This is a genomic window from Geodermatophilus marinus, assembly GCF_003428645.1.
In the GTDB taxonomy this organism is placed as follows: Bacteria; Actinomycetota; Actinomycetes; order Mycobacteriales; family Geodermatophilaceae; genus Geodermatophilus.
This window is the reverse complement of the sequence record NZ_QVQH01000012.1, coordinates 1-54870: the sequence shown is the minus strand read 5'-3', so window position 1 is coordinate 54870 and position 54870 is coordinate 1. Positions and strand designations below refer to the sequence as shown.

At 76.6% G+C, this 54870-nt stretch carries 59 protein-coding genes and 2 pseudogenes (1 of these 61 only partly in view); 20 read left to right on the top strand and 41 right to left on the bottom strand.

Going from position 1 to position 54870, the window contains the following annotated elements:
* The 3 genes from D0Z06_RS14445 to D0Z06_RS14435 form a co-directional block, all read right to left on the bottom strand.
* Positions 1 to 276, bottom strand: the 5' end (the start) of a protein-coding gene (locus D0Z06_RS14445) for an MFS transporter (protein WP_117378137.1). Its footprint begins 1065 nt before the window's first position; only the first 276 of its 1341 coding nucleotides appear in the window; it begins with the start codon at positions 274 to 276; the stop codon falls past the left edge of the window.
* A 67-nt stretch (positions 277 to 343) separates the two neighbouring features.
* Entirely contained in the window at positions 344 to 1120 is a 777-nt protein-coding gene (locus D0Z06_RS14440; RefSeq protein ID WP_199522322.1) for a glycerophosphodiester phosphodiesterase, read from the bottom strand.
* Positions 1121 to 1172: 52 nt separating this feature from the next.
* Entirely contained in the window at positions 1173 to 2354 is a 1182-nt protein-coding gene (locus D0Z06_RS14435; protein ID WP_117378136.1) for a MalY/PatB family protein, read from the bottom strand.
* 96 nt (positions 2355 to 2450) lie between these two features.
* Here D0Z06_RS14435 and D0Z06_RS14430 point away from each other — a divergent pair, with 96 nt between their 5' ends.
* A complete protein-coding gene (locus D0Z06_RS14430) occupies positions 2451 to 2861 on the top strand; it encodes a hypothetical protein (RefSeq protein ID WP_233517683.1) in 411 nt (136 codons plus the stop codon).
* A gap of 18 nt (positions 2862 to 2879) precedes the next feature.
* Here D0Z06_RS14430 and D0Z06_RS14425 read toward each other — a convergent pair whose 3' ends face one another.
* The 6 genes from D0Z06_RS14425 to D0Z06_RS14395 form a co-directional block, all read right to left on the bottom strand.
* Positions 2880 to 3104 carry a hypothetical protein gene (locus D0Z06_RS14425; protein WP_117378135.1) on the bottom strand — a complete coding sequence of 75 codons (225 nt, stop codon included), beginning with the start codon at positions 3102 to 3104 and terminating at the stop codon, positions 2880 to 2882.
* A 537-nt stretch (positions 3105 to 3641) separates the two neighbouring features.
* The gene (locus tag D0Z06_RS14415; RefSeq protein WP_233517682.1) at positions 3642 to 4013 is read right to left on the bottom strand and encodes a type II toxin-antitoxin system VapC family toxin; all 372 of its coding nucleotides are present in this window, start codon (positions 4011 to 4013) and stop codon (positions 3642 to 3644) included.
* Complete coding sequence (locus D0Z06_RS14410; RefSeq protein ID WP_117378134.1) at positions 4013 to 4255, bottom strand: type II toxin-antitoxin system Phd/YefM family antitoxin; 243 nt, start codon at positions 4253 to 4255, stop codon at positions 4013 to 4015. Before D0Z06_RS14410 ends, D0Z06_RS14415 begins: the two co-directional genes overlap by 1 nt.
* Before the next feature lie 40 nt (positions 4256 to 4295).
* Positions 4296 to 4631 carry a VOC family protein gene (locus D0Z06_RS14405; protein ID WP_117378133.1) on the bottom strand — a complete coding sequence of 112 codons (336 nt, stop codon included), beginning with the start codon at positions 4629 to 4631 and terminating at the stop codon, positions 4296 to 4298.
* A 76-nt stretch (positions 4632 to 4707) separates the two neighbouring features.
* Positions 4708 to 5118 carry an ABC transporter permease subunit gene (locus tag D0Z06_RS14400; RefSeq protein ID WP_158579993.1) on the bottom strand — a complete coding sequence of 137 codons (411 nt, stop codon included), beginning with the start codon at positions 5116 to 5118 and terminating at the stop codon, positions 4708 to 4710.
* Positions 5064 to 5660 carry an ABC transporter permease family protein gene (locus tag D0Z06_RS14395; RefSeq protein ID WP_117378131.1) on the bottom strand — a complete coding sequence of 199 codons (597 nt, stop codon included), beginning with the start codon at positions 5658 to 5660 and terminating at the stop codon, positions 5064 to 5066. Before D0Z06_RS14395 ends, D0Z06_RS14400 begins: the two co-directional genes overlap by 55 nt.
* A 78-nt stretch (positions 5661 to 5738) precedes the next feature.
* On the opposite strand from D0Z06_RS14395, the gene D0Z06_RS14390 reads away from it, so the two are divergent.
* From D0Z06_RS14390 to D0Z06_RS14375, 4 genes are read left to right on the top strand one after another with little or no spacing between them, the layout of a single operon-like run.
* Positions 5739 to 6566, top strand: a complete 828-nt coding sequence (locus D0Z06_RS14390) for an ABC transporter permease (protein ID WP_117378130.1) — start codon at positions 5739 to 5741, stop codon at positions 6564 to 6566.
* 56 nt (positions 6567 to 6622) lie between these two features.
* The gene (locus D0Z06_RS14385; protein WP_233517681.1) at positions 6623 to 6982 is read left to right on the top strand and encodes a VOC family protein; all 360 of its coding nucleotides are present in this window, start codon (positions 6623 to 6625) and stop codon (positions 6980 to 6982) included.
* A gap of 7 nt (positions 6983 to 6989) precedes the next feature.
* Entirely contained in the window at positions 6990 to 7814 is an 825-nt protein-coding gene (locus tag D0Z06_RS14380) for a helix-turn-helix domain-containing protein (RefSeq protein ID WP_117378128.1), read from the top strand.
* 9 nt (positions 7815 to 7823) lie between these two features.
* Positions 7824 to 8417, top strand: a complete 594-nt coding sequence (locus D0Z06_RS14375) for a TIGR03086 family metal-binding protein (protein ID WP_117378127.1) — start codon at positions 7824 to 7826, stop codon at positions 8415 to 8417.
* 46 nt (positions 8418 to 8463) lie between these two features.
* On the opposite strand, the gene D0Z06_RS14370 is transcribed toward D0Z06_RS14375, so the two are convergent.
* Both D0Z06_RS14370 and D0Z06_RS14365 read right to left on the bottom strand, forming a co-directional pair.
* Positions 8464 to 8883 (bottom strand): hypothetical protein, encoded by a 420-nt coding sequence (locus tag D0Z06_RS14370; RefSeq protein ID WP_117378126.1) that lies wholly within the window; start codon positions 8881 to 8883, stop codon positions 8464 to 8466.
* Between the two features lie 94 nt (positions 8884 to 8977).
* The gene (locus D0Z06_RS14365) at positions 8978 to 9616 is read right to left on the bottom strand and encodes a LysE family translocator (protein ID WP_117378125.1); all 639 of its coding nucleotides are present in this window, start codon (positions 9614 to 9616) and stop codon (positions 8978 to 8980) included.
* 117 nt (positions 9617 to 9733) lie between these two features.
* Between D0Z06_RS14365 and D0Z06_RS14360 the strand changes: the two genes are divergently transcribed.
* Positions 9734 to 10456, top strand: coding sequence for a M50 family metallopeptidase (locus D0Z06_RS14360; RefSeq protein WP_117378124.1), 723 nt, complete (start codon positions 9734 to 9736; stop codon positions 10454 to 10456).
* A 12-nt stretch (positions 10457 to 10468) separates the two neighbouring features.
* Here the strand turns inward: D0Z06_RS14360 and D0Z06_RS14355 are convergent, their stop codons facing one another.
* Both D0Z06_RS14355 and D0Z06_RS14350 read right to left on the bottom strand, forming a co-directional pair.
* The gene (locus tag D0Z06_RS14355; RefSeq protein ID WP_117378123.1) at positions 10469 to 12832 is read right to left on the bottom strand and encodes a glycoside hydrolase family 65 protein; all 2364 of its coding nucleotides are present in this window, start codon (positions 12830 to 12832) and stop codon (positions 10469 to 10471) included.
* Positions 12829 to 13566, bottom strand: coding sequence for a beta-phosphoglucomutase family hydrolase (locus tag D0Z06_RS14350; protein ID WP_117378122.1), 738 nt, complete (start codon positions 13564 to 13566; stop codon positions 12829 to 12831). Before D0Z06_RS14350 ends, D0Z06_RS14355 begins: the two co-directional genes overlap by 4 nt.
* A 138-nt stretch (positions 13567 to 13704) precedes the next feature.
* Here D0Z06_RS14350 and D0Z06_RS14345 point away from each other — a divergent pair, with 138 nt between their 5' ends.
* Complete coding sequence (locus D0Z06_RS14345; protein WP_117378121.1) at positions 13705 to 14250, top strand: YbhB/YbcL family Raf kinase inhibitor-like protein; 546 nt, start codon at positions 13705 to 13707, stop codon at positions 14248 to 14250.
* A gap of 133 nt (positions 14251 to 14383) precedes the next feature.
* Positions 14384 to 15277, top strand: a complete 894-nt coding sequence (locus D0Z06_RS14340; protein WP_117378120.1) for a serine hydrolase — start codon at positions 14384 to 14386, stop codon at positions 15275 to 15277.
* Between the two features lie 7 nt (positions 15278 to 15284).
* Here the strand turns inward: D0Z06_RS14340 and D0Z06_RS14335 are convergent, their stop codons facing one another.
* Positions 15285 to 16097, bottom strand: coding sequence for a GNAT family N-acetyltransferase (locus D0Z06_RS14335; protein WP_233517680.1), 813 nt, complete (start codon positions 16095 to 16097; stop codon positions 15285 to 15287).
* 91 nt (positions 16098 to 16188) lie between these two features.
* Between D0Z06_RS14335 and coaA the strand changes: the two genes are divergently transcribed.
* Both coaA and D0Z06_RS14325 read left to right on the top strand, forming a co-directional pair.
* Positions 16189 to 17151 (top strand): type I pantothenate kinase, encoded by a 963-nt coding sequence (gene coaA, locus D0Z06_RS14330; RefSeq protein ID WP_117378119.1) that lies wholly within the window; start codon positions 16189 to 16191, stop codon positions 17149 to 17151.
* A gap of 137 nt (positions 17152 to 17288) precedes the next feature.
* Complete coding sequence (locus tag D0Z06_RS14325; RefSeq protein ID WP_117378118.1) at positions 17289 to 17906, top strand: DUF5701 family protein; 618 nt, start codon at positions 17289 to 17291, stop codon at positions 17904 to 17906.
* A gap of 158 nt (positions 17907 to 18064) precedes the next feature.
* On the opposite strand, the gene gcvP is transcribed toward D0Z06_RS14325, so the two are convergent.
* The 12 genes from gcvP to D0Z06_RS14265 all read right to left on the bottom strand — a co-directional run bounded on the left by gcvP (position 18065) and on the right by D0Z06_RS14265 (position 29886).
* On the bottom strand, positions 18065 to 21043 hold the full coding sequence (gene gcvP, locus D0Z06_RS14320; RefSeq protein WP_117378117.1) for an aminomethyl-transferring glycine dehydrogenase: 2979 nt from the start codon (positions 21041 to 21043) through the stop codon (positions 18065 to 18067).
* 195 nt (positions 21044 to 21238) lie between these two features.
* Positions 21239 to 21811, bottom strand: coding sequence for a MerR family transcriptional regulator (locus D0Z06_RS14315; RefSeq protein WP_117378116.1), 573 nt, complete (start codon positions 21809 to 21811; stop codon positions 21239 to 21241).
* 250 nt (positions 21812 to 22061) lie between these two features.
* A complete protein-coding gene (locus tag D0Z06_RS14310; RefSeq protein WP_117378115.1) occupies positions 22062 to 22544 on the bottom strand; it encodes a bifunctional nuclease family protein in 483 nt (160 codons plus the stop codon).
* A 109-nt stretch (positions 22545 to 22653) separates the two neighbouring features.
* Positions 22654 to 23379, bottom strand: a complete 726-nt coding sequence (ftsR, locus tag D0Z06_RS14305; RefSeq protein ID WP_117378114.1) for a transcriptional regulator FtsR — start codon at positions 23377 to 23379, stop codon at positions 22654 to 22656.
* Between the two features lie 43 nt (positions 23380 to 23422).
* Positions 23423 to 23938, bottom strand: coding sequence for an oxoglutarate dehydrogenase inhibitor Odhl (odhI, locus tag D0Z06_RS14300; RefSeq protein WP_117378113.1), 516 nt, complete (start codon positions 23936 to 23938; stop codon positions 23423 to 23425).
* 261 nt (positions 23939 to 24199) lie between these two features.
* Positions 24200 to 24589, bottom strand: a complete 390-nt coding sequence (gcvH, locus tag D0Z06_RS14295) for a glycine cleavage system protein GcvH (protein WP_117378112.1) — start codon at positions 24587 to 24589, stop codon at positions 24200 to 24202.
* Between the two features lie 62 nt (positions 24590 to 24651).
* Entirely contained in the window at positions 24652 to 25605 is a 954-nt protein-coding gene (locus D0Z06_RS14290) for a DUF881 domain-containing protein (protein WP_117378111.1), read from the bottom strand.
* Entirely contained in the window at positions 25602 to 25934 is a 333-nt protein-coding gene (locus D0Z06_RS14285) for a small basic family protein (RefSeq protein WP_117378110.1), read from the bottom strand. Before D0Z06_RS14285 ends, D0Z06_RS14290 begins: the two co-directional genes overlap by 4 nt.
* Positions 25931 to 26833: a DUF881 domain-containing protein gene (locus D0Z06_RS14280; protein ID WP_117378109.1), complete on the bottom strand. Its 903-nt coding sequence runs from the start codon at positions 26831 to 26833 to the stop codon at positions 25931 to 25933. Before D0Z06_RS14280 ends, D0Z06_RS14285 begins: the two co-directional genes overlap by 4 nt.
* On the bottom strand, positions 26830 to 27495 hold the full coding sequence (locus D0Z06_RS14275; protein WP_117378108.1) for a CDP-alcohol phosphatidyltransferase family protein: 666 nt from the start codon (positions 27493 to 27495) through the stop codon (positions 26830 to 26832). Before D0Z06_RS14275 ends, D0Z06_RS14280 begins: the two co-directional genes overlap by 4 nt.
* A gap of 112 nt (positions 27496 to 27607) precedes the next feature.
* Positions 27608 to 29683: an elongation factor G-like protein EF-G2 gene (locus D0Z06_RS14270; protein WP_117378107.1), complete on the bottom strand. Its 2076-nt coding sequence runs from the start codon at positions 29681 to 29683 to the stop codon at positions 27608 to 27610.
* A 5-nt stretch (positions 29684 to 29688) separates the two neighbouring features.
* Positions 29689 to 29886 carry a DUF1918 domain-containing protein gene (locus tag D0Z06_RS14265; protein ID WP_117378218.1) on the bottom strand — a complete coding sequence of 66 codons (198 nt, stop codon included), beginning with the start codon at positions 29884 to 29886 and terminating at the stop codon, positions 29689 to 29691.
* A gap of 167 nt (positions 29887 to 30053) precedes the next feature.
* Between D0Z06_RS14265 and D0Z06_RS14260 the strand changes: the two genes are divergently transcribed.
* On the top strand, positions 30054 to 30257 hold the full coding sequence (locus D0Z06_RS14260; protein ID WP_117378106.1) for a hypothetical protein: 204 nt from the start codon (positions 30054 to 30056) through the stop codon (positions 30255 to 30257).
* Between the two features lie 67 nt (positions 30258 to 30324).
* Here D0Z06_RS14260 and chrA read toward each other — a convergent pair whose 3' ends face one another.
* The 3 genes from chrA to D0Z06_RS14245 all read right to left on the bottom strand — a co-directional run bounded on the left by chrA (position 30325) and on the right by D0Z06_RS14245 (position 34224).
* Positions 30325 to 31713, bottom strand: a complete 1389-nt coding sequence (gene chrA, locus D0Z06_RS14255; protein ID WP_117378216.1) for a chromate efflux transporter — start codon at positions 31711 to 31713, stop codon at positions 30325 to 30327.
* Positions 31714 to 31806: 93 nt separating this feature from the next.
* Positions 31807 to 32766, bottom strand: a complete 960-nt coding sequence (locus D0Z06_RS14250) for a sulfite exporter TauE/SafE family protein (protein ID WP_117378105.1) — start codon at positions 32764 to 32766, stop codon at positions 31807 to 31809.
* 330 nt (positions 32767 to 33096) lie between these two features.
* Positions 33097 to 34224, bottom strand: a complete 1128-nt coding sequence (locus D0Z06_RS14245; RefSeq protein WP_117378104.1) for an NDMA-dependent alcohol dehydrogenase — start codon at positions 34222 to 34224, stop codon at positions 33097 to 33099.
* A 762-nt stretch (positions 34225 to 34986) separates the two neighbouring features.
* Between D0Z06_RS14245 and D0Z06_RS14240 the strand changes: the two genes are divergently transcribed.
* The 4 genes from D0Z06_RS14240 to D0Z06_RS14225 are packed head-to-tail and all read left to right on the top strand — an operon-like array spanning position 34987 to position 38432.
* A complete protein-coding gene (locus D0Z06_RS14240) occupies positions 34987 to 35505 on the top strand; it encodes a sigma-70 family RNA polymerase sigma factor (RefSeq protein ID WP_199522321.1) in 519 nt (172 codons plus the stop codon).
* The gene (locus D0Z06_RS14235) at positions 35489 to 36553 is read left to right on the top strand and encodes a hypothetical protein (protein ID WP_117378103.1); all 1065 of its coding nucleotides are present in this window, start codon (positions 35489 to 35491) and stop codon (positions 36551 to 36553) included. The genes D0Z06_RS14240 and D0Z06_RS14235 overlap by 17 nt, the downstream gene beginning before the upstream one ends.
* A gap of 2 nt (positions 36554 to 36555) precedes the next feature.
* Positions 36556 to 37587 (top strand): ABC transporter ATP-binding protein, encoded by a 1032-nt coding sequence (locus D0Z06_RS14230; protein ID WP_233517678.1) that lies wholly within the window; start codon positions 36556 to 36558, stop codon positions 37585 to 37587.
* Complete coding sequence (locus tag D0Z06_RS14225; RefSeq protein WP_117378102.1) at positions 37584 to 38432, top strand: ABC transporter permease; 849 nt, start codon at positions 37584 to 37586, stop codon at positions 38430 to 38432. The genes D0Z06_RS14230 and D0Z06_RS14225 overlap by 4 nt, the downstream gene beginning before the upstream one ends.
* On the opposite strand, the gene D0Z06_RS25105 is transcribed toward D0Z06_RS14225, so the two are convergent.
* Entirely contained in the window at positions 38344 to 38994 is a 651-nt protein-coding gene (locus D0Z06_RS25105; protein ID WP_147332055.1) for a hypothetical protein, read from the bottom strand. The two genes, D0Z06_RS14225 and D0Z06_RS25105, sit on opposite strands and share 89 nt — an antisense overlap.
* 232 nt (positions 38995 to 39226) lie before the next feature.
* Between D0Z06_RS25105 and D0Z06_RS25410 the strand changes: the two genes are divergently transcribed.
* Positions 39227 to 39400, top strand: coding sequence for a hypothetical protein (locus tag D0Z06_RS25410; RefSeq protein WP_158579992.1), 174 nt, complete (start codon positions 39227 to 39229; stop codon positions 39398 to 39400).
* Positions 39401 to 39543: 143 nt separating this feature from the next.
* Here the strand turns inward: D0Z06_RS25410 and D0Z06_RS14215 are convergent, their stop codons facing one another.
* From D0Z06_RS14215 to D0Z06_RS14185, 7 genes are read right to left on the bottom strand one after another with little or no spacing between them, the layout of a single operon-like run.
* Positions 39544 to 40719, bottom strand: a complete 1176-nt coding sequence (locus D0Z06_RS14215) for an NAD(P)/FAD-dependent oxidoreductase (protein WP_117378100.1) — start codon at positions 40717 to 40719, stop codon at positions 39544 to 39546.
* Complete coding sequence (locus tag D0Z06_RS14210; RefSeq protein ID WP_117378099.1) at positions 40716 to 41513, bottom strand: hypothetical protein; 798 nt, start codon at positions 41511 to 41513, stop codon at positions 40716 to 40718. The genes D0Z06_RS14215 and D0Z06_RS14210 overlap by 4 nt, the downstream gene beginning before the upstream one ends.
* A complete protein-coding gene (locus D0Z06_RS14205) occupies positions 41510 to 42451 on the bottom strand; it encodes an ATP-binding cassette domain-containing protein (RefSeq protein WP_117378098.1) in 942 nt (313 codons plus the stop codon). Before D0Z06_RS14205 ends, D0Z06_RS14210 begins: the two co-directional genes overlap by 4 nt.
* A complete protein-coding gene (locus tag D0Z06_RS14200; RefSeq protein ID WP_233517677.1) occupies positions 42448 to 42717 on the bottom strand; it encodes a helix-turn-helix domain-containing protein in 270 nt (89 codons plus the stop codon). The genes D0Z06_RS14205 and D0Z06_RS14200 overlap by 4 nt, the downstream gene beginning before the upstream one ends.
* Positions 42717 to 43211: a DUF2975 domain-containing protein gene (locus tag D0Z06_RS14195; protein WP_117378097.1), complete on the bottom strand. Its 495-nt coding sequence runs from the start codon at positions 43209 to 43211 to the stop codon at positions 42717 to 42719. The genes D0Z06_RS14200 and D0Z06_RS14195 overlap by 1 nt, the downstream gene beginning before the upstream one ends.
* A gap of 31 nt (positions 43212 to 43242) precedes the next feature.
* Positions 43243 to 44301 (bottom strand): 1-acyl-sn-glycerol-3-phosphate acyltransferase, encoded by a 1059-nt coding sequence (locus D0Z06_RS14190; RefSeq protein ID WP_117378096.1) that lies wholly within the window; start codon positions 44299 to 44301, stop codon positions 43243 to 43245.
* Position 44302: 1 nt separating this feature from the next.
* Entirely contained in the window at positions 44303 to 45244 is a 942-nt protein-coding gene (locus D0Z06_RS14185; protein WP_233517676.1) for a patatin-like phospholipase family protein, read from the bottom strand.
* 140 nt (positions 45245 to 45384) lie between these two features.
* Here D0Z06_RS14185 and D0Z06_RS14180 point away from each other — a divergent pair, with 140 nt between their 5' ends.
* Complete coding sequence (locus tag D0Z06_RS14180; protein ID WP_117378095.1) at positions 45385 to 46305, top strand: EamA family transporter; 921 nt, start codon at positions 45385 to 45387, stop codon at positions 46303 to 46305.
* Between the two features lie 16 nt (positions 46306 to 46321).
* On the opposite strand, the pseudogene D0Z06_RS27275 reads toward D0Z06_RS14180, so the two are convergent.
* A pseudogene (locus D0Z06_RS27275) lies at positions 46322 to 46840 on the bottom strand (class I SAM-dependent methyltransferase); the annotation flags it as partial.
* 305 nt (positions 46841 to 47145) lie between these two features.
* Here D0Z06_RS27275 and D0Z06_RS27270 point away from each other — a divergent pair.
* Positions 47146 to 47349: a hypothetical protein gene (locus tag D0Z06_RS27270; protein ID WP_458339534.1), complete on the top strand. Its 204-nt coding sequence runs from the start codon at positions 47146 to 47148 to the stop codon at positions 47347 to 47349.
* A 109-nt stretch (positions 47350 to 47458) separates the two neighbouring features.
* Here D0Z06_RS27270 and D0Z06_RS27265 read toward each other — a convergent pair.
* Both D0Z06_RS27265 and D0Z06_RS14160 read right to left on the bottom strand, forming a co-directional pair.
* Positions 47459 to 48823 (bottom strand): annotated as a pseudogene (locus tag D0Z06_RS27265) (alkyl/aryl-sulfatase); the annotation flags it as partial.
* A 222-nt stretch (positions 48824 to 49045) separates the two neighbouring features.
* Positions 49046 to 49864, bottom strand: coding sequence for an alpha/beta fold hydrolase (locus tag D0Z06_RS14160; RefSeq protein ID WP_117378094.1), 819 nt, complete (start codon positions 49862 to 49864; stop codon positions 49046 to 49048).
* Between the two features lie 295 nt (positions 49865 to 50159).
* On the opposite strand from D0Z06_RS14160, the gene D0Z06_RS14155 reads away from it, so the two are divergent.
* Positions 50160 to 50735, top strand: a complete 576-nt coding sequence (locus D0Z06_RS14155; protein ID WP_117378093.1) for a cupin domain-containing protein — start codon at positions 50160 to 50162, stop codon at positions 50733 to 50735.
* Here the strand turns inward: D0Z06_RS14155 and D0Z06_RS14150 are convergent.
* A complete protein-coding gene (locus D0Z06_RS14150) occupies positions 50696 to 51535 on the bottom strand; it encodes a nuclear transport factor 2 family protein (RefSeq protein WP_117378092.1) in 840 nt (279 codons plus the stop codon). The genes D0Z06_RS14155 and D0Z06_RS14150 overlap by 40 nt on opposite strands.
* 470 nt (positions 51536 to 52005) lie before the next feature.
* On the opposite strand from D0Z06_RS14150, the gene D0Z06_RS14145 reads away from it, so the two are divergent.
* Entirely contained in the window at positions 52006 to 54744 is a 2739-nt protein-coding gene (locus D0Z06_RS14145; RefSeq protein WP_147332054.1) for a helix-turn-helix transcriptional regulator, read from the top strand.
* Positions 54745 to 54870 lie beyond the last annotated feature (126 nt).

Below are 54870 nucleotides of genomic sequence, written 5' to 3'. Positions count from 1 at the left end.
GGCCACCGCACCGGTCAGCGGGAGCACGAGGACCTGCAGCAGCACCGAGACCGACAGCACGTAGGAGAACCAGCTGCCCGGGGGGATGGACAGCCCCAGCAGGTCCAGGCGCCCGTCCGGGCCGGCGCCGTCCTCGGCCACGGCGGTCAGGTAGGGGCCGAGGAAGACCGTGGTGACGCTGGTGTTGAACACCGACATCGCCCAGTCGTAGGAGTACCAGCCGAACCGCTCGCGGCGCAGGGCCGGGTCGGCGGGCACGGTGGCGCTGCTCGTCACCGGCGCAGGGTGGCAGCCGGCAGGACGCCGGTCCACCCGGCACGCAGGGACGCCCGCCGGCCGGGGGTCAGGGGGTGTGCCACTGGCCGCGCTTCTCCAGGACCTCGCGCAACATCGCCGGCCGGTCGGTCATGATGCCGTCCACGCCCAGGTCGAGCAGCGCGCTCACCTCCGCCTCGGTGTCCACCGTCCACACGTGCACCTGCAGCCCGCGGGCGTGCGCCGCGGCGACGAACCGCTCGTCGACCAGCGCGCGCCCCCCGAGCTGCAGCGGCACCTGCGCGCACCCGGCCGGGATGCGCACCAGCCCGGCCGCCCGCGGCGAGTAGGACGACAGCCGCAGCGCCGCCACCCCGCGCGGCCCCAGCGAGGTGCACACCGAGGGGCCGAAGATGCGGCGCACCGCGGCCAGCCGGGCGTCGGAGAACGAGGCCAGGCACAGCCGGTCGGCGACGCCCATGCGCCGCACCAGCCGGGCGAGCGGGGCCAGCACCCCCGCGGCCTTGACGTCGAGGTTGAACCGGACGTCCGGCCAGGCGGCCAGCAGGTCCTCCAGCCGCAGCAGCGGCTCGCGGCCGCCGATGCGCGCCGTGGCGACCTCCGCCCACGGCAGCTGGTCGATCCGCCCGGAGCGGTCGGTCACCCGGTCCAACGTCGGGTCGTGGAACGCGACGGGCACCCCGTCGGCGGTCACCCGGACGTCGGTCTCCAGGTAGCGGTAGCCGAGCCGGACGCACGCCTCGAAGGCCGGCGCGGTGTTCTCCAGGTGCTCGATGGCACCCCCGCGGTGGGCCATCGCGATGGGCAACGGCCCCTCGAGGAAGGCGTACCGGGCGGCGACCACGGGCGACACGCTAACGCCGCAGGTCGCCGGGCCGGTCACCACCCGGTCCCGGTCACCGTCCCCGGGCCACCGCAGCCGCCATCCGGGTGACGATGTCCTCCAGCACCGGACGCGGGGTGGCCAGGTTCAACCGGACGTGGCCGCCGCCGGGGGAGCCGCACTCGGGCCCGTCGACCAGCCCGACGCCGGCCGCCTCGAGGAAGAACGCCCCCGCCGACGCGGGCAGCGCCAGGTCGCGGCAGTCCAGCCAGGCCAGGTAGGTGCCCTCCGGCGGGGTCCACCGCACCGCGGGGAGGTGCTCGGCCAGCAGCTCCCCGAGCCGCCGCCGGTTGCCGTCCAGGTAGGCCAGCACGTCGGCCAGCCACGGGCCGCCCTCGGTGTAGGCCACGGTGGCCGCCAGCACCCCGGGGGTGGAGGCGCCGTGGTCGAACAGGAACGCCACCTCGGCCCACTGCCGCGCGTCCTCCTCGTTCGACAGGATCAGCTGCGCGGCCTTGAGACCGGGCAGGTTCCAGGCCTTGGACGCCGAGGTCGCGGTGATCGTGTGGGTCGCGGTGGCGGGGGAGAGGGAGGCGTAGGGGACGTGCCGCGCCCCCGGGTACACCAGCGGCGCGTGGATCTCGTCGGCGAACACCCGGGCCCCGGCGTCCTCGACCACCTCGGCGAGGGCCCGCTGCTCGTCGGCGCCGAAGACCCGGCCCAGCGGGTTGTGCGGGTTGGTGTGCACCAGCAGCGCGCCGCCGGCGGCGAAGGCGCGGGCGATGCCGTCGAGGTCGTAGCCGTACCGGCCGTCCGCCCCCTGCCGGAGCGGCACCTCCAGCAGCGGGCGGCCGAGCAGCCCGGGCAGGGTGAGGAACGGCATGTAGGCCGGGGTGGGCAGGACGACGGGGCTGCCCGGCGGGGTGAAGTGGTCGATCGCGACCCGCAGCCCGGCCACGACGTCGGCCAGCGGGCTGATCCACCGCGCCGGCACCTCCCAGCCGTAGCGCTCGGCGTACCAGCGGGCGCAGGCCCGCGCCATGGCGTCGGCCGCCCCGGGGGTCAGGTAGCCGAAGCGGGCGGCGTCCACGGCCTCGTGCAGGGCCCGGGTGACCTCCGGCGCGGTGCCGAAGTCCATCTCGGCGACCCACGCCCCGAGCGCCGGCGGGTCGTGCCGGGTCCACTTCAGGCTGCCCGCCGCGCGCAGGGCCTCGGCGCTGAGCGCGTCGAAGCCGGTCGTCGGGTCCGCGGCCACCGCTCCTCCTCCCCGGCGGATCGTGCTCCCGCCGTTACACCGCCCGGTCGGGCGTGTCCACCGGTTCGGTCACCGGTGGGGTCTACGGTGCCCACCGTGGCAGATCAGCAGGTCCGGCAGGTGACCGCGGAGGAGGCGACGACCGGTCTCCCCACGCCCCGCAGCGACGGCGCCGGCGAGCGGCGCTGCGGCTGGTGCCGGCGGGTGCTGCCGCAGACGGGCTCGGTGGGCCGGCCGCGGCAGTACTGCGGGCAGGCCTGCCGGCAGCGGGCCTACGAGCAGCGCTCGGCCACCGCGAAGGCCGGGCTGTCCGGCGACGTCGTCCTGGTCAGCCGCGCCGAGCTCGACGGCCTGCAGGACCGGCTCTACCAGCTGCGCTGCGCGCTGGAGGACGTCGAGACCCTGCTGTCCGAGCGGCCGACCAAGGCCGAGCTCGAGCGTTCCCTGGCCGACCTCGTGCGCTCGACCGGCCGGCTCGACCGGCTGTGGGTGGCCGAGCGCCGCTGACGACCTCCGCGGCGCCGGTCAGTCCGGGTCGTGGGTGTCGTCGTCGTTGCCCTCCTCGGCGTCGTGGATGTTCGGCAGGTTCTCCCGGTCGGCCTCCTCCGGCGAGAGCGTCTGCTCGGAGCCGGAGTCCTCGGTGGTCCCCTCGTCGGGGGTGGCGGGTGAGCCGCAAGCCGCCACCGTCGCCGCACCACCGAACAGGGCCAGGGCGGTCGCCAGCGTGGCGAGCGGACGTCTGAGTTGCATGACATCGACCCTACGAAGCCGACGGGGTGCGCGCCCGTCGAGCCCCCGCGCACCCCGCACATTGCGTCACTGTGACGTAATCGGGGGTGGATCGGCGGACCCGGGGGAGCCGGCTCGGCGGCGGTCCCGGGGGCGGTCTCGGTGCTCGGGTCGCGGCCGGCCGGGGCGGCGCGGCCGGCCGGGGCGGCGCGGGCGCCCGGACGGGGCGAGCGGCCGGGTCGGCGGGGCGACCGGCGGTCACCAGCAGGCACCGGCGGGCATCCGGTGGCCGCACGGACCGACCCGCAGGGACCGACCGGCACGGGCGGAGCCGCCCGAGGCGGCGCTGCGAGAAGCCGTGACGCCGCGAACCCGGCCGCGTCGGCGGTCCGGGCGACCTGCCCACGCACGGCCGACCGGACCGCCGGACGAGCTCCTGTCCCGCCTCGTCAACTGACCGCCGATAATGCACATTATGTCAACTAGAGCGGAGGGGACGCGGGTGCGGCGCCTCCCCGCGCCTCGACCGGCTCGCTGAGCGCGGCCGGTGACACCGGCTCACCGGAGGGTCGCGACGTCGTAGTCGGCGAAGCGGCGGTCGCTGCTGACCAGGACGAGACGGCGGCGCTGGGCCTGGGCGATGAGCATCCGGTCGAACGGGTCGTCGTGGTGCCGCGGCAACGCACCGGCTGCCAGTCCGTCCTCGACGGTGACCGGCAAGGCGTCGAATCCCTGTCGGTCGACCTCCTCCGCCAGGCTGCTCGGGACGGCCAGCTTGCCGAGTGCCGCCTTGATCGCCGCCTCCCATGCCGAGGCGGCGGAGACGAGCACCGTCGAGGCAGGGTCGGCGATCGCCTCCTGCATCGTCGGCGTCAGCCGTTCGTCGCCGAACAGCCACCACAGCAGGACGTGGGTGTCCAGCAGCAGCATCAGCCCGTCTCGCCGCGGAAGGCGGCCAGCACGCTCTCCGGCGTCTCGTCGAAGTCGTCGGCGAGGTACCCCCGACCCCGCCACGCACCGGGCTGCCGCGGCTCTCGGGCCACGGAGACGAGGACGAGACGGGCGACGGGCTTGCCGGAGCGGGCGATGACGACGTCCTCCCCCGCCTCGACCGCCTCCAGCAGCCGGGACAGGTGCGTCTTCGCCTCGTGCACGTTCACCGTCCGCACCATGCCGCCAGTGTGCTTGGCTAAGTCGGACTAGGTCAAGAGGTCACCCGCCCGTCAGGACGACGCGGTTGCCGTCCGGGTCGGTCAGCCGCAGGACCCGGGACGAGGTGGCCTGCTCCGGTCCGGGGTGGTCGATCCCGTCGCCGCGCAGCCGCGCCGCGACCTCGTCGAGGCCGTCGACGTCGAGCACCACGGTCGAGCCCCCCGCCCGCGGCGGCTCGACCCACACCTGCACCCCCGACCCGCCGGTCAGGTGCCACTCGAGCAGTCCGTCCATCGGCCGGGCGTCCGGCCGGCGGCCGAACAGGGTCGTGTACCAGCGCTCGGCGGCGGGCAGATCGCGGACGGTGGCCTGGGCGAGGACGCCTCGGAACGTCACGGCATCTCCTCCGGTCGGGGGACTCCTGCCTGTGCAGCGACGACCGGGCGGGCGTCGGGAACTGATCGCCGCTACCTCAGCCCGCCTGCGCCAGGCGGACCCGCGGGTCGAGGGCGGCCACCGCGACGTCGGCGAGGGCGTTGGCCACGATGACCACCGCCATGACCACCGCGGTGAGCCCGAGCAGCAGCGCGCGGTCCCGGTCGCGGATCGCCTCGACCAGCGCGGCGCCCAGCCCGGGCATGCCGAACACCTGCTCGACCACGATGAGGCCGACGAACAGCTGGCCCACGGTAGCGGCCACGAAGGTCACCACCGCGGTCAGCGCCGGCCGCAGCGCGTGGACGCCGACGACGCGCACCGGCCGCAGCCCGCGGCTGCGGGCGGCGTGCACGTACGGCGAGGCCAGCGCGTCGGAGAGCTCGGCGCGGGTCACCAGGGCGACGTAACCGGTCGACAGCGCCGCCAGGGCCAGCACGGGGAGCACGTAGGTGTCCGCCTCCCCCGACCCCCCGGTGAGCGGCAGCCAGCCGAGCTCGAGCCGAACACCACGCGCAGCGCCGACGCCGCCACCAGCACCGGCGTGCCGACCAGCAGCAGCGCGACCGCGTAGACACCGACCCCGCCGCGCCGACTGCCGGCCGCCAGCGCACCGGCGACCACGCCCACCACCGACTGCACCACCAGCGCGCCGAGGAGGACGACCGCGCTCACCGGGGCCGTCGTCGCCACGACCGCGCTCACCTCGGGCCCGCCACCGGGGTCACCCCAGGCGTCGACGGGGAAGCCCCGGCCGAGGTCCCCGGTCACGACGTCGCCCACCCACAGCAGGTACTGCACCGGCAGCGGCTCGTCGAGGTGGTACTGGGCGGTGACCGCGTCGTAGACCTCCTCCGGCGGCGGCCGGTCGCCGAACAGGCCGCGCACCGGGTCGCCGGGCAGCAGGGTGACCGCGACGAAGACCAGGGTCAGCGCCGCCCACAGGCTGGCCACCATCTGCACGGCCCGGCGGGCGACGAAGGCGCTCACCGGCACATCCTGGCAGCGGCGCGCGCCGGGAGGAGGCGGCGGCGGGACGGCGGCGATCCGGTACGGCACACTCCCCCGGTGCTCCCGCGTCCGGCCCGGCGCCCGGTCAACGTGCCGCTGCTGCTCGCCGTCGTGCTGCTGGGCACGCTGACGGCGATGGCGCTCGTTCCCGACGCCTTCACCGACGCCGACCCCCGCGACTGCAGCCTGGCGGACTCGCTGCGGCCGCCGAGCCGGGAGCACCCGTTCGGCTTCGACCTCTTCGGCTGCGACTACGCCGCCCGGACCGTCCACGGCACGCGGACGTCGCTGCTGCTGGCCGCCGCCGTGGTCGCCGGCACCGCGCTCCTGGCCCTCGTGGTCGGCACGCTGGCCGGGTACGCCGGCGGGGTCGTCGACGCGCTGGTCTCCCGGGTGACCGACGTGTGGTCGGGCATCCCGATCGTGCTCGGCGGGCTGGTGCTGCTCAGCGTCACCCAGGAGCGCGGGCTGGTGCAGGTGGTCGTCGTCCTCACCGTGTTCAGCTGGCCCCCGATGGTGCGGGTGATGCGCGCGGCCACCCAGCGGACCAAGGAGCTGGATTTCGTCACGGCCGCCCGCGCGCTCGGGGTGGGCCGGCTGCGGCTGGTCCGCCGGCACGTGCTGCCGTCGGCCCTGCGGCCGCTCGCGGTGTTCGCCAGCGGCTACGCCGGGGTGCTCATCTCCACCGAGGCCATCCTGACCTTCGCCGGGGTGGGCCTGCAGCGGCCGGCGCAGTCGTGGGGCATCCAGCTGCAGCAGGCCCAGGAGCGGGTGCTGCAGGCACCGCACCTGCTGGTCTTCCCGGGGCTGTTCCTGGTCGCCGCCGTCCTGGGCTGCGTGCTGCTGGGCGAGGGGCTGCGCGCCCGGTCGCCGGGACGGCGATGAGTCCGGGCGCGCCCACCGGTCAGCACCCCACCGACCCCCGACCGCCGGAGGACCCCGTGCCCGCGACCATCCGCCCCGTCCTCGTCACGCCGGACCTCGACCGGCTGCTGGGCTTCTACACCGGCCTGCTGGGGGCCGAGGAGACGATGCGCTTCCCCGAGCAGGGCCCCGTCTCCTACGTCGGCCTGCGCCTCGGGGACTCCGAGCTGGGCATCTCCACCGACGCCTCGGTGCCGACCGGCCCGCCCGGGCGCGTGCTGCTCAGCATCGAGGTGGCCGACGTCGACGCCCTCCTCCCCCGGGCCGGTGAGCTCGGCGGGTCGGCGGGCCCGGCGAACGACATGCCGTGGGGCCAGCGGGTGGCGCACGTGACCGACCCGGACGGCAACCTGGTCAATCTGACGCGGACCCGGTGAGCCGCCGGTGACCCCGCGGCCCGACGGCACCCGCGGCATCCTGCACCCGGCGGCGATCCCGGACGTCTTCACCCTCGACCGCCGGCCGCCGACGCCGGCGACGGCCGACCTGGTGGCCGTCTTCTGGCAGGTGCGCTGGGACCTCCCACCGGGCGTGGTGCACGAGTCGCTGGTGCTGTCCTTCCCGGCGGTGAACCTCTCGGTGGAACCCGACGGCGTCTGGGTGACCGGACCGGTCTCGGGCACCTACCGGCGGCCGCTGCGGGGCGCGGCGACGGTGCGCGCGGTCCGCTTCCGGGCGGCCGGCTTCCGGCGCCTGGTCGAGGGCCCGGTGAGCCGGCTGCGCGACCGGGTGGTCCCGGCCGCCGACCTGCTGCCCGTGCCCGCGGACCTCGCCGAGCGGGTGCGCACCGCCGCCGACCCGCAGGAGGCGCAGCGCGTGCTGGACGAGTGGCTGGGCGGCCTGCCCCGCCGGTGTGCCTCCGGGTGCGAGGACGCCGAGGCGGCGGTCGCCCTGGTGGAGGCCGACCGCACCCTCACCCGCGTCGACCGGCTCGCCGAGCGCACCGGCTACGGCGTGCGGGCCCTGCAGCGGCTGTTCACCGACCAGGTCGGGCTGCCGGTCAAGCTGGTCGTCCGGCACGCGCGGCTGCGCGAGGTCGCCGAGCGGGCCCTGACCGGGGACGTCGACTGGGCCGCGGTGGCCGCCGAGCTCGGGTACAGCGATCAGGCGCACCTGGTCCGGGACTTCACCGCCGCGGTCGGCACGCCCCCGGCCCGGTACGCCCGGCGGTCGCGTTCCTCCAAGACCGCCGGCGGGCGCACTCCCTAGCGTCGGGGCATGACGACGAGCACGCTGCCGGCCACCTACGACCGGCTCGCCGAGGCGGCGGCGGAGGCCGCCCGGATCGCCCGCGGCGCGGCCCGCGCGCCGCTGGACTCCCCCACCCCCGACGCCGGGTGGGACCTGCGGGCGCTGGTCAACCACTGGGTCCTCTACAGCGCGCACGGCCTGGAGCGGCGGGCCCGGCGGGAGCCGCTGACCGAGGAGCTCACCGCCCGTGACTTCGCCGGGGAGCCGGACTGGGCGGAGCGCTACGCCGCGCAGCTGGACCGCGCGCTGGCCGCCTGGCGGGACCCGGCGGCGTGGGAGGGCGAGATCGACCTCGGTGGCATGCGGGTGCCGGCGGCCGACGTGGCGGGGATGCTGGTCAAGGAGCTGGTGCTGCACGGCTGGGACGTCGCGCGGGCGACCGGCCAGGAGATCACCGTGCCCGAGGCGACGGCCCGACTCGTGCTCGACCTCGTCGTCGAGCACGGCGCGCTGTTCCGGGAGCACGGCGGTTTCGCCGGTGAGCTGCCGGTCCCGGCCGGCGCCGGCACCCTGGAGCGCGCCCTGCGGCTGTCCGGTCGGGACCCGGCCTGGCGGCCGTGACGTCCCCGGACGTGCACCACCGCCCGGAGGTCCGTCCCCCCACATGTCACTCCGGCCCCAGCCACCGGGACACCTGCGGCTCCAACACGGCGAGCACGATCGCCAGAGGCCCGATGACCCACGCAACCGCATCGGTGGCACGTTCGGCGTCGTCCGTCACCCACTCCTGCACCGGCCAGGCGACGGCCGCTGCGACACCCACTGCCAGGACCGCGCCGAAGGCCAAGCGGAGCAGCGTCCGCCGTGCTGCTCGAGCGGCTCGCACCGGCCGGTGGAACGCCAGCACCACCAGGACGATCAGGCACCCCACCACGGTGCCGAAGGCATCCCAGTCGCCCTCGCCGGTGAACAACACCACCGATCCGGCGAGACCCGCGAAGACCAGGGCCGCGCTGTCGACGCCCCGCAGGGCACCCTCGGCGGCGCCGGGCGGGGCCGGAACGGGTTGTCGGGGCGTGGCCACCACGGGAGGGTCGTCTTCCCACGGCGCGCCGGACAGAGGCCCACGACCCTGGGGTCTCAGCCTCGGATCACCGTCCCGGCCTGGCGGCCGGAGGGAGTCAGCGGGCGGTGACCGCCACCCGCACGCCCAGGGCGACGAGCACGGTGCCGCTGACCGCCTCCAGCCGCCGCCGCACCCGGGGCCGGCGGAACCACGCCCCGGCCCGGGCGACCGCGGCCGCCAGGCCCAGGTAGAGCGCGGTCTCCAGGGTGACCTGCAGCAGCGCCAGGACGGCGGTGGTGGCGAACACCGGGCCGTCGGCGGGGACGAACTGCGGGTAGAACGCGAGCATGAAGACGGCGGCCTTCGGGTTGGCCAGCTGCACCACCAGGCCCTCGCCGAACGCCGCCCACCAGCGCCGGGCCCCCGTGGCCGGGACCGGCGCCGGCGCCTCCTCCCCGCGGTCGCGCCACGCCGCCCGCCAGGCCCGCAGCCCGAGCCACAGCAGCACCACCGCTCCGACGACCCGGAGCACCACGTAGGCGACCTCGGAGGCGGCCACGAGGGCGGCGAACCCGGCCCCGGCGGCCAGCGCCCACAGGTACAGGCCGAGCTCGAGCCCGAGGACGGTGGGGACCGCGCCGGCCAGCCCGCGCAGCGCCGCGCGCCGCACGACGAGCGCCATCGCCGGGCCGGGCGAGGCGGAGATGAGCAGCACCGCCAGCACGAAGGCGGGCAGGGTGCCGAGGAGGTCCACGCCCGGATGCTCGCACCCGGTGCCCGGCCGGTCGAGCAGGTTCCCGGGCGGGACACCCCGGGATCACCGTGGGCGGGTCCCGCCTCCTGCCGGGCCGGTCGGGTTGACTGCCGACCCGTGGACGTCGTGCAGCGGTTCTGGACCCGCGTCACCACCCCGGTGCCGGACCTGCCGACCGCCGTGCTCCTCGCCGCGCTGGCCGTGGCGGTCGTCGTGGTGCTGACCCCGGCGCTGTGGCGCCCGGCCCGCACCGTGGTGACCATCGCGCACGAGGGCGCCCACGGCCTGGCGGCGCTGGCCGCCGGACGGCGCCTGGCGGGGATCCGGCTGCACTCGGACACCTCCGGGCTCACCGTGTCCGCCGGCCGCCCCACCGGGGCCGGCATGGTCCTCACCTGCGCGGCGGGCTACCCCGGTCCGGCGCTGGCCGGGCTGGGCGCGGCGGCGCTGCTGGCCGCCGGGCACGCGGCCGGGCTGCTGTGGGCGCTGCTGCTCCTGCTGGCGCTGCTGCTGGTGCAGATCCGCAACTGGTACGGCCTGTGGGCGGTGCTGGCCACCGCCGCGGTGGTGTTCGCCGTCACCTGGTGGCTGCCGGCCGCGGCGCAGGCCGCGTGCGCCGCGGCCGGCACCTGGTTCCTGCTGCTGGCCGCCCCGAAGGCCGTCGTCGAGCTGCAGCGCGCCCGCCGCCGCCGGGCCGCGCCGGACTCCGACGCCGACCAGCTGGCGCGGCTCACCGGCCTGCCCGCGCTGCTGTGGGTGGGGTTGTTCCTGCTCGTGGACGCCGGCGCGCTGCTGCTGGGCGGCTGGTGGCTGCTCGGCGACGGCCGGCTGCCCGGCTGACCGGGCCCGGGCTCAGCCGCGCGCGCGGCGCCGCGGCGCCAGGCCGGGCGGCTGCCGGACCGGTTCGACCTCGCCCAGCGCCGGGATCGGCACCTCGGTCTCCTCCTCGTCGACGGTGATCCGCCGGCCGTGGTGGTGCACGTCCAGCGGCTCACCCTCCACGAGGCGGTAGGTGGCCGTCGTCGGCAGCACCGTCACCAGCAGGCAGCGGCCCTGGTAGCGCACCCGGAAGCGCAGCCGGGTGACCGGCCCGGGCAGCCGCGGGGAGAACAGCAGGTGCCCCTCGTGGTCACGCATGCCGCCGAAGCCGGCCACGGCGACCGTCCAGCCGCCGGCCATGGAGGCGATGTGCAGCCCGTGCCCGGAGTTGCCGTGCAGGTTGTGCAGGTCGGTGAGCGTCGCCTCGGCCCAGTAGTCGTAGGCCAGCCCGACGTGGCCGGTCTCGGCGGCCACCACCGCCTGCTGCGCGGCCGACAGGGAGGAGTCCCGGACCGTCCGCGCCTCGTAGTAGGCGAAGTCCGCGGCCTTCTCCTCCTGGGTGAAGGCGTCCCCGCGCAGGTGCAGCGCCATGACCAGGTCGGCCTGCTTGACGACCTGCCGGCGGTAGAGCTCGTAGTAGGGGTAGTGCAGCAGCAGGGGGTAGTCCTCCTCCGGGGTCCCGGCGAAGTCCCACTCCTCGTGGTGGGTGAAACCCTCGGACTGCATGTGCACGCCGAGGCGGGGGTCCCACGGCACCCGCATCGTCTTGGCCGCGCGCGTCCAGGTCTCCAGCTCCTCGTCGGAGACGTCCAGCCGGCCGGCGACGTCGGGCTGGCGCCGCGCGGCCGCCACCGCCTCGACCATGTTCCGCTGCGCCATGAGGTTGGTGTAGACGTTGTTGTCGACGACCGCGGTGTACTCGTCCGGGCCGGTCACCCCGTCGATCCGGAAGCCGTCCTCGGCGTCGAAGTGCCCCAGCGAGGCCCACAGCCGGGCGGTCTCGATCAGCAGCTCGGCGCCGTGGTCCCGGTCGAACTCCTCGTCCAGCGTGGCGTGGTGGTAGCGGACGACGGCGTCGGCGATGTCGGCGTTGATGTGGAAGGCCGCCGTCCCGGCCGGCCAGTAGCCCGAGGTCTCCTCGCCGCGGATCGTCCGCCACGGGAAGGCCGCCCCGCGCCGGCCCAGCTCCCGGGCCCGGGCCCGGGCCAGCTCGAGGGTGGAGTGCCGCCAGCGCAGCGCGTCGCGGGCGGCGTCCGGGGCGGTGTAGGTGAGCACCGGCAGCACGTAGGTCTCGGTGTCCCAGAAGGTGTGCCCGTCGTACCCCGGCCCGGTCAGGCCCTTGGCCGGGATGGGCTGGCGCTCGGCGCGCAGGCCGGCCTGCAGGACGTGGAAGATGCCGACCCGGACCGCCTGCTGCAGCTCGTCGTCGCCCTCGATCTCCACGTCGGCGTGCGCCCAGTGCTCGTCGAGCACCTCCTTCTGCTCGCGCAGCAGCCGCTCGAAGCCGGCCAGCTTGGCCGTGGCCAGCGCGCCCTCGACCTGGTCGCGCAGCGCGGCGGCCGACCGGCGGGAAGACCACCCGTAGGCGAGGTACTTGACCACCTTCACCGCCGAGCCCTGCGGCAGCCGGGCGGCGAGGGTGAAGCGGGCGAGGTCCTGACCGGCCTCGACGTCCTCCTCGGCCGAGTCGGGCACGTCCACGACGTGGTCCATGCCCGCCGCCATCCGCAGCCGGCTGCGCTTGGTGCGGTGCACCAGGACGGCGCGCCGGCCCCGCCCCACCGCCATCTCCGACACCAGCGGCCGGGCCAGCGCCGCGGCGGCCCGCGGGTCCTCGGACTCCGTGGCGCTGTCGGTCGGCTCGTTGGCCAGCAGGTCCGACTGCAGCGCGATGTAGAGGTCGCCCCGCCCGTCGGTGCACTCGACGGTGTACTCGATGGCCGCGATCGACCGGCGCCGCAGCGACACCAGCCGGGTGCTGGTCACGACGACCTCCCGGCCGTTGGGCGAGCGCCACTCAGTCCGCCGCCGCAGCACGCCCCGGCGCAGGTCCAGGGTGCGGCGGTGCTCGACGACCTCGCCGTAGTCGAGGTCCAGCGGGGTGTCGCCGACCAGCAGCCGGATCAGCTTGCCGTCGGTCACGTTGACGACGGTCTGCCCCTGCTCGGGGAAGCCGTACCCCGCCTCGGCGTAGGGCAGCGGCCGCTCCTCGAAGAAGCCGTTGAGGTAGGTGCCCGGGACGACGACCGGCTCGCCCTCCTCGAACGAGCCCCGCATGCCGATGTGCCCGTTGGCCAGCGCGAACACCGACTCGTTCACGCCCAGCGAGGCGTGGTCCAGGCCGGTCTCGGTCAGCGCCCAGGGCTCGATGGGGAAGCTGGCCCGCCCCTCGGTCACGGCCGCTCACCGCCGTCGAGCAGCTGGTCGAGGTCGGTGACGACGACGTCGGCGCCGGAGGAGCGCAGGCCCTCGGCCTGCCCCACCCGGTCGACGCCCACCACCAGCCCGAAGCCACCGGCGCGCCCGGCGGCGACCCCGGCGAGGGCGTCCTCGAACACCGCGGCCGCGGCCGGCTCGACCCCGAGCGCCCGCGCACCGGCGAGGAACGTGTCGGGGGCCGGCTTGCCGAGCAGCCCCTGATCGGCCGCGACCACGCCGTCGACCCGGGCGTCGACCAGGTCGGCGAACCCCCCGGCGGCGATGACCTCCCCGCCGTTGCGCGAGGCGGTGACGACGGCGGTGGCCAGCCCGGCGTCCTTGACCGCGCGCAGGTAGCGCATCGAGCCGGGGTAGACCTCCACGCCGTGCTCGGCGAGCTCGGCGTGCACGAGGTCGTTCTTGCGCCGGCCGACGCCGTGCACGGTCGCGGCGTCCGGCGGGTCGTCGGCGGTCCCCTCCGGCAGCGTGATCCCCCGGCTGGCGAGGAAGTCCCGCACGCCGTCGAGGCGGGGCTTGCCGTCGACGAAGCGGTTGTAGTCCAGCTGGGTGAACTCGGCCGCGCCCGGGTCGGAGCGGCGGAGGAACTCGTCGAAGGTCCGCTTCCAGGCGGCCATGTGCACCGTCGCGGTGCGCGTCAGCACGCCGTCGAGGTCGAACAGGCAGGCGCGGATGGCGCCGGGGAGTCCGAGCACGACTGGGACGCTACCGCCGCACCGGGCCCGGCGCGGGCGGGAGCACCCGGTCGGGTCCCGGCCCTCCGACCTGCGCGGCACCGGTGCCACTCCCTAGGGTCGGCGGCGTCAGCGTCCCCGTCCCGGGAGGAACCCGCCATGGCCGACCGGCCCGCCCCGCCGAACCCGTTCGAGTACCTGCCGCAGGTCCCCGGCTTCACCGTGACCAGCACGGACTGCAGCGACGGGCAGCCCCTGCCGCGGCCACAGGTCAGCGGGGTCATGGGCGCCGGCGGCGAGGACGTCTCGCCGCACCTGTCGTGGTCGGGCTTCCCCGAGGGGACCAAGAGCTTCGCGGTGACCGTCTACGACCCCGACGCCCCGACCCAGAGCGGCTTCTGGCACTGGGCGGTGGCCAACATCCCCGCCGCGGTGACCGAGCTGCCCTCGGGGGCGGCCTCCGACGGCGGCGCCGGCCTGCCCGAGGGCGCGGTGCAGCTGCGCAACGACGCCGGCTTCCCGGGCTTCGTCGGGGCGGCCCCGCCGCCCGGCCACGGGCCGCACCGCTACCTGGTCACCGTGCACGCCGTCGACACCGAGACCCTGGACGTGGGCCCGGACGCCACCCCGGCGGTGCTGGGGTTCAACCTGTTCAGCCACACCCTGGCCCGGGCCACGCTCACGGCCACCTACGAGCAGGGCTGAACCAGGCCTCTGAGCAGGGCTGACGGGGTCGCAGCGCAACTCTGCGACGACGCAGGGCGAGCGACGCGCCGGTTCACCCGGCCGTCGCTTGAGCGCTGGAATTGTTGCCCGCAACGCAGAGCACCATCGGGGCATGACGGCCGCCCGGAGGCTGCGCCGTCCTGGGTCTCTGCGCCGGGGCGGCCTGGTCCTCGCCCTGCTCCTGCCCGCCCTGCTCGCCACCGCGCTGGTGCTGCCCGAGCGGCGGGCGTCGGCCGGCGAGCTCGTCCCGGCCGACGCCGTCCCCGCGATCACCGCGGCCTACGGCGCCGCCGGGGCGCTCGCCGTCGTCGTCGCCCCGCAGCTGCAGCCGGCCGGGGACCTGCCCGAACGCGCCGCCGAGGCCCGGGCCGTGCGGGCGCTGGCCGCCGCCCGGGGCAACGACCTCGCCGACCGGCCGTTCCCCACCGCGTCCATGGTCAAGCTCTTCCTCGCCGAGCAGGTGCTGCACCGGGCCCGCACCGGCCAGGTGGGCCTCACGGACGCCGACCGGGCCCGCCTCGAGCGGATGATCACCCGCTCCGACGACCCGGCCGCCTCCGCGGTGTGGGTGCAGTTCGACGGCGCGCAGGCCGTGCAGGACGTCGCCCGGCGCTACGGCCTGCTGTCGACCACCCCGCCGGCGGAGCGCGGCCAGTGGGGCGAGACCTACACGACCGCCGCCGACCTCGCCCGCTTCATGGCGCTGCTGCCGGTCGTCGCCCACCCCGACGACGCGGCCACCCTGCTCGGCTGGATGCAGGCGGCCACCCCGATCGCGGCCGACGGCTTCGACCAGCAGTTCGGCGTCTTCGGCACCGTGCCGGGCACGCCCGCGGTCAAGCAGGGCTGGATGTGCTGCGTGGGCGGCACCCGGCACCTGCACTCGCTGGGGGTGTTCGACGGGCAGGTCGTCGTCCTGCTCAGCGAGGTGCCCCGCTCGACCGGCTACGCCGCCGCCCGGGCCGCGCTCGACACCGCCGCGGCCGCGATGCACCTGAGCACCTGAGCGGCGCTCAGCCCGGGTCGCCCGAGGGGGCCCGGTCGGCCAGGCCGACGGTCGCCAGCCGGGCGAACCCGACCCGCTCGTAGACCCGGGCCACGTCGTCGTCCCCCGCCACGAGGAACACCAGGTCCGCGGTCTCGCGGGCGTGCGCGACGAGGGCCGAGGCGAGCCCGGCCCCGAGCCCGCGGCCGCGGAAGCGGGGCATCGTGGCCAGCCCGACGATCTCGCTGACCTCCCCGCCGTCGACGCCCAGGGGGTGGTGGGCCCCGATGGCGACCGGCTCGCCGTGCTCCACCGCCACCATCAGGACGGTGCGGCCGGTGGCGATCCGCTCGCGCAGGGCGGCGGTGCGGGCCGACTCGGGCGGGCCGGGCAGCGCCCCGTCGGCTTCCCCGTCCGGCCCGGGGTGGGCGAACGCGATGGCCGAGAGGTGCTGGTAGCGGGCCAGCTGCGGGTCGTCGGCGCCGATCACGTAGAGCCGCACCCCGGTCGGGAGCAGCAGCTCGACGGGGTCCACGCTCACCAGCAGCGGCGCCTCCTCCACGGTGAGCCCGGCGGCGCGGACCGCAGCGGCCGCCGTGGGCGCGCACTCGCACACCCACTCCACCGCCACCGGGAGCCCCGAGCGCTCCTGCAGCTCGGCCGCGGCCCGCACGTCGGCCGCCGTCACCGTGGCCTCGGGGCGGGGCCGGGCCGGGTAGGGCCAGGCGGGGCTGCCGACCGGGACGTCGAGGGAACCGACCGTCTCGATCCGGGCGTCGGCCAGCGGCGCGGCGGCGGAGTACCGCTCGATGCGGTCGAGCAGCCCGGACTGGTGCACCACACCGGCACCCTAGACGCCGTCGGCCGGTTCCCGGCCCGGCAGGCGGCCGCGGGGCCCCCGGCCGGGTGACCGCCGCACCCCGGACGGCACGATGGGGCCCGTGACGGCAGGGACACGCACCCAGGTCTCGCCCTACGCGGTCTTCGACCGCGGTTCATGGCGAGCGCTCGCGGCCGGCTCGACCCTGCCGCTCGACGAGGCCGAGCTGCGCGCCCTGGCCACCCTCGGCGACCGGATCGACCTCGACGAGGTCGCCACGGTCTACCTGCCCCTGGCCGAGCTGCTGCGGCTGCACGTGGAGGCCAGCCGCCGGCTGTGGGCGGCCCGCAGCGCCTTCCTCGGCGACGGCACGGCCAAGGTCCCCTACGTGATCGCCGTGGCGGGCAGCGTCGCCGTCGGCAAGAGCACCACCAGCCGGCTGCTGCAGACCCTCCTGGCCACCGGCCCCGACGCCCCGCGCGTCGACCTCGTCACCACCGACGGGTTCCTGCTGCCCAACGCCGAGCTGGAGGCCCGCGGCCTGCTGGGCCGCAAGGGCTTCCCGGAGAGCTACGACCGCCGCGCCCTCCTGCGGTTCCTGGCCGCGGTGAAGTCCGGTCGCGGCCAGGTCAGCGCACCGCTGTACGACCACCAGTCCTACGACGTCGTCCCGGGGGCCCGCCAGGTGGTCGACCGGCCCGACATCCTCGTCCTGGAGGGGCTCAACGTCCTCCAGGCCGGGCGCCTCCCCGACGGGCACGCCCCGGAGGTCTTCCTCTCGGACTTCTTCGACTTCTCCGTCTACGTCGACGCCGCCGAGGCCGACATCCAGGAGTGGTACGTCGAGCGGTTCCTGGCCCTGCGCCGGACCGCCTTCCGCGACTCGACCGCCTACTTCCACCGCTACGCCGACCTCACCGACGAGGAGGCCCGCGCGACGGCGCTGTCCATCTGGGCGGCGGTCAACGGCCCGAACCTGCGCTCGAACATCGCCCCGACCCGCTCCCGGGCCCGGTTGGTGCTGCAGAAGTCCGCCGACCACTCCGTTCGGCGGGTCCTCCTCCGCAAGATCTGACCGGGGTCTCCCCCGTCGCCGCTGGTTCGCCTGTCATCCTGATTAACAACACTGTTGGGGATAACGGTACAGGGAACCGGGGCGCCCCCCGCGGCGTTGACCTCGGGCCGCCGCTCGTCACCGTCCCCGGAGGTCCCGTGCTGCCCACCCTGCCCAGCCCCGCCGCCCAGGCCGAGCGCCTCCTCCACCTCGGCGTCGCCGAGCTCGCCGGCGTCCCCGCCGAGGAGCTGCAGGCCACCGCCGCCGGCGCCCCGGCGGGCCTGCTCGTCCTCCCCGTCGCCCCCTCCGCCCTCACCCCGCTGGTCGAGCGCGAGGGCCACCGCGCCTTCGTCGTCACCGACATGACCGACGTCGACGAGTTCGCCCCGGCCGCCGACGTCACCCTGCCAGCCGGCGCGGCCTACCTGGTGGAGGACCCGGCCCGTGGCGACGACCTGCTCGGGTTGCGACCGGTGGAGGCCCTGCCGCTCATCGCCGCGGCCGGGCGCACGCCGCTCACCCTCGCCGAGGGGCTGAGCTGGCTGCTGCAGTGCCCCGGGGTGCTGGCGCGCAACGCCTGCTTCATGACCCTGGGCTCCCGCCGCCGACGTCCCGACGGCTCGCTCGACCCGCGGACACCGGCGCTGTGGCTGAGCAACGGCACCGGCCGGGACGGCGCGGCCCGGCGCGGGGCGCCCAAGGTCGGCTGGTGCTGGGCCGGCAACCGGCACACCTGGCTCGGTTTCGCCACCGGCGCCCGGCGCCGGGCCCTCTGAGCCGCCGGACGGGACCGCGTCGCTGCTCTCCCCCTCCTACGTCACCGACCGACCGTGGTCGCGGCGTGTGTTGGGGATAACGGTAGTATGGCGGGCGTGCCGGCGGGTCCGGCGCCGGGGTGGGCGCCGGACCCGCCGGAGGGTGCGGGAGGGCTCGCTCAGGCCTGGGCGCCCGCGGGCACCGCGTCGGCCACCGTGCCGAGGTCGTCGGGCGCACCGCCGCCGGACCCCCCGTCGCCGGACGCCACCGACTCGGCGAAGGCCTCGATCGGCGGGCACGAGCACACCAGGTTGCGGTCCCCGTAGGCCTGGTCGATGCGCCGCACCGGCGAGAGGTACCCGCGCCCCCGCAGCGCGGGCAGGGGGTGGACGGCGACGTCCCGGCTGTAGGGCCGCCCCCACTCCCCCGCCAGCATGGCCAGCGTGTGGGGGGCGTGGCGCAGCGGGTTGTCGCTGCGGTCGTACTCCCCCGTCGCGACCTTCTCGATCTCGGCCCGGATGGCCACCATGGCGTCGACGAAGCGGTCGAGCTCGGCGAGGTCCTCGCTCTCGGTCGGCTCGACCATGAGGGTGCCCGCGACCGGGAAGCTCATGGTCGGGGCGTGGAAGCCGTAGTCGACCAGCCGCTTGGCGATGTCGTCGTTGGTGATGCCGGTGGCCTTGGTGAGCGGCCGGATGTCGAGGATGCACTCGTGGGCGACCAGCCCGCCGGCTCCGGTGTAGAGGACCGGGTAGTGGTCGCGCAGCCGGGCGGCGACGTAGTTGGCCGCGAGGACGGCGTGCTCGGTGGCGCGGGTCAGCCCGTCCGGCCCCATCAGCCGCAGGTAGGCCCACGAGATGGGCAGGATGCCCGCCGACCCCCACGGGGCGCCGGAGACCGGCGCGCCGCCGCTGCCGGTGTCGGCCAGCGGGTGCCCGGGCAGGAACGGCACCAGGTGCTCGGCCACGCCGACCGGCCCGACGCCGGGCCCGCCCCCGCCGTGCGGGATGCAGAAGGTCTTGTGCAGGTTGAGGTGGCTCACGTCGGACCCGAACCGGCCCGGCCGGGCCAGGCCCACCATCGCGTTGAGGTTCGCCCCGTCGACGTAGACCTGCCCGCCGGCGTCGTGCACCGCGGCGCAGATCGCCTGGATCTCGGTCTCGAAGACCCCGTGGGTCGACGGGTAGGTGATCATCATGGCGGCCAGCCGGTCGGCGTGCTGGCCGATCTTGGCCCGCAGGTCGGCCACGTCCACGTTGCCGGCCGGGTCGCAGGCGACCACGACGACGCGCATGCCGGCCATGACGGCGCTGGCGGCGTTGGTCCCGTGCGCCGAGCTGGGGATCAAGCACACGTCGCGCCCGGTCTCACCGCGCGCGCGGTGGTAGCCCCGGATCGCCATCAGCCCGGCGAACTCGCCCTGCGACCCGGCGTTGGGCTGCACGCTCACCGCCGCGTACCCGGTGATCTCGGCGAGGTCCGCGCAGAGCTCGTCGATCAACCGCCGGTACCCGCGGGCCTGCTCGGCGGGGGCGAAGGGGTGGATGTCGGCGAACTCCGGCCAGGTGACCGCCGCCATCTCCACGGCGGAGTTGAGCTTCATGGTGCACGAACCCAGCGGGATCATCGTGCGGTCGAGCGCGAGGTCCTTGTCGGCCAGCGCCCGCAGGTAGCGCATCAGCGCGGTCTCCGAGCGGTGCGCCGAGAAGACCGGGTGGGTGAGGAACGCCGTCCGCCGGCGCAGGTCGGCGGGGAAGGCGGCCGGGCCCGCGTCGTCGTCGGTGCCGTCGGCCGGGACGCCGAAGGCCTCGGCCACCGCCCGCAGGTGGGCCGGCGTGGTCCGCTCGTCGCAGGCCACGGCGACGGTGTCGTCGTCCACCCGCCGCAGGTTGATGCGCCGCTGCGCGGCCGCGGCCACCACCTCGCCGGCGCGGCCGGGCACCCGGGCCTGCACGGTGTCGAAGAACCGGTCGTGCACGACCTCCACCCCACCGGCCCGCAGCCGGCCGGCCAGCGCCTGCGCGCTGCGGTGCACCCGGGCGGCGATGGCGGTGAGCCCCTCGGCGCCGTGGTAGACGGCGTAGGCGCCGGCCATGACCGCCAGCAGCACCTGCGCGGTGCAGATGTTGCTGGTCGCCTTCTCCCGGCGGATGTGCTGCTCGCGGGTCTGCAGGGCCAGCCGGTAGGCCGGGGCGCCGTCGGCGTCGACCGAGACGCCGACCAGCCGGCCGGGCAGCTGCCGGGCCAGGCCCTCGCGGACCGACAGGTAGCCGGCGTGCGGCCCGCCGTAGCCGAGGGGGACGCCGAAGCGCTGGCTGGTGCCGCAGGCGACGTCGGCGCCCCACTCCCCCGGCGCCTCCAGCAGCGTGAGGGCGAGCAGGTCGGCGGCCACGACCACCGCGGCACCGGCCCCGTGCGCCGCCGCGGCCAGGGCCCGGTGGTCGCGCACGGCGCCGCTGGCGCCGGGGTAGGACAGCAGGACGCCGAAGGCGCCGGCCTCCGGCAGGTCCGCCGGCCAGCCGCCGGAGAGGTCGGCGACGTGCAGCCGGATGCCGAGCGGTTCGGCGCGGGTCCGCAGCACCGCGAGGGTCTGCGGCAGCGTGTCCTCGTCGACGACGAAGACCGCCTCGGCCCGCGCCCGGCCCGCGCGGCGCACCAGCGTCATCGCCTCCGCGGCGGCGGTGGCCTCGTCGAGCATCGAGGCGCCCGCGACGGGGAGGCCGGTGAGGTCGGCGACCACCGTCTGGAAGTTGAGCAGCGCCTCGAGCCGGCCCTGGCTGATCTCGGGCTGGTACGGGGTGTAGGCGGTGTACCAGGCGGGGTTCTCGAGGATGCAGCGGCGGATCACCGCGGGGGTGACGGTACCGGAGTAGCCGAGGCCGATCATCGAGGTGACGACCTCGTTCTCCTCGGCGCGCTCGCGCAGCGCGGCGAGGACGGCGGCCTCGTCCGCGGCCGGGGTGAGCTCGAGGGGGCTCCGGTCGTGCACTCCCTCGGGCAGCGTGGCATCGACCAGCGACTGCAACGACGGGTGCCCGACGACGGCGAGCATCGCCTCGGTGTCCTCGGGCCGGGGGCCGATGTGCCGGCCGGCGAAGGACCCGGCGGGGTCCAGCGAGGAGAGCGCGGGGAGGGGGCCAGCGACACGGTCCGCCATTACCGCGACGCTACCAGCGGCCCGCCATCGTGCCGTGGGCAACCGGCCGGGACGTCGTCGACCGTGCCCACGATCCCGACGATCACGGGCGCACGGCCCCGCCGATCACGGGCGTCGTGCAGCCGACATGCGGCGACCCGCCGTCCGAGGCGGCCACGTGCCCGTGAGCGATCGGCGGAAGCCCGATCGCGCAGCTCAACCGGCGGCGCGGCGGCGGCGCCGGCGGGACAGCTCGTCGTCCGCCGGACGCACGGTGACCCCGTCGAGCCGCTCGGCGGGCAGCTCGGCCAGCTCCCCCGACAGCTCGCGCAGCGCGCCGGAGACGGCGATGCCGAACACGCCCTGGCCGCCGGCGAGCAGGTCGACCACCTCCTCCGCGGAGGTGCACTCGTAGACGGTGGCCCCGTCGGAGAAGAGCGTGACGTTGGCGAGGTCCTTGATCCCGCGGTTGCGCAGGTGGTCGACCGCCTTGCGGATGTTCTGCAGCGACACCCCGGTGTCGAGCAGCCGCTTGACGACCTTGAGCACGAGGATGTCGCGGAACGAGTACAGCCGCTGGGTGCCCGAGCCGGTGGCGCTGCGGACCGACGGCGCGACCAGGCCGGTACGGGCCCAGTAGTCGAGCTGTCGGTAGGTGATGCCGGCAGCGGCGCACGCCGTCGGGCCGCGGTACCCGACGAGGTCGCTCTCGACCTCGTCGTAGGCCGGTGCCCCCACGGCGGCGTCGCTGAAGAGCTGACCCTGGGAGCCGTTGCTCTGGTCGCTCACGTCAGCGTCCTCCTCTGCGTCCCGCGGCGGTCGCCCCGGTGACCAGCGGCGTGGGTCACCCGACGTCCCAGGTGTCACACCGGTGTTGTTCGCCGACCGTAAGCCGGGCCCCTGGGCCGGTCAACTGAGCGGGGCGGCGTGTCGCAGCACTCACCCGGCGGGGTGGTATCGGCAGCCGACGGGCCCGCCGGTACCGCCGAGGCGGTTCCGACGGGCCCGTGGTGCGGACGGGGCGGGCGGTGCCCGTGGGTCAGCCGCCCGAGCCGGAGCCGGCGCCGAAGTCCTCCGGGGAGATCTGGTCGAGGAACTCCCGGAACTTCTCGACCTCGTCCTCCTGCTCGTCGGGGATCTCGATGCCGACCTCGTCGAGCAGCGCCTCGGCCCCGAAGATGGGCGCCCCGGTGCGCACGGCCAGCGCGACGGCGTCCGAGGGGCGGGCGCTGACGACCCGGTCGTCGCCGAAGACCAGCTCGGCGATGTAGATGCCGTCGCGCATCTCGGTGATGTTGACCGCCTCGAGCGTGGCGCCCAGGGTGCGCACCACCTCGCGGAGCAGGTCGTGGGTCATCGGCCGCGCCGGGCGCACGCCCTGCTGCTCGAAGGCGATGGCCGCGGCCTCGACCGCGCCGATCCAGATCGGCAGGTACCGCTCCCCCTGCGTCTCCTTGAGCAGCAGGATGGGCTGGTTGCCGGGCAGCTCGACCCGGACCCCGACGACTCTGAGTTCCTGCACGGTGCGGCCCCCTCAGCTGCGGCCCGGGTGGGCGGACGGATCGGTGTGCGGCGGCTGGTGGACGGTCGGGCCGGCTCCTGGACCCGACGCCGACCACGGTACGCCCGAGTCAGGGGCGCAGGAGATCCCGGAGGCGCGCCTCGAGCAACGCGCCGTGCAGCTGCGCCGAGAGCGCCGCGAGCTCGCGCAGCTTCTCCGTGGCCCGGGTCCGCGCCTCCTCCGAGCGGGCCCGCAGCACCGGCGCGACGAGCTGCTCGACCAGGCCGGCCTCCCGCTCGGCGCCGTTCTGGTACACGCGCAGGTGCCGCGGCTCGATGCCGTGCCGGGCCAGGCCCGCCGCGGCCCGGGCGATGGGCAGGTCGGCGGCCGGGTGGCGGCCGTCGGCGTCGGTCGCCAGCAGGCCGAACTGCACGCAGTCGGCCAGCTGCTGCGGCTCCAGGCCGGCGGTCCGGGCGAACTCGTCCGGCAGCAGGCTGGCCGCCGGCCGCTCGCCGCCCTCGACGGCCGGCGGGGCCGGCGGGGCGCCGGGCAGCGGCTCCCCCCGGTCGATGGCCTCCAGGTGCTCCTTGATCACCCGCAGCGGGAGGTAGTGGTCCCGCTGGGCGGTGAGCACGTAGCGGAGCCGGGCGACGTCGGCCGCGGAGAACTTGCGGTAGCCCGAGGGCGTCCGCTCCGGGTGCACGAGGTCCTCGGTCTCGAGGTACCGGATCTTGCTGATCGTGACGTCGGGGAAGTCGTCCCGCAGCACGGCGAGCACCTCGCCGATGGTCAGGCGGGGGCTGCGCTGGTCGTCGGCGTCCCCGAACGCGCTGGCGCGCGAGGCCACCACGCTCATCCCGCCGTCGGCACCGGGGCCCGACGGGTACCGCCCGTGCCGCTCACGAGCGGGGTGCGGGCTCGCCCGTGCGGGGACCGGTCAGGTAGACCAGGCGGAACTTGCCGATCTGCACCTCGTCGCCGCCGGCCAGGCTGGCCACGTCGACCGGCTCGCGGTTGACGTAGGTGCCGTTCAGGCTGCCGACGTCGTGCACCGAGAAGCCGCCGCCCTCGCGGTGGAACTCCACGTGCCGCCGGCTGACGGTGACGTCGTCGAGGAAGATGTCGCTGTCGGGGTGCCGGCCGGCGGTCGTGACGTCCTGGTCGAGGAGGAACCGGCTGCCGGCGTTCGGCCCGCGCTTGACCACGAGCAGCGCCGAGCCCGCGGGCAGGGACTCGACCGCACCGGCGTGCGCGTCGGACTCGGAGACCTCCGGGGTCTCGACGGAGTCCTCACCGCCCACCTTGGGGATCACGCTGGTGGACTCGCCGATCCGCTCCTGGGACAGCGCCGCGCCGCACTGCGCGCAGAAGCGACTGCCCTCGGGGTTGTTGTGGCCACAACGAGTGCAGTGCACGTCTGTCTCCTCCGGTGCAGGGGGGCACCGCCGCGGGCTGGGGAAGCCGCGGGCGGCCGGCGGACGACGGGCCGGACGGCCCGCCTCGGGTCGGCCGCCGTGCGGGGCACGGCGGGCCGTGGGACATGGAACCAGCGGCCGACCCGAGGGTCAACCGGACGTGCAGGGTGAGGGACGGGCTCCCGGGAGGGGCGCCGCGACGCCTCGTCCCCGAGCATAGTGAGGGGGGTCGGCGGCCACTGCGAGCACCGACCGCGGAGGTCAGGACGCGTCGACCAGGGCCTGGTAGGCCGCCGCGTCGAGGAGCTCCCCGGTCGGGTCCGCGGCGTCCTCGACACGCACCTCCACCAGCCAGCCGGCGCCGTAGGGGTCGGCGTTGATGGTCTCCGGCGCGTCGTGGAGCGCCTCGTTGACCGCGGTGACGACCCCGGGGACGGGCGAGTAGACGTCCGACACCGACTTGGTGCTCTCGACCTCCCCGATCGGGGCGCCCGGGGCGACGTCGGCGCCGACCTCCGGCAGCTGGACGAACACGATGTCGCCGAGGGCGTCCTGGGCGTGGTCGGTGATCCCGACCCGGACGACCCCGCCCTCCTGCAGCTGGGCCCACTCGTGCTGCTCGGTGTAGCGGCGGTCGTCGGGGGTGGCCATGCGGCGTCGTCTCCAGTCGGTCGAGGGGTGCGGCGGTCGGGGGCTGCCGTCGCCGGGGCGGGTCAGTCGTCGCCGTCCGCCGGCTGAGCGTATTGAGGCACGTCGAGCGGCCGCAACGCGTCCACCACGACGCGGTCGGCGGTGGTCGTCTCCACGCTGCCGCCCTGGCGGCCGACCCGGTCGACGACGCCACCGGGGATGGCCAGGGCGGTCTGCAGGTCCTGCGGGGAGCCGATGACGACGAACTCGTAGGGGCTGTCCACCGGCCGCCCGTCGACCCGGAGGTCGCCGGGCTCGCCGGTGACCGGCGTGGAGACACCCACCCGGACGCCGTCGATCTGCATCGTCTCGGCCCCCGCGCCGCGCAGCTCCTGGATCGCGTCGAGGAGGTCGGCGACCCGCAGCGCGCCGTCGGGGTCGCGGATCGTCATCAGCAGGCCGGGCCCCTCGGCCGCGACGGTGCCGTTGAGGATGCCCAGCGCCTCGACCCGGTCCCGGGCGGCGGCCAGGGCGGCGGCGTCCTGGTCGCCGGAGCTGCTGAGCTCCCGCAGCGCGGCGCGCTGGGAGGTGATCTGCGCCGAGAGCCGGGCCTCCTCGGCATCGAGCTCGTCGAGGATGGTGACCAGGTCCTCCTCGCGGGCGCCGGCGAGGTCCTCGTCGGTCCCGGTGTTGCGCACCTGCACGGCGAAGGCGAAGCCCAGCAGCAGGGTGAGCACGCCGATGAGGACGGCGGCCAGCGGGTCGCGGCGGCGCCGGGGGGATCGGCCGCCGGGGTGCGGTCCCGGCCCCCCGGGCGCTCCGGCGGTGTCCTCCGGCGCCGTCTCCTCCGGAGCCGTCTCCTCCGGCGCGGTGTCCTCCGGCGCGGTGTCCTCCGGCGCGGTGTCCTCCGCCGCGGTGTCCTCCGCCGCGGCCGCCTCCGCCGCGGCCGCCTCGGCCGCCTCGGCCGGGGCGCCGGGGACACCCGGCTCCTCCGCGCCGTCGTCGGGGGCGGCTCCGGGCCGCGGTCGCCCGGTCATGCGCGGAAGAGGTGCCGGCGGATGGCCGCGGCGTTGCCGAAGATGCGGATGCCGAGGACGACGACGACCGCGGTGGACAGCTGCGCGCCGACACCGAGCTGGTCGCCGAGGAAGACGATCAGCGCGGCGACGACCACGTTGGACACGAACGAGATCACGAACACCTTGGCGTCGAAGATGCCGTCGAGGCGGGCCCGGGCGCCGCCGAAGACGGCGTCGAGGGCGGCCACCACGGCGATGGGCAGGTAGGGCTGCAGCCACAGCGGGACGGTCGGGTCGAAGGCGATGCCCAGGACGATCCCCAGCGCCAGCCCGAGGACCGGGATCACCCGCCACCCCCGGCCGGCTCCTCGGCGAGGGGGGTCGCGGACCGGAGCTCCGGCGGGCTCCCGGCGGGCAGGGTCAGCTCGTCCTCCTGGGCGAACTCGAAGCGCAGCCCGAAGGACTGCGAGATGACGGCCAGGGAGGCGACCTCCGGGCTGGCGAGGAAGTCCGAGCGCAGCGTCGCGGGGTCGCCGATGGCGCTGACCAGGTAGGGGTTGGTGACCGGGCGGAAGTCGACCAGCACCGCCTCCCCGGCGAAGCGGATGGCCGTCGTCGGCCCCAGCCGCTGCCCGTTGATGGCCACCGCCTCGGCGCCGGCGGCCCAGAGGGCGTTCACCACCAGCTGCAGGTCGCCGTCGCGCACCTGGCCGCGGGGGTCCACGCCGCCGCCGCCGACCGGGTCGCTGTCGGCGTCGGGCTCGGCGTCGGCGAGGGTGACCAGCAGCCCCGGCCCCTCCACCGCGGTGGCCGCGGCCGCCACCTCGGCGGCCTCCAGGGCGTCCAGCGCCCGCTGCCCGACGGCCGAGGCGGCCAGCGCCTCGGCGCGGGCGGCGGCGACGTCGGCGCGCAGCTGCTCCAGGTCGGCGGCCAGCCGGTCGGTGGTCTCGGTCGCCGCCATGATGTCGTCGACGAGGGCCGCGCGGATCTCGGCGCGGGCCGGTTCCCCGGCCGCCGCCTCGTTGTAGGTCACCCCGGCCAGCAGGCCGGCGAACGCCAGGGTGAGGGCGACGGCCACCTGCCCCGCCCGCCGCCGGCGCGGCGGCTCCGGGACGCCGGCCGCCGCGCGCTCGGCGCGGGCCCGCGCGGCCTGCTCGTAGGCGGGGTCGAGGGTCTCGGCGAGCACCTGGTCGAGCAGCGAGGCGCCCATCGAGCGGGGGCCGCCGCCGCGCGGCGCGGTGCTCACGGCGCGGCTCCCGCGGCGTCCGGCCGGGGGCCGTCCGGCCGCACCAGGCGCACGGTCTGGACGACGTAGAACGCGCCGGCCAGGACGTAGAGCGCCGCGCCCCAGATGGTGAGCGCCCAGGCCAGCGGCTGGGCCACGGCGACCACCGGCCCGTCCCCCTCGGCCAGGAGCAGCAGCGGGAAGGCGTAGAGCAGGATGAACGTGGCCGCCTTGCCCAGGTAGTGGACCTGCAGCGGGGGCCAGCCGTGCCGGCGCAGGACCAGCAGCGCGACCCCGAGGACGGCCTCCCGCCCGAGGAGGACCAGGACGAGCCACAGGGGCACCACGTCGCGCAGCGCGAAGGCGACCAGCGTGGCGACGATGTAGAGCCGGTCGGCGGCCGGGTCGAGCAGGGCCCCGAGCCGGCTGGACTGGCCCATCGCCCGGGCCAGCTTGCCGTCGGCCCAGTCGGTGAGGCCGGCCAGGGCCAGGACCGCCACGGCCCAGGCGTCGGCCTCCGGGCCGAGCAGCAGCCACAGGAAGACCGGCACGCCGAGCAGGCGCAGCACCGAGAGGGCGTTGGGCAGGGTCCAGACGCGGTCGGGCAGGTCGTTGCGGTCAGCCGGGGGGTGGCCCGCCGCGGTGGGACGGGCCGACGCCGACGACCCCTGGGACGACGTCACGACACCTCCGCACCCGCTGGACACCGCTGGTGCAGGCTAGTGTCCCGCGCCGCTGCCTCCCCCGGCGGCGCACCGGCCGCCCACCGTGCCCGGGCCGGTCACCGGGTGGGGCTCAGGCCGGCACCGCGGTGAGCGAGGCCGGCGCCGGCTCGTAGCCCAGCGCCCGGCGACCGAAGCTGCCGGTGCCGTGCGACACCGAGCGCAGCGCGCCGGCGTAGGTGAGCAGCTCCACCTCCGGCACCTCGGCCCGCACCGTCGTCCGGTCGCGTTCGGGGTCGGCCTCGCTGCCGGTGACGCGGGCGCGCCGGGCCGACAGGTCGCTCATGACCGCGCCGACGTACTCCCCCGGCACCACGACCTCCACCTCGCACCAGGGCTCGAGCACCTTCGTGCCGGCGGCGGCCGCGGCCTCGCGGAGGGCGAGGGCGCCCGCGGCCTGGAAGGCGGCGTCGGAGGAGTCGACCGAGTGCGCCTTGCCGTCGACGAGGGTGACCTTGAGGTCGACCAGCGGCCGCTCGCCCTCGATGCCGCGCGCGGCCTGGCCGCGCACGCCCTTCTCCACGCTGCCGTGGAACTGGCTGGGCACGGTGCCGCCGACGATGCGCTGCTCGAAGACGATCCCGGAGCCCGGCTCCCCGGGCTCGACGTCGACCACCACGACCGCGTACTGGCCGTGGCCGCCGGACTGCTTGACGTGCCGGCCGGTGACGTGGGCCGGCGCGGCGAGGGTCTCGACCATCGGCACCCGGACCGGCACGGTGGTGACCGAGACGCCGTGCCGGGTGCGGAGCCGCTCGAGCAGCACCTCGGCGTGCGCCTCGCCCACGCACCAGAGCAGCAGCTGGCCGGTGTCGGGGCGCCGGTCGAGCCGGACCGTCGGGTCCTCGGCGACCAGGCGGCCCAGCGCGGTGGCCAGCCGGTCCTCGTCGGCGCGGGAGGAGGCCTCGACGGCGACGGGCAGCTGGGGCACCGGGAGGTCCCACGGCGGGACCAGGCGGGGGTCGTCGGGCGAGGAGAGCGTGTCACCGGTCTCGGCCGACGCGAGCCGGGTCACGGCGCACACGTCACCGGCCGGGCAGGCCGCGACGGGGCGCAGCGAGGGGCCCAGCGGGGAGGAGACCGCGCCGATCCGCTCGTCGACGTCGTGGTCGGGGTGGCCGCGCTCGGCCATCCCGTGGCCGGAGACGTGGATGGCGGTGTCGGGGCGGAGGGTGCCGGAGAACACGCGCACCAGCGAGACCCGGCCCAGGTAGGGGTCGGTGGTGGTCTTGACGACCTCGGCGACCAGCGGGCCGTCGGGGTCGCAGGCCAGCGCCGGCGCCGGGGACCCGTCGGGCCGGGTCACCGGTGGGCAGCCGTGCTCCACGGGGCACGGGAAGGCGGCGACCAGCAGGTCGAGCAGCTCGGGGACCCCGACCCCGCCCAGGGGCGCGGCGCACAGGATCGGGTGGAAGTGGCCGCGGGCGACGGCGGTCTCCAGGTCGGCGACGAGGTCCCCGACGGCGAGCTCCTCGCCGTCGAGGTAGCGGTCCATGAGGGTCTCGTCCTCGCTCTCGCCGATGATCCCCTCGATCAGCTCGGCGCGCAGCCGGTCGGCGTCGGGCCCGCCGGCCTCGACGTGCGGCTCGAGCAGGGAGAGCAGGCCGGTGACCGCGCCGTCGGCACCCCGCTGCGGGACCTGCAGCGGGAGCACCCCCTCCCCCAGCTGCGTGCGGCAGGACCGCACCGCCTCGTCGAGGTCCGCGCGCGGCCGGTCCAGCTGGGTGATGACCACCGCCCGGGGCATGCCGACCGCCGCGCACTCCTCCCACAGCTGCACGGTCGTCGCGTCGACGCCGTTGACGGCGGAGACGACGAACAGCGCCGCGTCGGCCGCGCGCAGCCCCGCGCGCAGCTCGCCGACGAAGTCCGGGGAGCCCGGGGTGTCCAGCAGGGTCAGCCGGTGCCCGGCGTGCTCGACGGTGGCCACCCCCAGCGACACCGAGCGCTGCTGGCGGATCTCCACCTCCTCGCTGTCGAGGCAGGTCGTGCCGTCCTCCACCCGGCCGGCGCGCGGCAGCGCGCCGGTGGCGACCAGCAGCGCCTCGGCCAGGGTGGTCTTGCCCGCGCCGGCGTGGCCCACGAGGGCCACGTTGCGCACTTCGCCGGCCGCTCGCGGGGCCGGGGCGGTCCCGGTGTCCTTGGCCACCCGGCTCAGCCCCTGGCCGGCGCGGGGACCACGGTGCAGGTGCCCGCCGGGAAGAAGACACCGGTGTGCCCGTCGGGGTCCCAGCGGACGACGTAGGGCGGGCCGCCCTGGTCCCCGCGGACCTCGAGCACCTCACCGGTGCGCTCGGGCTCCCCCTGGTGGGTGGAGTGGACGACGATCCTGTCCCCTACTCGTGCCTGCACAACGACCTCCACGAGACCCGGCTGTGTCGTGCATCACAGCCTGCCCGCGGGGTGCGGGCCGATCAAGGGGCCCCTGTGCCGTTCCGCATCCGCGGGCCCCGCCCCGCCGCCGACCCCGCACCGGCGGCCCCGGGTCGTGGTGGTCGGGCGCCGGTCATGCTGGTGCCATGGCGGGCAGCGACCACGTGGCCGGGCGGGACCAGGAGACCGGGCGGGCACACGCCGTCCCCCGTGACGTCGCCGACGGCCCGGCACCCTGGCTGGGGGTCTGCGGCGTGCCCGTCGGCGTCGTCCAGGGCAGCTGGGCCGGGCCGCGCGGGCTCGGGTCGGCCGACCCGTGCCCCGACTGCCGCCGGCTCGTCCTCGGCTGACCCGTCCCTCACCCGGTATCCGACGGCACCACCGCCGTCGACCCGCACCGCCGGCGGCGCCGGACGCCTACGCCACGGGCAGGCCGACCAGCCCCGCGGCGAGCCCGAGGACGGCGCACACCCCCAGCGTGCGCAGGACCGACCACCTGGCCGCGAACAGCAGGGCGACCGCGATCGCGGCGATCGCCACCGCCACCCACCGGACCGTGCCGGGCTCGGGGACCTCCAGCGAGACGACCCCCCAGTCCAGGCGGTGGGTCCGGCCGAAGAGGGTGTGCACCGCGAGGTACACCCCGAGGCTGGCGATGACGCCGACGACCGCGGCGGTGATCCCGCTCAGCGCCGCGGCGAGCGACCGGTTCCCCCGCAACCGCTCCATGTACGGCGCGCCCAGCAGCACGAAGAGGAAGCTCGGCACGAAGGTCACCCACGTCACCAGGAGCGAGGCCAGGACGGCGGCCACCCACGGGTCCAGCCCGCCGGCGGCGCGGTGGGCACCGAGGAAGGCGACGAACTGCACCACCATGATCAGCGGTCCGGGCGTGGTCTCGGCCAGGGCCAGGCCGCGTGCCATCTCCCGCGGGCCCAGCCAGCCGTAGACCTGCACCGCCTGCTGGGCCACGTAGGAGAGGACGGCGTAGGCACCGCCGAAGGTCACCACGGCGGCCCCCGAGAAGAAGACGCCCAGCTCCGTCAGGGTGCTGGACGGGCCGCTCAGGAGTGCGACCGCGGCGACGGGTGCCCCCCAGACGACCGACCCGACGAGGAGCACCCGCAGCGTCCGGCGGGCGCTCGGCCGCTCGCCGTGCAGGACGTCGTCGGGGACCACCGACCGGGGCCCGGGGTCCGCTTCCTGACCGCTCTCCGCCGGCGGGGTCGAGGGGCGCCGGCGGGCCAGCACCCAGCCGGCGGCCGCAGCCGCCGCGACCACCGCCGGGAACGGCACGGCGAACAGGCTCAGGGCGAGGAAGGCGGCGACCGCGATCGCGGCGAGCGCACGCGTCCGCAGCGCTCGGCGGGCCACCCGCCCGACGGCCTGCGCGACGACGGCCAGCACGGCCGCGGACAGGCCCGCGAAGAGCGCGGTGACCGCGAGGGTCGACCCGGCGGCGACGTACAGCGCCGACAGCGCCAGCAGCGCCAGGGCGCCGGGCAGCACGAACAGCCCGCCGGCGACCAGGCCGCCCCGGGTGCCGTGGAGCAACCAGCCGGTGTAGGTGGCCAGCTGCTGGGCCTCCGGCCCCGGCAGCAGCATGCAGTAGTTCAGGGCGTGGAGGAACCGGCGTTGACCGATCCACCGGCGCTCGTCGACCAGGGTGCGCTGCAGCACGGCGATCTGGCCGGCCGGGCCGCCGAAGGTCTGCAGCGAGACCAGGAACCAGACGCGGACGGCGGTGCGGAAGGGGACCGCCGGGTGCTCCTGCCCGCGGGCGCCGCCGGCCGACGTGCCGTTCACGGGCCGGACCCGGCCCCCGTGGCGCTCGGCCCGTGCCACGGCTGCCTCACCGGAGCCCGGGGCGGTCGGCCGGCCCCGGTCGGCGCGGGGCGGTCACCGACCGGCAGCCGTGGGCCCCGCCTCGACGTCGGGACCGGCGGCGAGCCGCTGCGCGGCCTGCGCGGCGACGGCGTCGGCCGACTCGGTCGCCCGGTCCCGGCGGTACTGCCGGTAGGAGTGGACGACGGCGGCCACCCAGACGACGGAGACCCCCGCGTAGGTCGCGTAGCGCACCGGGTCGGCGGCGTCGATCCACTCGCTCTGCAGCAGGGTCCGCGTGTTGGTCAGCACGATCATCCCGCCCACGAGGGAGCCGAGCAGGCGGGGCGGGACGTGGCGCACCAGCCACGCGGCGACCGGCGCGGCGACCAGACCGCCGGCCAGCAGGCCGAGCGCCCAGGTGGCGTCCACACCCTGCGAGCCCAGGGCCACGAGGAACCCCAGGCTCGCGGCCGACGCGACCAGGAACTCCGAGGTGTCGATCGAGCCGATCACCTTGCGCGGCTCCATCCGGCCGCTGGCCAGCAGCGCCGGGGTGCCGACCGGCCCCCAGCCGCCGCCGCCGGTCGCGTCGACGAAGCCGGCCAGCACGCCCAGCGGCCCGAGGAAGCGCCGGCGCAACGGCTGGCCCAGCCGCCGGCGGTCGACGCCCCGGAGGGTGAAGCGGACGAGGATGTAGAGGCCCAGCACCAGCAGGATCACGGACATCACCGGCGCAGCCACCTCGGTGGACAGGCTCGAGAGGACCTGCGCCCCCACGAACGCCCCGGCGGCGCCGGGGACCCCGATCCGGGCGACGACCCGCCAGTCGACGTTCCCGAAGCGCCAGTGCGCGAGGCCGGACATCACGCTCGTGCCGATCTCGGCGAGGTGCACGGTCGCCGACGCGGCGGCGGGGTTGGTGCCGATGGCCAGCAGCAGGGTGGTCGAGGTGACCCCGTAGGCCATGCCGAGGCTGCCGTCCACCAACTGGGCACCGAGGCCGACCAGGGCCAGCAGGACGAGGGTCTTCACGGACGGCCTCCCTGTCTGCCGGGATGGCGGCGCGTGCAGCCAGCGGCGGGGCAGGGCGAATTCCTACCAGATCGGTCGACTTGGGCGTAAGGAGTCGCTGCGCGGTCCTGCCGCGGCGACCGGGCCTCTGGGCGCGCGGCGGCCGGCCGGCACCGTGGTCGACGTCACCGATCCCCGGGTGCGCGTGGTGCGGGGCCACGCCGCAGCACCCCGCCGGTGCGATCGGGTCGCGACCTGCTCCCGCCACCACCCGTCCGGCACCCGAGCCGCGGGGCGGGCCCCCTCTGACCGGCCCGCCCCGGCCCAGCGGGGCCGGGGCGGGCCGGCAGGTCAGTCGAAGAGGACGACCCCCCGGATGTTGCGGCCGGCCTTCATGTCGTCGAACCCCTCGGCGACCTGCTCCAGCGAGTAGGTGCGCGTGACCAGCTCGTCGAGCTTGAGCGTGCCGGCGGTGTACTGGGCCAGCAGGTTGGGGATGTCCCACCGGGGGTTGCACCCGCCGAAGAGGGCGCCCTGCAGGCGCTTCTGGAACACCGTGAACATGGTGTGGTTGAAGGGCACGCCACCGCCGCCGCCCCGCATGCTCCCGGTGCCGGTGACGACGACCGTGCCGGCCTTCCGGATGGACATCACCGCCTCGCCGATGTGGTCGCCGGTCACGACGCCGACCGCCACGACGGCCGCGTCGGCACCCTGGCCGTTGGTCAGCGACCGGGCCAGCTCGGTGGCCTCGCCCATCGTCGCGGCCGTGTGCGTCGCCCCCAGCTGCTTGGCGGTCTCCCGCTTGAACTCCACCGGGTCGACGGCGATGACCGCGCGGGCACCGATGGCCCGGGCGGCCTGCACGCTGTTGATCCCGACCCCGCCGATGCCCATGACGACGACCACGTCGCCGGCCCGGGCCTCCGACATGTTGGTGACCGAGCCCCAGCCGGTGGGGACGCCGCACGCGACGAGCGCGGCCTTGTCCAGCGGCAGGTCCGGGTCGATCTTGACCGCCGACCGGGCGTCGACCACGGTGTGCTCGCTCAGCGCGGCGAGGCCGTAGGCCTGGCCCACGGGCCGGCCCTGGTAGGACATCCGGAAGCTGGTCGGGTCCTCGATCCGGGCGCCGGAGAACAGCCGCGCCCCGAGGTCGCACAGGTTCTGGTGCCCGGTCGAGCACATCCGGCACCGCCCGCAGACCGCGACGAAGCTGAGGACCACGTGGTCGCCCTCGGCCCAGCCGGGGGTGTGCGGACCGACGCCGACGACGACGCCGGCGCCCTCGTGGCCGCCGGCGAGGGGCAGCCGGAGGGGCGGGGCGCTGCCGGGCGGGACGTCGTGGTCGTCGGTGTGGCACAGCCCGACGGCGGCCATCTTGACGAGCAGCTCGCCCTGGCGGGGTTCGTCGAGGTCGACCTCGGTGACCTCGTACCGGCCGGGCTGGGTGTGGAGTACTGCGCTGCGGGTCTTCACGTCTGCTCCCCGTGGAGTCGTGTCGCGCGGCCACCCGGTCGTGCCCGCGCCGTCGGGTCCAGCCGAGTCCGAGCGGCTGGTCTCGCCCCCCGCGGTGACCGGCCTCCCGCCCGCGTCCCCGCCGGCGCCGGTGGCGTCGGCGGCGGGCGGCGGGCCGGGCCGCCACCGTTCCGGCCGGGACCTCCGCACCTCCCCCGCGGTCCCGCCCCCGCGGGGCGCCGCCGGCCTCGCCCCCGGAGATCTCGGTCACAGTCCTGCGCCGGCGGCAGCAATGTAGCGGCCCGGGCGGCCTGCGTGGGGTGCTCGCTCGCAGGCCGGACCGCCGCCGGGCACGGGGTGACCGCGTGCGGCGCCGCCGGCCGGCCGGGAGGGTCACCACCGCGCCCCGCCGACCGCGCGGCCGGAGGATTCCCCGCGTCGCTGCGCTCGGTTCCCCGTCACCGGGCCGTCGGCCACCTCACGGTGGCACTGTGTTGGGGATAACGGTGGAGCCGGGTGTACGGGGCTCCGCCCGCGCCGGCGCGGTGGGGCGTGGCGCGGCCGGCGCGGTGGCCCGGCCCGGGGAGGCGGTCGGCTCGCCTCCGGGCGGGACCGCTCCCCGGGCCGTGGCAGCCCGTGTCACATCCCGGCCGCCGGCGGTGCTCAGGAGACGTGGACATCGCATGGCGCGGGGCGACCGCACCCGCCGCCGCACCGCGCATCCTGTCCCCGGGCGGGCGCGGCGCGGCGGCCGGGCGAGTGGAGCGGGAGGACGGCGGAGCCGTGGCGACTCCTCGGGGGGGCGGAGCCGTCCGGGCCGACCTCGAACAGGTCTTCCGCACCGCCTACCCGCGGGTCGTCGCCGTCGCCGCCCGCGTGCTCGGCACCCGGGACGCGGCGGAGGACGTCGCCCAGGAGGTCTTCCTGGCCTTCGCCCGGTCCGCGGTCCCGGCCGGCGAGGCCGGCGGGTGGCTGTCCGTGGCCGCCGCCCACACCGCGCTGAACCACCTGCGGTCCGACCGCCGCCGCGCCGCCCGCGAGGAGGCCGCCGGCGACGGCGAGGCCGTCGCCCCGGACGTGGCCGACGCGGTCGTGACCCTCGACGAGCGCCGCCGCGTGCGGGCGGCGCTGGGGCGGCTCCCCCGCCGGCAGGCCGTCGCGCTCGTCCTCCGGCACAGCGGCCTGTCCTACGCCGAGGTCGCCGCCGCCCTCGATCTGTCCCCCGGCAGTGTCGGCACCACCGTCCGACGCGCCGAGTCCGCCCTGCGCGAGGAGTTGAACCGTCATGCGTCATCCCACTGACGGCACGCTGCGCCGTCTCCTGGACGAGCCGGCCGGTGTCGCCGACGCCGACCGCGAGCACGTCGCCGGCTGCCCCGTCTGCCTGTCCGGGCTGGCCGCCGCCCGCGAGGACGCCGCAGCCACCGGCGCGGCGCTGGCCGCCGCCCCGGCCGTCGACGTCGACACCGGGTGGCGCCGGCTGTCGCACGCGGTCGCCGCCGACGGGCGCCGGCCGGCACGCGCCCCGGCCCCCCGCCGCCGCGCCCTGCTGCGCAGCCCGGTGGTCGCCGTCGTCGGGCTGGTGGCCCTGCTCACCGGGGCCGGCGCCGCGGCCGCCGCCGACTGGCTCCAGGTCTTCCGGACCGAGCAGGTCGCCCCGGTCGCGATCACCGAGGCGGACCTGGTGGCGCTGCCCGACCTCTCCGCCTTCGGCGAGGTCGAGGTGCTCGAGGAGCCCGACGTCCGCGAGGTGGCCGACGCCGCCGCCGCGGAGGCCGCCACCGGGCTCGCCGTCCCGCAGGTCGAGCAGCTGCCCGGCGGCGTGACCGGGACCCCGGTGTACCAGGCCGGCGGCCCGCTGAGCGTGGTGTTCACCTTCTCCGCCGAGCAGGCGGCGCAGGCGTCCGGCGGGACGCTGCCGCCCCCGCCGCCCGGGCTGGACGGCAGCCGCTTCCGGCTGACCGCCGGCCCCGGGGTGGCCGCCGTGTGGCCGGGCGCGAGCGGCCTGCCGGCCCTGGTCGTGGGCCGAGCGGTGGCGCCCACCGCCGACTCGTCGGGGATCCCCTTCGAGACCGCCCGCGACTACGTCCTCTCGCTGCCCGGCCTGCCCGACGACCTGGCCGCCCAGCTGCGGTCCTTCACCGCGGACGGGACGACGCTGCCCCTCCCGGTGCCGGCCGACTTCGTGACCAGCGCCGACGCGGACGTCGACGGGCTGCCGGCCACGGTGCTCACCTCGCGGGACGGCGTGCTGGCCGGCGTGGTGTGGGTCGAGGACGGCGTGGTGACCGCGGTCGCCGGGTCGCTGAGCGCCGACGAGGTGCTGGCCGTGGCCCGCGGGCTGCGCTAGCGGTGGCCGCCGGCCCCGCCGCCCGCCCGGGCGGCCCCTCCCCCGGCACCGCACGCCCCGACACCGCGGGCCTCGACACCGCGGGCCTCGACAGCGCGCGGCAGCTGCTGGCCGACCTCCCGCCGTCCGCGGCGGTGTGGTGCTCGGGCCTGCGCAAGCGGTACGGACGGCGGACCGCGGTCGACGGCGTGTCCTTCACCGTGGGCCGCGGCGAGGTCCTGGGGCTGCTCGGGCCGAACGGGGCCGGCAAGACCAGCGTCATCAAGATGCTGCTGGGCCTGGTCCGGCCCGACGCCGGGGAGGTGCTGCTCCTCGGCCGCCCGGGACAGGACCCGCAGGCCCGGGCCCGCGTCGGCTACCTGCCCGAGCTCTTCCGGTACCAGCCGTGGCTCACCGCGGCCGAGGTGCTCGCCCTGCACGTCCGGCTCTCCGGCACGGCGGTGCCCGCCGCCGAGCAGCGGGACCGCCTGGCCCTCGTCGGGCTCGCCGAGCGCGCCGGCGACCGGGTGGGCGGCTTCTCCAAGGGCATGCAGCAGCGCCTCGGCCTGGCCGTGGCGCTGGTGGCCCGCCCGGAGCTCGTCGTCCTCGACGAGCCGACCAGCGCGCTGGACCCGCTCGGCCGCGCCGACGTCCGGGACGTCGTCCTCTCCCTCCGGGACAGCGGCGTGGCGGTGCTGCTCAACTCGCACCTCATCGGCGAGGTCGAGCGGGTCTGCGACCGGGTGGTGATCCTGGACAAGGGCCGCGTCGCCGCCTCGGGCACGCTCGCGGAGCTGCTCGGCGCGCGCGAGCTGCGGCTGCACCTGGAGGGCGTGGGCGCGGCGGCCGAGCAGCGGCTGGCCGCCGCCGGCCGCCTGACCCGCAGCGGGGACTGGTTCAGCGTCGCCCTGCCCGACGACGACGAGGCGGCGGGGGTGCCCGACCTCGTGGCCGACCTGGTCGGCCACGGGGTGCGCGTGCACGCGGTCGAGCCCGCCCGGATCAGCCTGGAGGAGCGGCTGCTGGGCATCCTGCGGGACGGGGAGCGGCGGTGAGCGCGCGGGTGGTCCTGACCGTCGCCGGGCTCACGCTGCGCGAGGCGGCCCGCCGCAAGGTGCTGCGCGCGCTGGCCGGGCTGACGGTCGTGCTGCTGGCCCTGTCGGCCTGGGGCTTCTCGCGGATCTCCACCGAGTTCGGCGGGCTCACCACCGGCGAGGCGCGCTTCGCCGCCGCCACGGTGCTCAACCTGGTCATGTTCGGGTTCAGCCTGATCGCGGCGCTGGGCACGGCGTTCCTCGCCGGGCCGACCCTGGCCGGTGAGGTCGAGTCGGGGACGGCGCTGGCGATGCTGGCGCGGCCGGTCCGGCGCTCGGCGGTGCTGGTCGGCAAGTGGCTGGGGCTGGTCGCCTTCGGCAGCGGCTTCGTCGTGCTGGCCGGGCTCGCGCAGTTCCTCGTCGTGCAGGTCACCGTCGGCTACTGGCCACCGCAGCCGGTGACCGGCCTGGCGCTGCTCGCCGGGCAGACGGCCGTGCTGCTCACCCTGGGCCTGCTGCTGGCCACCGTCATCTCCCCCATGGCCTCCGGCGTCGTGGCGGTGGGCCTGTTCGGGGCCACCTGGATCGCCGGCGTCGTCGGCGGGATCGGCGCGTCGCTGGGCAACGAGGGCGTGGCCCGGGTCGGGACCGTCTCCCGGATGCTCCTGCCGACCGACGGCCTGTGGCGCGGGGCCATGCACGCCTTCCAGGACCCGACCCTGCTCACCCAGCTGGGCCCCGGCTTCGAGGGCTTCCCCTTCCTCGGCGAGGCCCCGCTCACCGCGACCTACCTGGCCTGGGCCGCGCTGTGGGTGGTGGTCGTCCTCGGGCTGGCGGCCATGGCCTTCCGGCGCCGCGACCTCTGACCGCCGGGTTCAGGCGTCGCCGTCGTCCAGCGGGGCGACGGCGAGGATGCCCTGCCGGCGGGCCCGGTGCACCGCGTCGCGCCGGGTGTTCACGCCGAGCTTGCCGTAGATGGCGCGGACGTGGGTCGCGGACCAGCGCGGCCAGCCCGTGCCGCGGACCGGCCGCGGTGAGCACGTGGACGTCGTCGAGGACCAGGCGCAGCGGGACGGCCAGGAGGTCGACGGCGTTGACGGCCGCGGCGAGGAAGCGGGAGTCCCGCCCCGGGTGGGCGGGCACGGCCAGCCGGGCGAGCGACGAGCCGGCGGGAACGGCGGCGCAGCCGGTCAGGGCGGTGAGGACGGTCGACCACAGCCGCTGGTCGTCGTCGTCGTCCTCGTCCAGGGAGACCCACGCCGTCGCGCCCGGACCGCGCCCCACCCAGTCGGCCAGCAGCAGGGTCTTGCCGTAGCCGGCCGGCGCGGAGACCACCACGACCTGCCCGGCGGTGGCCGCCGCGAGCGCCCCCAGCAACCGGGGGCGCGGGACGTACCCCGGGGCCAGCCGCGGCACGGCCGTCTTCACGCGGGGCACCCCGGGGAGCCGTGCGCCCCGTTCCTCTGCGGCCGGTCGCGCGTCCATCGCACCCGTGGAACTACGACGATCGAGAGGATTCCCGCGGTTCCGACCTCCCGGGAGCGGACGGCCCTCGGCCCCCGCGGGCGCGGCGACCTCTCGTCCGCGGCGGACGAGGCCGGCGGCCACCCTCTCCCGGCAGGCTGCCGGCACCGGTGCGCTCGGCCGAGGAGGTCCTGCGATGAGCACGCTCGACGTGCGGCAGCCCGACCCGCCCGACCCGCCCGGGCTCCCCGACCCGGCCACCCCGGACGACGACGGGTACAGCCTCGCCTTCGCGGTCGGGGCTCTCGCCCTCACCGCGGGGGTCCTGATGGCCCTCGTCGTCCTGGCGTGGCTGCTGGGCGCACCCTGAGCCGCGGCGGCGTCCACCCCGTCGCCGCCGCCGGTGCTCCCCCCTCCTGCCACGCCGGCCGGCTCTTTCGGCGGCTGTGTTGGGGATAACGGCGCTACCGGGCAGTGGTCGGGCACCCGCGACGGCGGACAGCCGCGGAAGCCTCACCGGGGGTTCGGGAAGGAGCGGTCGCCGAAGAGGACGCGGCGGGCGGCGGCCCGTCCGGGAGGCGTGCGCAGCAGGGCGAAGGCCGCCGCGGCCACCGCCGGCGTGCGCACCTGCGCCAGCCCCCGGCGCAGCAGGAGGCGACCCCGGAACCCGGCCCGCAGCGCGGCACCGTCGTAGGCCGACAGCCGCTCGGCCCGGCCGGTGCGGAGGGCCTCGTCGAGCACGGCGGCGGCGTGCTCCGACAGCCGCAGGCAGGGGTCGAGCCCGCCGGCGGTCAGCGGGGAGACGGCACCGGCCGCGTCCCCGACCAGGAGCCCGTCCGCGCAGCTGATCCGGCGCAGCAGCCCGCCGACCGGGATCGGGCCGCCGCGCCGCTCGACCTCGGCCGGGCGGGCGGCCCGGGGCAGGCCGGGCGCCAGCCCGGGAGCCGTGGCCCGGAACCGCTCGAGGGCGCCGCGCAGGCCGTCGGGGAAGCGGTCGGGGTAGCCGGCCACGCCGACGTGGGCGTGCCGGCCGTCGTCGACCACCCAGGCCAGGTAAGCGGGGGCCAGCGAGGGGTCGAGCACGCAGTGGAAGACCGGCGGCCGCCCGCCGGCCGGGACGGCGAACACCTCCTCGGCGCCGACCAGCAGCGCGCGGTTGCGGTCCAGGCCGAGGTCGCGGGCGACCCGGGAGCGGGCGCCGTCCGCACCGACGACGAACCGCGCCCGCACCCGGAGCGGCCCACCCGGGCCGACGAGGACGTGCGCGCCGTCCCGCCGGCCGGTGTAGCGGGTGCCCAGCGCGACCCGGACACCGGCATCGGCCGCGGCGCGACCCGCTGCCCGGTACAGCGGCGCCATGTCGCCCACCCGGTACTCGTCGCGGGCGCTGTCCAGCGTCACCGGGCGGCCGCGTCCCGGCGGGTGGAGCACCACCCGCCGGATCGGCGGCCCCAGGTGCTCGGCCGGGAGCGGGAAGTCGTCGAGGGTCTTCCGGACGAAGATCCCCGTGGTGCGGACCGCGCCGCCGAGGCCGGTGCGCCGCTCGGCCAGCAGCACGTCGTGGCCGTGCCGGGCCAGCAGCGTGGCGGTGTGCAGCCCGGCCAGCCCGGCCCCCACGACCAGGACATCGGCGGCGACCTCGGCGGCGACCTCGGCGGGGACGTCGGCGGGGACCTCGGCGGCGGTCACCGGTTCGCGTCGTCCCGGGCCAGCCGCAGCCAGCCCAGCAGGAGCGCGCCACCGGCCCAGGCGAGCAGGGCACCCACCGCCGAGGCCTGCGTCATCCCGGGCACCTCGCCGAGCAGCAGGAACGCCGCCCCGGACCCGGGCAGGACCTCCGCGAGCGCGGCGGTCCAGTCGTAGGGGAACTGCGGGAGGAACAGCGGCAGGACCAGCATGAGCAGGACCACCGCGATCAGGGCACCGGCCGTGCTGCGCAGCAGGAAACCCAGCCCGACGGCCAGGGCGCTGCCCGCCGCGACGACGAGGGCGACCGTGGCCAGCACCTCGACCCCCTCGCCGGCGGGCAGGCCCAGGACCGGGCGGGCCGCGACCCACGCCGTGCCGGCCGAGGCCAGCGCCAGCAGCACGGCCAGGGTCGTCGTCACGGCCACCGGGACGAGGGTGCGCGCGGCGAACAGGACGGTGCGCCGCGGGGTCCACTGCAGCGTCGGCACGATGCCGCCGGTGGCGTGGTCGCCGGTGACCGCCGTGAGCGCGAGCACCAGGAGGAGGAACTGGGCCGGCATCGCGGCGACGGAGGCCACCACCCACGCCGGGTCGCCCTGCGCCGCGTCCCCGGCCGACTCCAGGCCGGCCAGCGCGCCGATGCCGATCCACACCAGGGCCGCGGCGAGCAGGAACCACCAGGTCGCCCGCACCGTCCACAGCCGGGTCCACTCGGCGGCGCCGGTGCGGGCGAGCACGCGCACGGCGGGGACGTCGCGGCCGGGCCCGGCCGGGGCGGTCACCGGCGCGGTCACGGGGTCACCCCCGTCGCCGTCCCGGCCGGCTCGGTGCGGCCGCCGGGGAACTCCACGCTGCTGCCGGTGAGGGCCAGGTAGGCGTCCTCCAGCGACCGGGCCACCGCGGAGAGGTGGGACAGCGGGACGCGGGCGGCGTTGGCCAGCTCGCCCACCTCCTCGGCGCTGCTGCCGCCCACCTCCAGCTCGGCGGCGCCGGTGCGCTCGACCGTGGCGCCGTGCCGGCGGAGGACGGCGGCCAGCTCGTCGGCCCGCGACGTCCGCACCCGCACCCGGGCGGTGCCCAGCCCCCGCAGGATGTCCTCCGTCGTGGCGTCGGCGATCAGCCGGCCGCGGCCGATGACCACGAGGCGGTCGGCGGTCTGCTGCATCTCGCTGAGCAAGTGGCTGGAGACCAGCACGGTGCGGCCCTCGTCGGCCAGCCGGCGCAGCAGCGCCCGGATCCAGCGCACGCCGTCGAGGTCGAGCCCGTTGACCGGCTCGTCGAACAGCAGCACGCGGGGGTCGCCGAGCAGGGCCGCGGCGATGCCGAGGCGCTGGCGCATGCCCAGCGAGTAGCCCCGGATCCGGCGGCGGGCCGCCCGGCCGAGCCCGGCCAGCTCGATCACCTCGTCCACCCGGCGCTGCGGGACGCCGTTGGTGCGGGCGGCCACGCGCAGGTGGCTGCGGCCGGTGCGCCCCGGGTGCACGGCGCCGGGGTCGAGGAGGGCACCCACCGCGCGCAGCGGCTCGGCGAGGGCCGCGTACGGCCGCCCCTCGACCAGCGCCCGCCCCGACGTGGGCCGGTCCAGGCCGAGGACCATCCGCATCGTGGTGGACTTGCCCGCCCCGTTCGGGCCGAGGAAGCCGGTGACCTTCCCGGGCTCGACGTCGAAGGTCAGGTCGTCGACGGCGAGGACGTCGCCGTAGCGCTTGGTCAGGCCGCGGACCTCGATCACCGGCGCGCCCCGTCGAGGGCGTGCGGCGCGGCCGGGTCGCCCCCCGTGCCGTCCGCGTGCCCGCCGGGCACCCACTCGAGCAGGTCGCCGGGCTGGCAGTCCAGCACCCGGCACATGGCCTCGAGGGTGCTGAAGCGGACCGCCTTGGCCCGGCCGTTCTTCAGCACGGCCACGTTGGCCGGCGTGAGCCCGACCCGCTCGGCGAACTCCCCCACGCTCATCTTGCGCCGGGCCAGCTGCACGTCGATGCGCACCACGATGGGCATCAGATGACCGCGTCCAGGTCGGCCCGCAGCGTCGTGGCCTGCATCAGCAGGGCGCGCATGACCACCATGAGCAGCCCCACGACGGCCCCCACCAGCAGCAGCACCAGCAGCAGGGCGGGCAGCACGGGGTCGTCGCTGACCTCGTCGACGATGAAGTAGTAGCTGCACACGAAGGCGCCCAGCAGCATGGCCCAGCCGAGGGCGATGGCCGCCACGATCGCGTCGACCCACGGCCGGGAGCTCGCGCTGAAGATGCGGTCGTGCTCGACCAGGGTCAGCAGCTGCCAGGTGCAGACGATGACGACCTGCACGCACAGCAGCCCGAGCACCGAGACCGCGAGCATCGCCCACCGCATGAACGACTGCTCCAGCGAGGGGTCGGCGAGGTCGGGCAGCACCGCGGGCAGCGCGAGGACCTGGGCGGCGACGAGGGCCGCGAAGACGACCACGAGCAGGATCCGGAGCGGGCCGACGGCCCGGCGCACCTGGGACATGCATCGAGTTTCGATAGGCGGCTATCGACTGTCAATAGGACGCGCGGAGTCCACCCCCGCCCGCCGCCTCCTGCTGCCGGGTGGTCTCGATCCAGGCGTCGATGGTCTCCCACCAGTGGTAGAGCCAGTCGGTCTGCTCGGCCTCGCCGCGGGGCACCTCGGCGGCCGGGACGAACCACCAGCGCAGGTGGAGGGTCTTGTCCACGGGCAGGCCCCGCCACAGGTCCCGGACGGTGGCGAGGTGCTCCAGGCCGGTGTGTGCCACGAGGACGACGTCGGCGTGCGGGGCCGCCCCCAGCGCGGCGGCCACCCCGGCCGGGCGGGGCGGCAGCACGTGGCGCATCCCCTCGGCCCGGCGGACCGCGGCGGCCAGACCGCGGCCGCGCAGCCGCTCGATGGCCCGGACGCGCCGCGCCGGGGTGAAGTTCGCCCCCTCGGGGAAGATCAGCAGGGCGTCCTCCTCGCCCAGGTCGCGGGCCAGCTCGGCGATCGCGTCGGTGGAGCTGTACCCCTCCACCGGCCGCGCGGTGACGAAGTGGTTGGGCAGCCGGTTGAGGTAGACGTCGAGGAGCGGGTCGAGCTGCAGCACGTCCTTGAGCACGATCCGCGGCTGGCGCAGGTGGTCGCGGTTCATCAGCGTGTGCACCAGCAGGAACGAGTCACCCGGGCCCGCGTGGCGGGAGAGCACCACCATCGCGTTCGTCGACCCCGGCAGCCCGTCGTCCAGCGGTGACCAGGACTCGCCGTCGGTGACCAGCCGCAGGGCGAACAGCCGCTGCGCCACCCGCATCAGCGCGTCGAGCAGCAGGCGCAGCACGGTGTAGTGCGCGGCCCGGGAGGCGCGGGTGTCCAGCCGGCGGCCGAGGCCGGCGAGCACCCACAGCACCGCCGCGGCGGCGAGGCCGAGCACCTGCAGGGCCAGGTAGACCAGCGCCAGGAACAGCAGCCGCAGCGCGTACCAGCGCCCCGGCAGCCACACCGAGGCCACCGCCGCCACCGGCACGAGGACCGGCAGCGCGAGGACGCCGGCGACCAGCGCGCCGACCAGCACCGGGCCGGTGACCCGGCGGACGCGGCGGGGTGGCAGCACGTCAGACCTCCCGGTCGCCGGAGGGGGCGCCGCCGGCGTCCCCGGCCTCGGCCAGGTACCCGGCAGCAGCTTCGTAGGCCCGGTCGATCCGCTCGGGCACGCGGGAGAAGTCCCGGTAGCGCAGGTCCCTCAGGTCGCCGGCGGATGCGGCGGCCCGCTCGCCGGAGGGCAGCACGTGCACCGTGACGCCGGGCGGCAGGGCGGCCAGGTCGGCGGCGAAGCGGTGCCGCCGGGCGATCTCGAAGGCGACCTGGGCCACCTCCCACGGCCGGGCGGGCGGGCGCAGGGGCCGGTCGATCCGCCCGACGTGGAGCACGAAGACCCGGTCGGCGCCCAGGGTGACCGCGCGGCCGACCGGGATGCTGTGCACCAGCCCTCCGTCCAGGTAGTGCTCGCCGCCGAGCTCCACCGGGGGCAGCAGCCCGGGGACCGCGCAGGAGGCGAGCACCGCGTCCAGCAACGCGCCCTCGGTGAACCAGCGCTCGGCAGCCCGCTCGATGCTGGCCGCGACGCACTGGAACGGGACCGCCAGCTCGGCGAAGGTCCGCACCGGCAGGTGGGCCGCCAGCAGGTCCCGCAGCGGTTCCCGCGGGTGCAGGTGCGTCCGGGTCCGCACGAGGGTGCGCGCGCGGGTGAGCACCGACCCGGCGAAGACGCCGGCGGAGGCGAGGTCCTCCCACACCCCCCGCAGCCGGTCCACCGCGGCCGGTGCCGGGTCCGCGGCGACGAGCGCGCCGTTGATGGCCCCCACCGACGTGCCGACGACGAGGTCCGGGCGGATGCCCCGCTCGAACAGCGCCCGCAGCATCCCGACCTCGGCGGCGCCCAGGACTCCCCCGCCGCCGAGGACGAACGCCGTGCCACCCCGCCCGGCGGCGTCGGCCGCCGGGTCCGCCGCCGCGTCCGTGGCCGCATCCGTGGCCGGGTCCATGGCCGGGTCCATGGCCGGATCCTGCCAGCCGGGTGCACCGGCTGCGTCGCCCGCCGGCTCGGCGGCGGGGACCGCGTGCCCGCCGCCGGGGGGCGGCGCCTAGCGTCGACGGCGTCCACCCCTCCCCCGAGCACCCCCGGGACCGCCCCGCCATGAGCACCCCGCCACCGGCTCCCGCCGGCACCGGCCGCGCCCCCGCGCCGCGCCGCTGGGCCACCCCCGGGAGGGGCGGGGCGGTCGGCATGGTGCTCGGCGGCATCCTCTCGGTCCAGTTCGGCGGCGCGCTGGCCGCGACGATGTTCGACCGGGCCGGTCCGGCCGGCATGGTCACCCTGCGGCTGTGCGGCGCGGCGCTGGTGCTGCTGCTGGTGGTCCGCCCGCGGCTGCGGGGCCGTTCGCGCGCCGACTGGGCCGTGATCGCGGCCTTCGGGCTCTCGCTCGCCGCGATGAACGGGCTGTTCTACGAGGCGCTCGCGCGGATGCCGATCGGCGCGGCGGTCACCGTGGAGTTCCTGGGGCCGCTGGGCCTGGCCGCGGTGCTCTCGCGCCGGCTGCAGCACCTCGGCTGGGTGCTCATGGCCGCCGCCGGCGTGTTCCTGCTCGGGTACGGCTCGCTGACCGGGCTGGACCCGGCCGGCGTCGTCCTCGCCCTGGGCGCGGGGGTCTGCTGGGCGGGCTACATCCTGCTGTCGGCCGAGACCGGCCGGCGGTCGACCGGCCTCGACGGGCTGGCCCTGGCCAGCGCGGCCGCCGCGGTGCTCGTGCTGCCGGTGGGGCTGACCGCGGCCGGACCGGCGCTGGTGCGGCCCGACGTGCTGCTCGTCGGCCTGACCGTCGCGCTGCTCTCCTCGGTGGTGCCCTACGCCCTCGAGCTCACCGCGCTGCGGGCCCTGCCCAGCCGGGTGTTCGGGGTGCTGATGAGCCTGGAACCGGCCGCGGCGGCGCTGGCCGGGCTGCTCGTGCTCGGCCAGGTCCTCACCCCGGTGCAGCTGTTCGCGGTCGGGCTGGTCGTCTCAGCCAGCATCGGTGCCGCCCGCTCCCCCGCCCGGCGTCCCCGGACGGGGGCGGTCTGACCGCCGGGCGCCTGCCTCAGCGCAGCCGGCGGGCCCGCAGCACGAGGTCGGCGGTGTGGTGCGCGCCTGCGCCGGAGGCCACGTGCCGGGGCCGCCGCTCGTCGACCTCGACCAGCCAACCCGCGTCGAGCAGCCGGGCGACGTCCGCCGGGCCGACGTAGTCGGCCGGGTCGAAGCCGGCGGCGCGGGCCTGCTCGGCGTCCACATCGGCGTGGTGGACGACGAGCAGCGTGCCCCCGGGGGCGACCGCGGCCAGCAGCGCGCGCTCGGCGTCCCTGCCGGGGGTGGTCCGCAGCGCGGGGTACTGGGCGGAGACCAGGTCGAAGGCGGCCGGCGGGAGATCGGCGTCGAGCAGGCCGGCGCGCTGCCAGGCCACGTCGGCACCTACCTCCCGGGCGTGGCGCGCCGCGCGCTCGAGCGCCACCCGCGAGACGTCGATCGCGGTCACCCGCCAGCCGCGCCCGGCCAGCCACACCGCGTCGGCCCCCTCGCCGCAGCCCACGTCGAGCGCCCGGCCGGGTTCGAGCCCGGCCGCCTCCGCCACCAGGGCGCCGTTGGGCCGGCCGCTCCAGACCTGCGGCGCCCCGGCGTACCGCTCGTCCCACTCCGCGGCCTCGACGCCGCCGGGACCAGGGCCGCCGGGACCAGGGCCGGGTGGGGTCTCCGTCATGCGGGGCAGCATCGCCTCCCGCCCGCGGGAGGGGCACCGCGGCCTTGCCGGTCCGGCAAAGCGCAGCGGCCCCGGGCGGCCGGAGACCGCGGCGTGTCGGCCGCCGGGCCAGGGCCAGGCCGTGCCGGGTGACCTGCTCGATCGTCGCCCGCGACCGCGACACCGGCGAGATGGGCGTCGCCACCCGGTCCCAGGCCTTCGCCGTCGGCAGCAGCGTGCCTGGCCGCCACCACGCCGCAGTTCCTCGAGGCCGCGCGCCGCTCCGGACCGGCCGGCCTGCAGCCGCAGGACGTGCTCGCCCGGGTCCTCCCCCCGGACGCCCGAGGGCCGGGCAGGGGGTGACGACGGCGAAGTCCGGGGCGGGCGCGTCGTGAGCTGGGCCAGCACGTCCGGGGACACCGTGCTCGCGGGCGTGCCGAAGCCGCCGTGGCGCAGCTCGTGGGCGCCGGAGAGGTAGGCGCAGCGCCAGGTGCCGTTCTCCGCGCCGTAGCCGAGCTGCTCGTAGGTGTCAGCGAGCAGCTCCCGGGCGGCCCGGTGGGCCGGCTCGGCGAACACGACGTGGTTCAGCACCTCGGCCGTCCAGCGGAGGTCCCCGGCCGCCGAGGAGTCCCGGGCCTTGGCCACGACGGCGTCCGCGCCGCCCATGAAGACGACGTAGCGGCGCGCGGCCGCCGCCGGCGGGTGCGGCCACAGGTGCGCCGGGTTGCCGTCGTACCAGCCCAGGTAGCGCTGGTAGATCGCCTTGACGTTGTGGCTGACCGAGCCGTAGTAGCCGCGCGCGTGCCAGGCGTCCTCCAGCGCCGGCGGCAGCACCACGGCCTCGGCGATCTCGGCCCCGGTCAGGCCCTGGTTGAGCATGCGCACGGTCTGGTCGTGCAGGTAGGCGTACAGGTCGCGCTGCAGGGCCAGGAACTCCACGGCCCGCTCCCGGCCCCAGGTGGGCCAGTGGTGGGAGGCGAAGACCACGTCCAGATCGGCGCCGAACAGGTCGACCGCCTCGGTGAGGTAGCCGGCCCAGGCGTGCGCGTCGCGCACCTGCGCGCCCCGGATGGTGAGGACGTTGTGCAGCACGTGGATGGCGTTCTCCGCGATGCACAGGGCGTGCCGCTGCGGGAAGTGGACGTGCATCTCGGCCGGCGCCTCGCTGCCGGGCGCCATCTGGAACACCATGCGCACGCCGTCGACGACCTCCTCCTGCCCGGTCGTCGTCACCTCGACCGTCGGCGGGATCAGACCGAAGCTGCCGGTCGACGTGGTCTGGCCCAGCCCGGCGCCCACCTGGCCCCGCGGGCCGCGGGGCAGCGCGGCGCCGTACATGTAGCCGGCCCGCCGGCCCATCGCCGTCCCGGCGAGCACGTTCTCGCTCACCGCGTGCGCCACGAACCCCTCGGGAGCCAGGACCGGCACCCGGCATGCGTCGACGTCCTCCTGCGCCACGACGCCGCGGACGCCGCCGAAGTGGTCGGCGTGGCTGTGCGTGTAGACCACCCCGGTCACCGGCCGGTCACCGCGGTGCCGGCGGTAGAGCCCGAGCGCCGCGGCGGCGGTCTCGGCGGAGAGGAGCGGGTCGAGCACGACCACCCCGCGGTCGCCCTCGATGAAGGAGACGTTCGACAGGTCCAGCCCGCGCACCTGGTAGATGCCGGGCACCACCTCGAACAGCCCCTGGACCGCGCAGAGCGTCGACTGGCGCCACAGGCTCGGGTTCACCGTCGGCGGCGCGTCCCCGGTGAGGAAGGCGTACGAGTCGCCGTCCCACACGACGCGGCCGTCGGCACGCACGACCCCCGGTTCCAGGGCGGCGAGGAACCCGCGCCGCGCGTCGGCGAAGTCCTGCCGGTCGTGCATCGGCAGCGACTTCGCCAGCTGCTCGTGCTGGGCGACGATCGTCGCCGACGCGGCCTTCTGCTCGGTGCCCATCCGAACCCCCTCGTCGGCTGCCGAGGCCGTCCCGGCCCGGGGAGCAGCGGGGCCCCGGCCGCCCTGGCCGCCGCCAGTCACGGGGCGGCGGCCGCCCGCGCGCCTCGTCCGCCGCGGATGAGGACCGCGCCGGTCCCGGCCGGACCGTCCTCAGCGGCGCGCGAGGCCCGGCGAGACGGAGCTCCGCCGGTCACCGGTGAAGCGCGCCAGCAGGTCGGCCATGGCCCTCGGCTCCCAGCTGTGCTCCGAGCCGGCGACCTCGGCCCGTGTGGCATCCGGCAGCGCCGCCGCGAGCGAGGCGGCCGCGGCCGGCATCTCCTCGAGGGTCTCCTCGCCCACGACGAGCAGCGTGGGCACGTGCAGGTCCCCGAAGAGCTCGGCGTGCGGCGCGGACATCGCCCGCTCCAGGGCCTCGGCGTCGGCGCGCAGGCTCTCCGCGTGGCGGACGAACGGTCCCCACAGCGGGGAGTCCCGCAGGCCCTGCAGCACGTCGAGCGGGATGTCGGCCATGTAGTGCGCGACGGCGCCTCCCCGGTCGCCCGCGTCGAGCAGCCGGTACAGCTCCGCGGTCCACTCCCGCACCCCCGGGGACACGGGGTCGAGCGGGGCCTCGAAGAGCACCAGCCCGTCGACCGGCAGGCCCACGTGCGCGGCGCGCAGCGCGATGGCGCAGCCGGAGGAGTGGCCGCACAGCACCGCCCGGCCCCCGGCGACCTCGATCACCGCCGCCACCGCCGCCAGCTCGTCGGCCAGACCCATCCGCCCCTCGCGGAAGCTGTCGGCCCGGCCCACCCGGTCGTGGACGACGGTGCTGAACCCGCGGTCGGCCAGGATCTCGGCGGTCTCGGTGGTCCGGGGGTCGATCGCGCGGAAGGGTCCGGCCCCGGCGACGAAGACGACGGCGGGGCCCTCCCCCCGGCGGTCGTAGCCGACGGTGTCGCCGGCCGACGTGGTCACGTGCTCGGTCATGCCCGCTCTCCTCCACAGGTGGGGGTGGTCGCCAGTGGTGACCCGGCCCGGCCCGCGCACTCATCGGCCCGCGCACCCGACAGCGCCGTCCCCCCGCGGCCGACCGCCTTCACCGCCACCCGACGCGGTCGACGCGCTCGTGGCCCTGGCGACCGCCTCGTGGCCGTGTGACCGCGCGGCGTCGCCGCCCCCGTGACCACCGGCCGTCCGGGAGACTGCGCGGTCACCGGCGGGGCGGGTGACCGCCCCGCACCGACCCCGCCGGCAGCGGGACGAGCCCGGGGCAGGAGGAACGATGGGCGAGGACCCCGGCAGCCCCGTCATCGTCCGGCCCGGCGAGGGCGCGCGCGTGCACGGGCTCGACATGGTCCGCAAGGTCGACGCCGGCAGCTTCGACGGTCGCCTGCTGGTCGTGGAGGGGCGGATCTCCCCCGGTGAGCTCCTCCCGCCGCACACCCACACCCGCGAGGACGAGTGCTCCTACGTCGTCTCCGGGCAGGCGACCTTCCAGGTCGGCGAGCACGTCGTCGCAGCTGCGGCCGGCAGCTACGTGCTCAAGCCGCGCGGGGTGCCGCACGCCGTCTGGAACTCCGGCACGGAGCCCGCACGGGTGATGGAGGTGCACGTGCCGGCGACGTTCGCCCGCTACTACGACGAGGTCGGCGCGATCCTGGCCGATCCCGCGATGGGCGAGACCGAGCGGCGGGAGGCCCTGGCGGCCCACCACGCCCGGTACGGCGTGACGTTCCACTGGGACCGGGTGGCGGCTCTCGCCGAGCGCTACGGCGTCGTGCCGCAGCCGCCCGGGGGCCCGCTGCGGCGTCCCGCCCCTCAGCCGCGCGGGGGCACGGGCGGGTCCGAGTCGTCGTAGATGCGTGCGACGGCCAGCCTGCCGCTCCCGCCCCGGACGTACACGGCGACCCCGGCCTCCGGCGGCAGGTCCGTGCGCCCCCAGCGGACGACGTTGTACTCCAGGGCGCAGGCGCGCCCGTCATCGGTCGCGGTGCAGTGCTCCAGCGGGATCCCACCGCCGTTGGAGAAGAACGACCCGTACAAGGAGCGCAAGGCGTCGTGGCCACGGTGGACGTGCTCCCCGCCGGCGGGCTCCCGCACCCAGCCGTCGGGCTCGAAGGCGGCCACCGCGGCCTCGACGTCGCCGGCGGCGAGCGCGCGCTGGTAGTCCCCGACGACGTCGGCCTCGTGCACGTCCGGGTCGGGCTGAAGCAACGGCGGGCGGACGGCGTGCCCGCCGGTCAACGGCCACGTGCTGAAGTAGACGCGGATCTCGACCAGGCGCGCCTCCTCGTCGCGGTCGGCGACGATCGCCACGGGCAGCTCGACCCGGCCCGGGTCTGTGTCCAGGCGCAGGACGACCTCCTCCACGGTGCGCGTGTCACCGACGACCAGGTCCACGGCCTCGACGGCGGCGTTGCGCTCGGCCAGCCACGCGTTCGTCCCGGCCACGAACCGCGCGAAGGCACGGGTGCCCTTGACCCGGCCGCGGACCGGGTGGTGCAGCTCGGGCTCGCCGGCGAACGACCCGATCAGCGCGTCGGTCTCGCCGGCCATCACGCCGGCGAAGTAGGGGACGGCGGGCAGCCGCTCGCGCCGCCCCTCCGCCCGTACGCGCTCCAGGACGGGGGCGGAGAACAGCTCCGGGATCCAGGGCACCCGAGCACGGTGCCACACCACCGCGGCTCTCCACCGGCTCCGGCCTCCCGTGAGCCGGACCTGCCGCGGTGCAGCGAGGTCGCGCGCGGCGGAGGACGTCCCGCGCGGGGCCAAGGTGGACAGCCGCGGAACGCCACGTCGGGCAGATCCTCGTACGGCTCGGCGTCCGCTCCCGCGCGGAGATCGCCGCGTGGGCGGCGGTCGGGTCACCGGCCCGCTGGGCCGTCGCGACCAGCCGCTCCCGACCGGTGGGCTCCCTCCGCCCGGACTCGTCGGGACACCGGCGTGCGACGACGCGCCGCACACCGACTCCTTCCACCGCACCGTCACCGGTGAGCGCCGCGGGGCAGGCCGCACGGTGCCGGTGAGCACCACGACACCGATCCCGGTCACCCGGGCGAGAGCCGATCCGGTTCCCCGGAGGGCCGGTAGCTGCCACGCTCCCAGAGGTGACGGTGCCAGTCCGTCGCGTGCCGGTACACGGCCGACGCGCGGAGCAGGCGGTCATCGCTTCTGTGCTGGCCGCGCCCCGTCACGGGCGCAGCGGCGTCCTCGTCGTGCGCGGACCGGCCGGGGTGGGCAAGTCGACCCTGCTGGAGCTGGCGGTGGAGGGGGCCGGGGACCTCCAGGTGCTGCGGGCGCGGGGGGTGGAGTCCGAGGCGGAGCTGCCCTTCGCGGGTCTGCACCAGCTCCTGCACCCGGTGCTCGACCACCTGCCCGTGCTGGCCACCCCTCAGCGACGGGCACTGGCCACGGCGCTCGGACTCGAGGACGGCCCGTCGAACGCCGGGCCCTCCGAGCGGTTCCTCGTCGCGCTGGCGGTCCTGGGTCTCCTGGGCTCGGCGGCCGAGCAGTCGCCGGTCGTCTGCGTCGTGGACGACGCGCACTGGCTCGACCACGCGTCGGCCAGCGCGATGCTGTTCGTCGCCCGTCGGCTCGGCGCCGACCCGGTCGCCGTGCTCCTCGCGGTCCGGGACCCGGATCCGCGCTCCCTTCCCGCCGCCGACCTGCCGGAGCTGCAGGTCGGCGGTCTGGACGTCGACGCGGCCGCTGCCCTGCTGGCGGAGCGGGCCGCGACCCACGTGGACCCCGGGGTCTGCGAACAGCTCGTGCACCGGACCGAGGGCAACCCCCTCGTGCTCAGCGAGCTCCCGTCGGTCCTGACCGCGGAGCAGCTGGCGGGCCTGGCCCCGCTGCCGTCCCCCCTCCCCCTGCCGAGCGACGTGGGGTGCGTCTTCGCGGACCGCGTCCAGCGTCTACCGGACGACGCGCGCTCGCTGCTGCTCCTCGTCGCGGCCGAGGACAGCGGCGACCTGGCCCGGCTGACGACGGCCGCGCGCGTGCTCGGCCTCCCCGACGACGCGCTCGAGGCCGCCGAGACCAGCGGGCTGGTCGTCGTCCGGGAGGGGATCATCGGCTTCCGCCACCCGCTGGTCCGATCGGTCGTCTACCAGGCCGCCACCACCCTCCGGAGACGGGAGGCCCACCGGGCGCTGGCCAGTGCGTCGGGGACGGTCGGCGATGCCGACCGTCAGGCGTGGCATGCGGCGGCGGCGGCCCTGGAGCCGGAGGAGGCGGTCGCGGCGGACCTCGAGCAGGCAGCGGCCCGAGCGTGCGATCGGGGCGGGTTCGAGGCCGCCACGGCCGCGCTCGTCCGGGCCGCTGACCTCAGCTCGGACGTCCGCGATCGCTGCCGTCGCCTGGTCTCGGCCGCCGGGAACGCCTGGAACGCCGGACACCTCGGGGAAGCGGCCAAGCTGCTCCTCGTCGCCCGACCGCTGGCCCCGGACGTCATCCTCCGGACCGACGTCGACCGGCTCCGCGGGTGGCTCGAGTTCACCATCGGCTCCCCTGCGACGGCGCACCGGATCCTCGTCGACGCAGCCGGCGCCGTGGCCTCGAGGGACAGCTCACGGGCCCGTGCCATGCTGGCCGCCGCCGCGGAGTCGGCGTGGCTGTCCGCCGACGAGGGTGTGGGCGTCGAGATCAGACGGGTCATGACCGGCCTCGCTCCCGCGCGGGACGACCGTGACCGTCTGCTGGCCGATCTGCTCACCGGCTTCCTCGCCTTCCTCGAGGGACGGCCGCGGGAGTCCGTCCCGCTGATCGCGGGGGCGGTGACGGCCGCCGAGCGGCTCGGGGACAGGGACCTGCTCGCGGCGGCGGCCCAGAACGCGCACTACATCGCCGACGACGATGCGGCGCTGCGGCTGACCACCAGGGAGGCGGCCCGCGCCCGGGCGGACGGCGCGGCCGCGGACCTGCTGTTCGCCCTTCCCCGGCTGATCCACGCCGAGCTCCTGCACGGCCACTGGACGGCGGCAGCGGCGGGAGCGTCCGAGGCGCTGCGCCTGGCCGACAGCATGGGCGACCCCGAGCTGGCCGCGCTACCGCTGGCCTGGCTCACGCTGCTGAGCTCGTTGCGGGGCGACCTCGACGGCTCCCGCCGCTACGCCGCTCGGGCCGGTGCCCTGGCCGAGCGGCACCCGTTGGGGGTCTACCGGCAGCCCATGCTGCAGGTCATCCGGTGGGCGGGGGCCACGGAGAAGCTCGCCGCGGCGCGGCCGGTCTCGGCGTTCGTGCTCGTCGACGGCATCGACCACCCGGTGGTCGCCGCGATGGCCACCGCGGACCGCGTGCAGGCCGCCGCCCGGGCGGACCACCGCGAACGCGCCCAGCGGTGGTCGGCGGACGCCGAGGAGTTCGCCGCGGCCACCCACGCGCCCTGGGCCGAGGCCATGGCGGCGCACTGCCGAGCCGTGCTGTCCGAGGGCGCGGTTGCCGCCGAGCTGTTCGCCGAGGCGCTGCGCCGGCACGAGGGCTCCCGCCGTCCCTTCGATCGCGGGCGCACGCTGCTGGCCTACGGTGAGTTCCTGCGCCGCTCGCGCAGGCGCGTTCAGGCGCGCGCTCACCTCGCGGCGGCGCTCGACCTCTTCGAAGGGCTCGGCGCTGCGCCCTGGGCCGAGCGAGCCCGATCGGAACTGCGGGCCTGCGGCGAGGCCAGCCACCGGCGCGACCCGTCCGCGGTGCTGCGCCTCACCCCGCAGGAACTCCAGGTGGCGCGGTTCGTGGCCACCGGGTTGCCCACGCGTGCCGTGGCCGCGCAGCTGTTCCTCAGCCCGCGCACCGTCGACTTCCACCTGCGCAACGTCTTCACCAAGCTGGGCATCAGCTCACGGGCGGAGCTCGCGGCACACCGGCTGGACTGAGCCTCGATCCACCGTCGGATAGGCGTGTGACTGCGCGTCGGAAAGCACGAATGCCCCTCTGAGCAGGAACGATGTGGCTTGTCTAAGGCCCAAATCGTCCGCGCAGAAGGGCATCCGCTGGATGCG

Coding starts and splice junctions, on each gene's coding strand:
- D0Z06_RS14425 (WP_117378135.1), bottom strand. CDS start 3,104: ATGCAACTCAGACGTCCGCTCGCCACGCTGGCGACCGCCCTGGCCCTG.
- D0Z06_RS14415 (WP_233517682.1), bottom strand. CDS start 4,013: ATGCTGCTGCTGGACACCCACGTCCTGCTGTGGTGGCTGTTCGGCGAC.
- D0Z06_RS14410 (WP_117378134.1), bottom strand. CDS start 4,255: ATGGTGCGGACGGTGAACGTGCACGAGGCGAAGACGCACCTGTCCCGG.
- D0Z06_RS14375 (WP_117378127.1), top strand. CDS start 7,824: ATGACGACGAGCACGCTGCCGGCCACCTACGACCGGCTCGCCGAGGCG.
- D0Z06_RS14345 (WP_117378121.1), top strand. CDS start 13,705: ATGGCCGACCGGCCCGCCCCGCCGAACCCGTTCGAGTACCTGCCGCAG.
- D0Z06_RS14340 (WP_117378120.1), top strand. CDS start 14,384: ATGACGGCCGCCCGGAGGCTGCGCCGTCCTGGGTCTCTGCGCCGGGGC.
- coaA (WP_117378119.1), top strand. CDS start 16,189: ATGGGGCCCGTGACGGCAGGGACACGCACCCAGGTCTCGCCCTACGCG.
- gcvP (WP_117378117.1), bottom strand. CDS start 21,043: ATGGCGGACCGTGTCGCTGGCCCCCTCCCCGCGCTCTCCTCGCTGGAC.
- ftsR (WP_117378114.1), bottom strand. CDS start 23,379: ATGAGCGTGGTGGCCTCGCGCGCCAGCGCGTTCGGGGACGCCGACGAC.
- gcvH (WP_117378112.1), bottom strand. CDS start 24,589: ATGGCCACCCCCGACGACCGCCGCTACACCGAGCAGCACGAGTGGGCC.
- D0Z06_RS14290 (WP_117378111.1), bottom strand. CDS start 25,605: ATGACCGGGCGACCGCGGCCCGGAGCCGCCCCCGACGACGGCGCGGAG.
- D0Z06_RS14260 (WP_117378106.1), top strand. CDS start 30,054: ATGGCGGGCAGCGACCACGTGGCCGGGCGGGACCAGGAGACCGGGCGG.
- D0Z06_RS14235 (WP_117378103.1), top strand. CDS start 35,489: ATGCGTCATCCCACTGACGGCACGCTGCGCCGTCTCCTGGACGAGCCG.
- D0Z06_RS25410 (WP_158579992.1), top strand. CDS start 39,227: ATGAGCACGCTCGACGTGCGGCAGCCCGACCCGCCCGACCCGCCCGGG.
- D0Z06_RS14200 (WP_233517677.1), bottom strand. CDS start 42,717: ATGCCCATCGTGGTGCGCATCGACGTGCAGCTGGCCCGGCGCAAGATG.
- D0Z06_RS14195 (WP_117378097.1), bottom strand. CDS start 43,211: ATGTCCCAGGTGCGCCGGGCCGTCGGCCCGCTCCGGATCCTGCTCGTG.
- D0Z06_RS14185 (WP_233517676.1), bottom strand. CDS start 45,244: ATGGACCCGGCCATGGACCCGGCCACGGATGCGGCCACGGACGCGGCG.
- D0Z06_RS14180 (WP_117378095.1), top strand. CDS start 45,385: ATGAGCACCCCGCCACCGGCTCCCGCCGGCACCGGCCGCGCCCCCGCG.
- D0Z06_RS27270 (WP_458339534.1), top strand. CDS start 47,146: ATGGGCGTCGCCACCCGGTCCCAGGCCTTCGCCGTCGGCAGCAGCGTG.
- D0Z06_RS14160 (WP_117378094.1), bottom strand. CDS start 49,864: ATGACCGAGCACGTGACCACGTCGGCCGGCGACACCGTCGGCTACGAC.
- D0Z06_RS14155 (WP_117378093.1), top strand. CDS start 50,160: ATGGGCGAGGACCCCGGCAGCCCCGTCATCGTCCGGCCCGGCGAGGGC.